56 protein-coding genes and 2 tRNA genes (1 of these 58 running past the window's edge) are annotated in these 57,671 nt (G+C 51.3%); 38 read left to right on the forward strand and 20 right to left on the reverse strand.

The genetic code is table 11. The features are described from left to right. The 3 genes from VGS11_03230 to rpiA form a co-directional block, all read left to right on the forward strand. Window positions 1–301: zinc ribbon domain-containing protein (locus VGS11_03230; GenBank protein HEV2119110.1), on the forward strand; the 301-nt coding region annotated here is incomplete at its 5' end. Between the two features lie 75 nt (window positions 302–376). Next, entirely contained in the window at window positions 377–1,057 is a 681-nt protein-coding gene (locus VGS11_03235; GenBank protein ID HEV2119111.1) for a hypothetical protein, read from the forward strand. 11 nt (window positions 1,058–1,068) lie between these two features. Further along, the gene (gene rpiA / locus VGS11_03240) at window positions 1,069–1,770 is read left to right on the forward strand and encodes a ribose 5-phosphate isomerase A (GenBank protein ID HEV2119112.1); all 702 of its coding nucleotides are present in this window, start codon (window positions 1,069–1,071) and stop codon (window positions 1,768–1,770) included. A gap of 6 nt (window positions 1,771–1,776) precedes the next feature. Here the strand turns inward: rpiA and VGS11_03245 are convergent, their stop codons facing one another. Next, window positions 1,777–2,118 (reverse strand): hypothetical protein, encoded by a 342-nt coding sequence (locus tag VGS11_03245; GenBank protein ID HEV2119113.1) that lies wholly within the window; start codon window positions 2,116–2,118, stop codon window positions 1,777–1,779. Window positions 2,119–2,354: 236 nt separating this feature from the next. Here VGS11_03245 and VGS11_03250 point away from each other — a divergent pair, with 236 nt between their 5' ends. Beyond that, window positions 2,355–3,368 carry a transposase gene (locus VGS11_03250; protein HEV2119114.1) on the forward strand — a complete coding sequence of 338 codons (1,014 nt, stop codon included), beginning with the start codon at window positions 2,355–2,357 and terminating at the stop codon, window positions 3,366–3,368. 206 nt (window positions 3,369–3,574) lie between these two features. Here VGS11_03250 and VGS11_03255 read toward each other — a convergent pair. Continuing rightward, window positions 3,575–3,701: transfer RNA gene (locus VGS11_03255), tRNA-Met, on the reverse strand. 129 nt (window positions 3,702–3,830) lie between these two features. On the opposite strand from VGS11_03255, the gene VGS11_03260 reads away from it, so the two are divergent. From VGS11_03260 to VGS11_03280, 5 genes are all read left to right on the forward strand, one after another. Further along, window positions 3,831–5,036, forward strand: coding sequence for a phosphoglycerate kinase (locus VGS11_03260; protein ID HEV2119115.1), 1,206 nt, complete (start codon window positions 3,831–3,833; stop codon window positions 5,034–5,036). 57 nt (window positions 5,037–5,093) lie between these two features. Continuing rightward, window positions 5,094–5,182 (forward strand) — tRNA-Thr (locus VGS11_03265). A 120-nt stretch (window positions 5,183–5,302) separates the two neighbouring features. Continuing rightward, entirely contained in the window at window positions 5,303–5,722 is a 420-nt protein-coding gene (locus VGS11_03270) for a hypothetical protein (protein HEV2119116.1), read from the forward strand. 275 nt (window positions 5,723–5,997) lie between these two features. After that, window positions 5,998–6,549 (forward strand): LPXTG cell wall anchor domain-containing protein, encoded by a 552-nt coding sequence (locus VGS11_03275; GenBank protein ID HEV2119117.1) that lies wholly within the window; start codon window positions 5,998–6,000, stop codon window positions 6,547–6,549. A gap of 124 nt (window positions 6,550–6,673) precedes the next feature. Continuing rightward, window positions 6,674–7,402, forward strand: coding sequence for a hypothetical protein (locus tag VGS11_03280; protein ID HEV2119118.1), 729 nt, complete (start codon window positions 6,674–6,676; stop codon window positions 7,400–7,402). Window positions 7,403–7,456: 54 nt separating this feature from the next. Here VGS11_03280 and VGS11_03285 read toward each other — a convergent pair whose 3' ends face one another. Beyond that, window positions 7,457–8,896, reverse strand: a complete 1,440-nt coding sequence (locus VGS11_03285) for an MFS transporter (GenBank protein ID HEV2119119.1) — start codon at window positions 8,894–8,896, stop codon at window positions 7,457–7,459. Between the two features lie 229 nt (window positions 8,897–9,125). On the opposite strand from VGS11_03285, the gene VGS11_03290 reads away from it, so the two are divergent. From VGS11_03290 to VGS11_03305, 4 genes are all read left to right on the forward strand, one after another. Further along, window positions 9,126–9,494 carry a hypothetical protein gene (locus tag VGS11_03290; protein ID HEV2119120.1) on the forward strand — a complete coding sequence of 123 codons (369 nt, stop codon included), beginning with the start codon at window positions 9,126–9,128 and terminating at the stop codon, window positions 9,492–9,494. A 49-nt stretch (window positions 9,495–9,543) separates the two neighbouring features. Then, the gene (locus VGS11_03295; protein HEV2119121.1) at window positions 9,544–10,023 is read left to right on the forward strand and encodes an iron dependent repressor, metal binding and dimerization domain protein; all 480 of its coding nucleotides are present in this window, start codon (window positions 9,544–9,546) and stop codon (window positions 10,021–10,023) included. A 139-nt stretch (window positions 10,024–10,162) separates the two neighbouring features. Further along, window positions 10,163–11,482 (forward strand): serine hydroxymethyltransferase, encoded by a 1,320-nt coding sequence (locus tag VGS11_03300; protein ID HEV2119122.1) that lies wholly within the window; start codon window positions 10,163–10,165, stop codon window positions 11,480–11,482. 58 nt (window positions 11,483–11,540) lie between these two features. Beyond that, a complete protein-coding gene (locus tag VGS11_03305) occupies window positions 11,541–11,723 on the forward strand; it encodes a preprotein translocase subunit Sec61beta (GenBank protein ID HEV2119123.1) in 183 nt (60 codons plus the stop codon). Between the two features lie 26 nt (window positions 11,724–11,749). On the opposite strand, the gene VGS11_03310 is transcribed toward VGS11_03305, so the two are convergent. Next, window positions 11,750–12,808: an MBL fold metallo-hydrolase gene (locus VGS11_03310; GenBank protein HEV2119124.1), complete on the reverse strand. Its 1,059-nt coding sequence runs from the start codon at window positions 12,806–12,808 to the stop codon at window positions 11,750–11,752. Continuing rightward, window positions 12,750–13,076 (reverse strand): hypothetical protein, encoded by a 327-nt coding sequence (locus VGS11_03315; protein ID HEV2119125.1) that lies wholly within the window; start codon window positions 13,074–13,076, stop codon window positions 12,750–12,752. Before VGS11_03315 ends, VGS11_03310 begins: the two co-directional genes overlap by 59 nt. Before the next feature lie 148 nt (window positions 13,077–13,224). Between VGS11_03315 and albA the strand changes: the two genes are divergently transcribed. The 3 genes from albA (at window position 13,225) to VGS11_03330 (ending at window position 16,231) form a co-directional block, all read left to right on the forward strand. After that, a complete protein-coding gene (gene albA, locus VGS11_03320) occupies window positions 13,225–13,551 on the forward strand; it encodes a DNA-binding protein Alba (protein ID HEV2119126.1) in 327 nt (108 codons plus the stop codon). A gap of 62 nt (window positions 13,552–13,613) precedes the next feature. Continuing rightward, window positions 13,614–14,960 carry an acetyl ornithine aminotransferase family protein gene (locus tag VGS11_03325; protein HEV2119127.1) on the forward strand — a complete coding sequence of 449 codons (1,347 nt, stop codon included), beginning with the start codon at window positions 13,614–13,616 and terminating at the stop codon, window positions 14,958–14,960. Window positions 14,961–15,544: 584 nt separating this feature from the next. Beyond that, window positions 15,545–16,231 carry a hypothetical protein gene (locus tag VGS11_03330; protein ID HEV2119128.1) on the forward strand — a complete coding sequence of 229 codons (687 nt, stop codon included), beginning with the start codon at window positions 15,545–15,547 and terminating at the stop codon, window positions 16,229–16,231. On the opposite strand, the gene VGS11_03335 is transcribed toward VGS11_03330, so the two are convergent. The 6 genes from VGS11_03335 to VGS11_03360 form a co-directional block, all read right to left on the reverse strand. After that, window positions 16,217–16,708: a hypothetical protein gene (locus VGS11_03335; GenBank protein ID HEV2119129.1), complete on the reverse strand. Its 492-nt coding sequence runs from the start codon at window positions 16,706–16,708 to the stop codon at window positions 16,217–16,219. The genes VGS11_03330 and VGS11_03335 overlap by 15 nt on opposite strands. Before the next feature lie 74 nt (window positions 16,709–16,782). Continuing rightward, window positions 16,783–17,223, reverse strand: coding sequence for a thioredoxin family protein (locus VGS11_03340; GenBank protein ID HEV2119130.1), 441 nt, complete (start codon window positions 17,221–17,223; stop codon window positions 16,783–16,785). An 18-nt stretch (window positions 17,224–17,241) separates the two neighbouring features. Continuing rightward, on the reverse strand, window positions 17,242–18,378 hold the full coding sequence (locus VGS11_03345; GenBank protein ID HEV2119131.1) for a hypothetical protein: 1,137 nt from the start codon (window positions 18,376–18,378) through the stop codon (window positions 17,242–17,244). A gap of 6 nt (window positions 18,379–18,384) precedes the next feature. Then, window positions 18,385–21,207 carry a DEAD/DEAH box helicase gene (locus VGS11_03350; GenBank protein HEV2119132.1) on the reverse strand — a complete coding sequence of 941 codons (2,823 nt, stop codon included), beginning with the start codon at window positions 21,205–21,207 and terminating at the stop codon, window positions 18,385–18,387. A 29-nt stretch (window positions 21,208–21,236) separates the two neighbouring features. Beyond that, entirely contained in the window at window positions 21,237–21,389 is a 153-nt protein-coding gene (locus tag VGS11_03355; GenBank protein ID HEV2119133.1) for a hypothetical protein, read from the reverse strand. A gap of 59 nt (window positions 21,390–21,448) precedes the next feature. After that, window positions 21,449–21,856: a hypothetical protein gene (locus VGS11_03360; GenBank protein ID HEV2119134.1), complete on the reverse strand. Its 408-nt coding sequence runs from the start codon at window positions 21,854–21,856 to the stop codon at window positions 21,449–21,451. 98 nt (window positions 21,857–21,954) lie between these two features. Here VGS11_03360 and VGS11_03365 point away from each other — a divergent pair, with 98 nt between their 5' ends. Next, window positions 21,955–22,824: a metallophosphoesterase gene (locus VGS11_03365; GenBank protein HEV2119135.1), complete on the forward strand. Its 870-nt coding sequence runs from the start codon at window positions 21,955–21,957 to the stop codon at window positions 22,822–22,824. Between the two features lie 12 nt (window positions 22,825–22,836). Here VGS11_03365 and VGS11_03370 read toward each other — a convergent pair whose 3' ends face one another. Next, window positions 22,837–23,403: a hypothetical protein gene (locus VGS11_03370; protein ID HEV2119136.1), complete on the reverse strand. Its 567-nt coding sequence runs from the start codon at window positions 23,401–23,403 to the stop codon at window positions 22,837–22,839. A gap of 160 nt (window positions 23,404–23,563) precedes the next feature. On the opposite strand from VGS11_03370, the gene VGS11_03375 reads away from it, so the two are divergent. From VGS11_03375 to VGS11_03445, 15 genes are all read left to right on the forward strand, one after another. Continuing rightward, a complete protein-coding gene (locus VGS11_03375; protein HEV2119137.1) occupies window positions 23,564–24,712 on the forward strand; it encodes a transposase in 1,149 nt (382 codons plus the stop codon). A 240-nt stretch (window positions 24,713–24,952) separates the two neighbouring features. Further along, a complete protein-coding gene (locus VGS11_03380; protein HEV2119138.1) occupies window positions 24,953–25,189 on the forward strand; it encodes a hypothetical protein in 237 nt (78 codons plus the stop codon). A 512-nt stretch (window positions 25,190–25,701) separates the two neighbouring features. Further along, entirely contained in the window at window positions 25,702–27,165 is a 1,464-nt protein-coding gene (locus VGS11_03385) for a hypothetical protein (GenBank protein ID HEV2119139.1), read from the forward strand. 108 nt (window positions 27,166–27,273) lie between these two features. Beyond that, window positions 27,274–27,477: a hypothetical protein gene (locus VGS11_03390; GenBank protein HEV2119140.1), complete on the forward strand. Its 204-nt coding sequence runs from the start codon at window positions 27,274–27,276 to the stop codon at window positions 27,475–27,477. A 22-nt stretch (window positions 27,478–27,499) separates the two neighbouring features. Continuing rightward, window positions 27,500–28,252 (forward strand): glycosyltransferase, encoded by a 753-nt coding sequence (locus VGS11_03395; protein ID HEV2119141.1) that lies wholly within the window; start codon window positions 27,500–27,502, stop codon window positions 28,250–28,252. Beyond that, window positions 28,246–29,277 carry a glycosyltransferase family 2 protein gene (locus VGS11_03400; GenBank protein ID HEV2119142.1) on the forward strand — a complete coding sequence of 344 codons (1,032 nt, stop codon included), beginning with the start codon at window positions 28,246–28,248 and terminating at the stop codon, window positions 29,275–29,277. The genes VGS11_03395 and VGS11_03400 overlap by 7 nt, the downstream gene beginning before the upstream one ends. A gap of 41 nt (window positions 29,278–29,318) precedes the next feature. Then, the gene (locus tag VGS11_03405) at window positions 29,319–30,785 is read left to right on the forward strand and encodes a radical SAM protein (GenBank protein HEV2119143.1); all 1,467 of its coding nucleotides are present in this window, start codon (window positions 29,319–29,321) and stop codon (window positions 30,783–30,785) included. Between the two features lie 62 nt (window positions 30,786–30,847). Continuing rightward, window positions 30,848–32,035, forward strand: coding sequence for a glycosyltransferase family 4 protein (locus VGS11_03410; protein ID HEV2119144.1), 1,188 nt, complete (start codon window positions 30,848–30,850; stop codon window positions 32,033–32,035). Then, the gene (locus tag VGS11_03415; protein ID HEV2119145.1) at window positions 31,959–32,723 is read left to right on the forward strand and encodes a class I SAM-dependent methyltransferase; all 765 of its coding nucleotides are present in this window, start codon (window positions 31,959–31,961) and stop codon (window positions 32,721–32,723) included. The genes VGS11_03410 and VGS11_03415 overlap by 77 nt, the downstream gene beginning before the upstream one ends. A 27-nt stretch (window positions 32,724–32,750) precedes the next feature. After that, window positions 32,751–33,779 (forward strand): NAD-dependent epimerase/dehydratase family protein, encoded by a 1,029-nt coding sequence (locus tag VGS11_03420; GenBank protein ID HEV2119146.1) that lies wholly within the window; start codon window positions 32,751–32,753, stop codon window positions 33,777–33,779. A 91-nt stretch (window positions 33,780–33,870) separates the two neighbouring features. After that, entirely contained in the window at window positions 33,871–34,695 is an 825-nt protein-coding gene (locus VGS11_03425; protein HEV2119147.1) for a glycosyltransferase, read from the forward strand. Between the two features lie 20 nt (window positions 34,696–34,715). Then, window positions 34,716–35,993, forward strand: coding sequence for a glycosyltransferase (locus VGS11_03430; GenBank protein HEV2119148.1), 1,278 nt, complete (start codon window positions 34,716–34,718; stop codon window positions 35,991–35,993). A gap of 21 nt (window positions 35,994–36,014) precedes the next feature. Next, the gene (locus VGS11_03435) at window positions 36,015–36,902 is read left to right on the forward strand and encodes a class I SAM-dependent methyltransferase (protein HEV2119149.1); all 888 of its coding nucleotides are present in this window, start codon (window positions 36,015–36,017) and stop codon (window positions 36,900–36,902) included. 7 nt (window positions 36,903–36,909) lie between these two features. Further along, window positions 36,910–40,632, forward strand: coding sequence for a hypothetical protein (locus VGS11_03440; protein HEV2119150.1), 3,723 nt, complete (start codon window positions 36,910–36,912; stop codon window positions 40,630–40,632). 49 nt (window positions 40,633–40,681) lie between these two features. Beyond that, complete coding sequence (locus VGS11_03445) at window positions 40,682–41,419, forward strand: sugar phosphate nucleotidyltransferase (GenBank protein ID HEV2119151.1); 738 nt, start codon at window positions 40,682–40,684, stop codon at window positions 41,417–41,419. A gap of 436 nt (window positions 41,420–41,855) precedes the next feature. Here VGS11_03445 and VGS11_03450 read toward each other — a convergent pair whose 3' ends face one another. After that, complete coding sequence (locus VGS11_03450; GenBank protein ID HEV2119152.1) at window positions 41,856–42,335, reverse strand: hypothetical protein; 480 nt, start codon at window positions 42,333–42,335, stop codon at window positions 41,856–41,858. Window positions 42,336–42,690: 355 nt separating this feature from the next. Here VGS11_03450 and VGS11_03455 point away from each other — a divergent pair, with 355 nt between their 5' ends. After that, window positions 42,691–43,773 (forward strand): ABC transporter permease, encoded by a 1,083-nt coding sequence (locus VGS11_03455; protein ID HEV2119153.1) that lies wholly within the window; start codon window positions 42,691–42,693, stop codon window positions 43,771–43,773. After that, a complete protein-coding gene (locus VGS11_03460; GenBank protein ID HEV2119154.1) occupies window positions 43,770–44,747 on the forward strand; it encodes an ABC transporter ATP-binding protein in 978 nt (325 codons plus the stop codon). The genes VGS11_03455 and VGS11_03460 overlap by 4 nt, the downstream gene beginning before the upstream one ends. Before the next feature lie 207 nt (window positions 44,748–44,954). Here the strand turns inward: VGS11_03460 and VGS11_03465 are convergent, their stop codons facing one another. Continuing rightward, complete coding sequence (locus VGS11_03465) at window positions 44,955–45,608, reverse strand: hypothetical protein (protein ID HEV2119155.1); 654 nt, start codon at window positions 45,606–45,608, stop codon at window positions 44,955–44,957. A gap of 362 nt (window positions 45,609–45,970) precedes the next feature. On the opposite strand from VGS11_03465, the gene VGS11_03470 reads away from it, so the two are divergent. Continuing rightward, window positions 45,971–47,056, forward strand: a complete 1,086-nt coding sequence (locus tag VGS11_03470; protein ID HEV2119156.1) for a hypothetical protein — start codon at window positions 45,971–45,973, stop codon at window positions 47,054–47,056. A gap of 286 nt (window positions 47,057–47,342) precedes the next feature. Then, window positions 47,343–47,906, forward strand: a complete 564-nt coding sequence (locus VGS11_03475) for a hypothetical protein (GenBank protein ID HEV2119157.1) — start codon at window positions 47,343–47,345, stop codon at window positions 47,904–47,906. A 94-nt stretch (window positions 47,907–48,000) separates the two neighbouring features. Here the strand turns inward: VGS11_03475 and VGS11_03480 are convergent, their stop codons facing one another. The 5 genes from VGS11_03480 to VGS11_03500 form a co-directional block, all read right to left on the reverse strand. Next, window positions 48,001–48,393 (reverse strand): type II toxin-antitoxin system VapC family toxin, encoded by a 393-nt coding sequence (locus tag VGS11_03480; protein HEV2119158.1) that lies wholly within the window; start codon window positions 48,391–48,393, stop codon window positions 48,001–48,003. Window positions 48,394–48,406: 13 nt separating this feature from the next. Next, window positions 48,407–48,616, reverse strand: a complete 210-nt coding sequence (locus tag VGS11_03485) for a hypothetical protein (protein HEV2119159.1) — start codon at window positions 48,614–48,616, stop codon at window positions 48,407–48,409. Between the two features lie 129 nt (window positions 48,617–48,745). Beyond that, window positions 48,746–49,594, reverse strand: coding sequence for a class I SAM-dependent methyltransferase (locus VGS11_03490; protein HEV2119160.1), 849 nt, complete (start codon window positions 49,592–49,594; stop codon window positions 48,746–48,748). Window positions 49,595–49,920: 326 nt separating this feature from the next. Further along, window positions 49,921–51,567, reverse strand: coding sequence for a sialidase family protein (locus VGS11_03495; protein HEV2119161.1), 1,647 nt, complete (start codon window positions 51,565–51,567; stop codon window positions 49,921–49,923). A gap of 129 nt (window positions 51,568–51,696) precedes the next feature. Continuing rightward, window positions 51,697–52,143, reverse strand: a complete 447-nt coding sequence (locus tag VGS11_03500) for a hypothetical protein (GenBank protein ID HEV2119162.1) — start codon at window positions 52,141–52,143, stop codon at window positions 51,697–51,699. 448 nt (window positions 52,144–52,591) lie between these two features. Here VGS11_03500 and VGS11_03505 point away from each other — a divergent pair, with 448 nt between their 5' ends. Both VGS11_03505 and VGS11_03510 read left to right on the forward strand, forming a co-directional pair. Continuing rightward, the gene (locus tag VGS11_03505) at window positions 52,592–54,754 is read left to right on the forward strand and encodes an NAD-dependent epimerase/dehydratase family protein (protein ID HEV2119163.1); all 2,163 of its coding nucleotides are present in this window, start codon (window positions 52,592–52,594) and stop codon (window positions 54,752–54,754) included. Between the two features lie 429 nt (window positions 54,755–55,183). Next, a complete protein-coding gene (locus tag VGS11_03510) occupies window positions 55,184–57,064 on the forward strand; it encodes an exo-alpha-sialidase (protein HEV2119164.1) in 1,881 nt (626 codons plus the stop codon). Window positions 57,065–57,456: 392 nt separating this feature from the next. Here VGS11_03510 and VGS11_03515 read toward each other — a convergent pair whose 3' ends face one another. Continuing rightward, window positions 57,457–57,671, reverse strand: the 3' portion of a protein-coding gene (locus VGS11_03515) for a hypothetical protein (GenBank protein HEV2119165.1). 907 nt of this gene lie beyond the right edge of the window; the window shows 215 of its 1,122 coding nt (coding positions 908–1,122); its start codon lies off the right edge, out of view; it ends in the stop codon at window positions 57,457–57,459.

Raw genomic sequence — 57,671 nt, forward strand, 5'->3', positions numbered from 1 at the left:
AGGAGTGAAGGTAATCTACGTTCCTGCTAGAGACACGTCAAAACGGTGCTCAATATGCGGGTACAAGACCCTAGAGAACACCAGACGAAGACTATGGTGTCCACACTGTGGAGCCACGCTAGACAGGGACGAGAACGCGGCTAGAAACATAGCCGCGGGAGGGCTGAGGTTCAGCCCCAACGGGCCTCCAGGTGAAGCAATGGTAGAGGAACAGGAACCGGAGAACACGACCCTAATCCTCAAAGTCGATGGAGGCAAGTTAAGTCCAACGACCAACGAAGGCAACAATCAATCCTGCTAGGATTTAACGGAACCCTAAACCTATAATAATCCGCCGCCCGCCCTAGCCCACAATATCGCTACGGGAATGATTCTATTGCGGGGAAAGGGCTCCAAGGCCCCGTTCCAACTTCTCACAACACTAATCCTATTCGGAAAAAAGAAACCCATTGAGGAACCCGCCCTGCAAACGACGCCTCTCTCCTCGAAGATAGAACCGTTCCCAATACCCGACACAATCCGCAAAACCGTAACCGAAGCCGACATTGCAAAAGCACGCAACCGGCTCCGAGTAGCCAACCTAGAACGAGACATCATAGGAGACGCACTCACAAAGATCTACGAAGCAGAATCAAAGGGCACAATCAACGAGACAGAAAAAACCCAGATGATACAACCCTACAAGAACGACCTCAAACGCGTAGACGCCGAGATCGACACCTACAAGAAAACAGTAGACCTCTACGAGTTAGAAACGGCCAAGGAAGATCTCTTCAAGAGATTCCAAGAAACTTTCCTCGACATACAAGCCCGAATAGAAAAGATCCGCCCATCACTCAACCTACCGAACACACCAGATACCAAGCCGGTAGAGCCGAAATCCACACCCGCAAAGATTGAGCAGACAGAGACAACAACAACAACCGAAAACCCACCACCAAAAGAAAAACCCCCGAGAGAAAAGGCCAGAAACAAGGCCGAAGAGAAGATAGAAACCATCAGGGAAGAAGTCCTTAAGGCCATGGAGCGACTCGAACAGATCGAAACGGAAGGCTAGACCACCGAGAGATGAGCTGGACAGAAAAAGCACGGCTCAGCGCAGCCGCACAGGCCGTTCGGGAACTCAGAAACGGGATGACCGTCGGCCTCGGAAGCGGCACCACAGTCCTCAAAGCACTCGACCTCGCAGCAGAAAGAATCAAGAAAGAACACCTCAACATCAGCTGGGTCCCAACAAGCTACCAGATGGAAATGGCCGCCCGTAGACTCGGCCTCAAAACAACCACGCTACCCGAGGACATAGAAATCGATCTGGCACTAGATGGCGCCGACCAGGTACAGTGGAGATCACTAGATCTAGTCAAAGGCGGCGGCGCAGCCCTCCTCAGAGAAAAAATAGTCGACGCGACAACCAAGAAACTCGTCATTATCATTGACGAGAAAAAACTCGCGAAGACGCTAGGCGGAGAACAACCCATCCCCGTTGAGATCACACCCTTCGCCTATCACTCCACACTAGGCAAGATCCGGAAAATATCCGAAAAAGCAGTACTACGAGAAGCACCGGGCGGCAAAGTCGGACCAGTAATAACCGACAACGGCAACCTGATCATCGACGCCTACTACCGCAACCTCCGAAGACCAGACATCATCAACGAAAAACTCAAACAGATCCCAGGAGTAATAGAGACAGGACTCTTCTTGGAGATGTGCGACACGGCTTATGTGGGTCGAAAGGATGGAAAAGTCGACATCCTACGTCGAAGCTAGAAGAAGTTATTCCTGCCTGGCGTACTCTTCCTCTCTAGCTTCCTCCGCCTCGCTATCAGCGTCGTAATCGCTCTTCTCCTCCTCATCCTCGACAAATTCCCTGGGAAGCCCAACCTCTTCAAGACGTAACTTTGTCCATTCCTTTCCGCAATCCCTACATTTGTAAGCAAATTTGTAGGTAACAAACGCCTCCGGATGGTCAGCCACCCTCTCTCCAGTCTCGATTGGCAATCCCATCTTGAAGAAAACGTCCTTCTCCTTGAGCGCCTCAGCCGTGTCTATCACAGTCTTAGACAGCAGCTCAGCGGCAAGGAACTTGTGACAGAAGGGGCATTCTTCCAATACCAAGGAGGAGTCATGAGGGATTCCAATGATGAGACAGATTAGCCTTACTAGCAAAGGTTCTGTTAACTTATCGTCGGATGCCTCTCTGACCTATCTTTAGGATTTGGCGCTCGTTGTTTGTCGTGTTGGGTGTTAAGTCGGTCTGGCAGCATTGTGCCCCATCGCGAGAGGTTGTTGTACTACTGGAGGTGTTCAGACGGATGGTCAACGAGTCTCTACGGGTTGGTCTAGCTAACGACGTGTCTTCGCTGAGAAGGCTTTCACTCCTCTCCTATAGCCAGTTGGCCCAGTACGATTCCCCTAGCTACTACAAGCTCTGCGCGATATCACGCGCCGCAGGAATACTGGCCGCTAGAAAGAAGTCTGTCAGGAGAGGTCTCACCACTAGGACCCCGTACGCCTTCAGACAACAGCTCGTCTCCTGCTACGGGTTCAAGATAGAGAACGGATACTTGCGCATTCCTGTATCAAGAGGGAAACGCGCCAGCATAATCTTGACCAAGCATACGCTAGAGGTCATATCACAACCGGGAGTCATAGTCCGCTCTTTCACCCTCACCGGGAACAGGTTGAGCCTCTGCATCGCCCGCGACACTCCCAGGATAGAATGCGCCTCCACGGTAGGTGTGGATCGCAATCTTCGTAATCTCACGGTTGGAAACGACCAGGAGACGACTCACTATGATCTCTCAGAGACGGCGCGTATAGCCAGTACCACGGTGCGCATAGTATCCTCTTTCAGACGAAACGATCATAGAGTAAGAACGGCGATAGCGTCCAAGTATGGACGGCGAAGAACCGCTAGAACCGGTCACCTACTCCACAACGCCACAAAGACGATCGTCACCTTAGCACATCAACAGAAGACAGCGATAGTTCTCGAGAACATCGAGGGCATCCGATCCCTCTATCGAAAGGGTAACGGTCAGGGCAGAAAGTATCGGTGTAAAATGAACGGCTGGAGCTTCCGTGAAGCTCAACGACAGATAGAGTACAAGGCGCGATGGATGGGCCTCCCAGTAATCCGTTTGTCTAGGCGTGAGACCAGAGGTTCGAGTGTGACTTGTCCGAGATGCGGGGAGAGACTCCAATCAGACAAGCGACTAGAACGCAAGCTCTGGTGCAGCAATTGTCGAACAGTAATGGACCGGGACATGGTCGCGGCCGTTAACTTGTCTCGGCGGGGACGGGTGAGGTTCGCACGTTCCCTGCCTCACATTAGTGAGGCGCAAGGCGGGCAGTTGAAGCAGTGAAGGGGAACCCGACGCCTACGGTAATCCCCGGAGTCGATGTCCCGAAGCTAACTCATCATAAGAAGAGTTAACAGAACCCTAGCAAAGCACCATGAGGAGGTGCCCAGTCGCGCTCTCGTCAGCAGTTCTCAAGAAATAGTGAGAAGCTGAGAACGGTGACGGGTTACGGAAACCGCCACATTCGTGCTCTCAAGAACGACCGAGAATGCCGGGGGCGGGAGTCTCGGACAGAGGTGTTTTCGAACCCGCGACTTCCGGATCTCCCACACTGAAGATATGAGTCCGGCGCTGTGGTTCCCCTTTCGGGGTCTGACCAGGCTGAGCCACCCCGGCAGAACAGCCGCCGAACGACTGCGGCTAAAAGCATTCCTGACAAATCATTAAACAACACCTCAGCCCCGGCCTTCGAGCTCGGGAGAAGACGCTCATCTGAAAAAATACGACTTTCAGACCCTCGATGACGTGGAAACAAAAGACAAGAGAGTCTTTCTCAGAGTTGACATCAACGTCCCTCTAGATCCCTCGACACACCAGATACTTGATGATACGCGGATCAGAGCCACCTCCAAGACCCTTACCGAGCTGGATGAGGCGCGCGTTACCCTCGGTTCCCATCAGAGCCGACCTGGAAAGGACGACTTCACTTCTCTTGAGCCTCATGCAAACATTCTGGCGCAGTACTGTTCGCAACGGGTCAGTTTCGTTGACGACGTAATCGGTCCTCACGCCATCCAGAAGATCAACAAGGTCCAGCCCGGGGAGATACTGGTTCTCGACAACCTGAGATTTTGCGCGGAGGAAAACATCGACGACAAAGCGGAAAAACTCGTCAAGACACACTTCGTCCGACGCCTCGCACCACTATTCGACTTGTACGTGGACGATGCTTTCGCGACGGCCCACAGGTCCCAGCCATCCATCGCAGGTCTACCAGAATTGTTGCCGAGCGCAGCCGGGCGCTTGATGGAAAGAGAGCTGAATGCGGTCTCAACTCTCCTCGAGGAACCCAAGAGACCATGCGTCTATGCTCTCGGCGGATCAAAAGTTGAGGACAAGATTCCTGTCATTGAAAATATACTCTCGCGGGGAAAAGCAGACAAGATCCTTCTTGGAGGGGTACCTGCGAAACTTTTCCTACGAGCACGAGATGTAAGGACAAAGATCAATGACGAACAAATACGGGACATTAAACAGTTCATGGACCGAGCACAGAACTTGACGCAAAAATACGCGGATCATATAGAAGCCCCGCTGGACCTAGCGTACGAAGACAAGCAGGGTAAGAGAGTCGACCGCCCAGTCAACTCACCGCACACGAACGAGGAAGCTCTTGACATCGGCTCTAAGACGCTTGAGAAATATTCAAAGATCGTAAGAGGAGCAGCGACCGCGGTCGCCAATGGCCCGTTAGGCGTGTTTGAGAGAAACGGGTTCGACAGAGGAACGAAAGAACTGTTGGAGTCAATGGCCGAGAGTAACGGCTACACGGTTATCGGAGGCGGACACCTTGTCGGCCTAGCATCAATTCATGGGATAGAAGAAAAATTCAGCCACGTCAGCACCGCTGGCGGTGCAATGCTCTCTCTCTTATCCGGCCAAAGCCTACCGGGTGTAGATGCGCTTGTGCGAGCGACCGCAAGAACGCGGAATCCAAACCCGCCAGCCTAGAATACGATCATGCCGAGAGATTTTATCTTAGACGGGTCCCGAGACAGTTCGATGATCGCCCCGGTAGCTCAGTGGTAGAGCGACGGCTTTGTAACCTCGAAAAAAAAAGCCGTAGGTCATGGGTTCAACCCCCATCCGGGGCTCCAATGAGGCCTCCCGGGACATTCACAGGCGTAAAAACTCCAGGAATCCGGTCGATGCCAACCAACAAAATGGATCTGACTTAATGAGCAAGACCAAGGTACCCGTACAACAGGCGAATCGCCTTGAAGAAGTGTCCTGGATGCGGATCGCTGGAGGCGGACGAGGACATAACCTGTGGGGTATGCGGCTACTATCTTCGCGATATCTCGCCAATGCAGGAATCAATTGACCAGAGTATCGAGGAGGATGCGGCGAAGGAGACACTAGGAGAGATCCGATTTGAGAAGCACGATGTCAACGTGGCACGAAAGGAGTGGATTGTTGGATTTGTCGTCGGCTTAAGCGCATTGATTCTTGGTTTTTGGCTACTCTTTTCAGGTCTATCGAACTATGCTGGCTTTTCGAAGCTGTCTGACTTTGGAGTCTTGATAGGGATCTATCTCATTGGCTTCGGGATGGTAACCTTGGAGACAATCTTCGACTTGTTCGAAGGAGCCCCATACCACGGGTGGGGCTGGTTTGGCTGGATCGGAAGGCGTTGATGAGGACTCCTACAATCGTCTGGAGCGAGGGGCGGACACGCGTCGTAACCGACCTCCACACGGGTGTCGCTCAGGAGAACTTTCGACATTCCTAGGTCACTCTGGTCCACCGCAGTTATCTTTGTACAGCCAGCCATTCCAAACTCGGATAAATCTAAATACGCGTAAATGGACTCCACGATTCCGGTCTGAAATTGAAACCAATCGAGACTCGTTCAACAAACGAAACAACAAGTCCCAGCAAATCTCGAATCAACCGATCTTCAACCCCGCTTTTGACCCTAATTACGGTCCTGGCCGTCCTGGCCACTATTCCTGCCTTGCCCTACGCCGCGCACGGCATACAATCTCCCAGCCAGTCCACGTTCGACTTCAAAATGTCAAACTCAAACAACATCGCCGTTGTCCAAGGTGGCGAGGGATCAAACACCATAACCGTCACACTTGAGAGAGGTACAGCCGGGTTTGTTCTCCTGTCCTGCGGACCTCTCCCGACAGGCGCAACCTGCTCGTTCAACCCCCAGACGCAAGTCCCGACCTTCACAAGCACTCTAACAATCGCCACCTCATTCTCCACTCCCGTTGGTGCGGTAACTGTTACAGCCTTTGGTTCGGGCGGAGGACTAACAAACTCGACCCAGTTCACGTTGAATGTGAAGCCTGCTGGAAGCGTAGGCGGCACTAGCCTCCCCACGACAGGAGGCAACCAGCTAATACCCTTCGCCGGGATTGGACTGGCCGCGCTGGCCCTCATCGGAGCAGCAGTCTACGGCATACGAAACCGATCGAGAACTGGCGGATCCGCGACAAGTCTGAAAAAACTGTAAACCCCCGCCAACAAGATCATCAACAAAGGCCGCGCACAGCCTGTCCCAACCTAACACCGGCAGCACCAACCCCATATCGCACAACCACAAGAGACTCAAGATTCTCGCACTGGCAATCGTCGCCTTGATGACTTTCTCGTATGTCAGTGGCCTCACAGGGCTTCTCGGAAACAACCAATCCACGACGAATGACTGTGTCGGCAATCCTCAACGACCAGCAAGCCAGTCTTCAGTGAAAAGGGTTGCACTAGTAGACGGGCTTAGTTCTTTGTATCCACATCCCCAATTCGTTAGTGGAATCAGAAGAATCATGAACGAGACTGGATACAGTTTCGACTATTTTTCCGAGGGAGCTGCAACTCTTGACTTCTTCTTCAACCTGCCAAGCCAAGGTTATTCGATAATCATCCTTCGAGTGGAGGGAGTAAACATTCGCGTGGGAGATGCTTCACCAGTGGCTTTCGCGACCTCTGACCAGTATGGGTCTCAAAGAGTTAGCGATCAGGTGAGAAATGATCTTGGCGTTATCGAGGCCAATGGGCGCACGTATTTTGCGATGACACCGAAAGCCATTTCGCAGCTTATGTGTGGCCGTTTCTCAGGAACCACCGTTCTCGTGATGGCATGCAACAGTCTGAGCGACTCTTCTCTCGCTCAAGCATTCATTGAGAAAGGTGCCAAGTCTTTCATCGGGTGGAACGGCAGCATAACCATCGTTCATGATGATCGAGTCTTTACCGCTGTTGCCGGTCTGTTGACACTGGGCGTCCAAGCTAGCTCAGCAGTTCGGTATGCGAGCAACTTGTTCGGGCCAGATCCTATCTGGGGCGGAACCCTGTCTAGTTACGACTGAACGATTCTCTGGCGATGTGCTAAGACCTCAGCATGTGATGAACCTAACGGATTCTCAACGAGGTCCCCTTAGGAACGAGAATATTGCTGATCCCAAAATCAATAATGCCAGGACGATGAGGGAGTGCTGGAGTCCAGCCAGGAAGATTCCTACGTCGCCGCCAGCCAGCTGAGTAATCCCTCCCACACTCACTCTTCCCAGGTTCACAAGCTTGGAGTACGGAACATCTGCAGTCATTAATGCCAAGACAAGCGGAATGCTGGCGACGATGCTCGTGTTGATAATGGTGGCTCTTACACCCGACGATATTCCGCGTTTGGAGCTTGGAACAGAGCCCATTACAGAGCTTGCGTTCGGGCTGCGAAACAGTCCAATACCGAACCCGACAACGGCCAGCCAAAGCGCTATCTGAGAATAAGGTGTCTCCAGATTGAACCCGGAAAGAACGAAGAAACCGATAGAGGCGATGAGCAAGCCCAAAGTGCTCAGCCCTCTGGCACCCCATTTGTCAGAGAGCCATCCGCTTATTGGCCCGACAAGAATCAGAGTTACATCCAGAGGGATGAGGAAGATTCCTGCGTGAAGGGGGTCGTACCCTCTCACGAGTTGAAAGTAAAGTGTCATTACGAACGCTAAAGCTGCGAAGGCCAGTCCGCTCAGGAGGTTGGCTATGTTGCCCGCAGTGAACAGACGGATCTTGAACAGGGACATGTCGAGAGCTGGGTACTTGGCCTTTCGCTCTATCATTACGAAGAATACCAGGCAAAGGATGCTTGTACCAACCACGGCTTGGTTTACAAAATTCGTTAGGCTGCCGAGAGTGAGGCCCAAGAGTAGTAGTGTTATTGCGATGGAGAATGTGATCGCTCCGGGGGCATCGAATTTTTCCCCTACTGCCGGGCGGGAAATCTCCATCAACCGTTTCCGCGACCAATAGGTCCCAAAGATTCCCACTGGAACATTCACGAGAAATATGGAACGCCAAGTGAAGAGCTGGATGAGCACGCCGCTCAGAGTGTATCCTGTTATTGTGCCAGCGTTGATCGCAACCTGGTTTATTCCGATTCCTTTCCCGAGATCCCTGCCGGAAAAAGCGTCAGTAACAATCGCAACACTGTTGACGAACAACAGAGCAGCTCCAATGCCCTGGACCAACCTGAAGGCAAGAAGCGCTTCAGCGGTGGGGGAAAGACCGGAGAGGAGAGAGCCGAACGTGAAAATGGCGAAACCCATGTTGTAAAGCCGGACTCGCCCATGAATGTCCGCCCAGCGCCCGATGCCGACGAGGAGAACTGTGATCATGAGGCGATATATTGTAATGATCCAGACGCCAACGACAAGGTTTGTTTTTAGATCCGAGACGACCTGCGGAAGCCCAACCACCACGATGCTGGAGTCAAGGGTCGCCATGAAAATTCCGACGGTGGTGACCGTCAGAACAACCCACTTGTACTCCAAGAGAACCCCAGACGTGCAACAGAAGTATTTTTCCAAGAGAACCTAAAACCAGTAATATAAAGTCCGACCAAAATCTCCGAAACCATGACGGTTTCTCCGCCGCCAGTCCTAGGATTCAACATCTCGAAGGCTAGGCGCCATGAAACACCTATCAGCGCTAACTGCCCGTCCTCTGAATCAGCTCTCATGACAGACATTCTGCTTATTCTTTTCTGAGGCGAAAGCATTTCTTTAACATGCAAACGCACGAGCGAATGACTCCAGCTTGAGTAGGCCCCAAACTAGACTCGTCGACGAACTGTTCGCGCTCGACTCCCGAATACGCTATGTCGCCCTATTAGACCGCAACAGCAAACTCCTAGAGTCCCGAATGCGGTCAAATGTAATGAGTCTAACCCCTGAGACGTACGACCGGAAATTCATGAGCAGCGTTCCACCTATGATCCTGGACACGCTCTCCCAGCTGGAAAACCAGTGCGGACCCCTCGCACATATTTCCATACAATATCAGAAAGTCGACCTCGTCATCTTTCCTCACAACAACCAGATTGTCGCCATCAGCCTTGAACCCGGCCCCCTTGAGCCGATACTACGCAAACTCAGGGACAGTCTCAACCTTCACATTCACCTCTGAAAGAGAATCCTTCGGAAGCCAAATGTCCAAATCGCAACGTGTGGGAAGAATGGCTCGAACTAGACCGGAAAAGGGTCAACTCGCGAAACTAGCCCGTGCCCACAGACCTAGCGCCAAAGGACAGACACCTCGAAAAGAAGACTATGTGGAGATCATCTACGAACTAATCCGTGAGAAAGGATACGCGAAACCTGTCGACATAGCCAAACACCTGCACGTTCGGCCGCCAACAGTCACCGGAATGCTCGACAGGCTACATTCGGAACAGCTCATACTCCACGAAAAATACGGTGGCATCACTCTTACCGAGGAAGGGGAAAACATGGCCCGAGCTCTGGGACAGCGCCACGCCCTTCTTGTCGCGTTTCTCAAACTATTCGGCGTGGAGGAGACATCGGCCCAGAAAGACACAGAAGGCTTGGAACACTACATTGACTCACGCACTCTGGATCTTCTGGCAAAATTCGTCAAATATGTGGATCTAAACCCTCAATGGTGGAGCCTGTTTAGGAAGCAGGCAAAGGTCTGAATCAGCAGCTTCCCTCTTTACAAGCCGAACAAGACGACTTTTGAGGATTGTCTAGCAATTTGGGCAGCTCCCGAGGAACGGAACCAGAACTGATTGAGCTTGTGAAACGTTAAACAAGGAACGAAATCATTTCTCCAATATGGTCGTTCAGCCGAGGGAAAAGTACCAGCAGGTCTTCCAGCTGCTACAAGCCCATCACGAATGGTTCGCAGGAGCCCTGCCGCTAATCGCAAGCGAAAATATTCCTAGCCCCGCAGTCAAAGAAGCCATCCTCTCCGACTTTGGTAATCGCTACGCAGAAGGCTGGACTGGCGAAAGAGTCTACGCGGGTTGCCGATACATTGATCAAGTTGAACAGATCTGCATCGACCTCGCTAAGGACCTATTCCAAGTGGACTTCGCTGACGTTCGGCCTATATCTGGAGTGTGCGCGAATCTAGTTGCTTACACAACTTTCACGAGCCCTGGTGATACTATCATGGCGTTAGCGATTCCAGCCGGAGGCCACATCAGCATGGGCAAGAAAGAATTTGGTGGAACTGCTGGCTCGGTGAGAGGACTCGGCGTCGAGTATTTCCCATTCGATACAGAAGAAATGAACATTGACGTTGATGCGACCGAGAAGAAGATCAAAAAACTAGCCGCGGAAGGGAAGAGACCCACGTTAGCCATGTTCGGCGGCTCGGTCCTTCCGTTTCCACATCCCCTCAAGGAACTTGTGCCGATTTTTCAAGAACACGGCACCAAGAGTTGTTTCGACGCCGCACACGTCGCAGGCCTTGTCGCAGGTCACCAATTCCAAGACCCGATGCATGAAGGCGTAGACGCTATGACGTGCAGCACCCACAAGACTTTGCCTGGACCACAGGGTGGAATGATACTTTCCCATCCGGAAAACGCGGACACGATCAAGAAGGCAACTTTTCCAGGCAATGTAAGCAACCACCACCTTCACCATCTGGCTGGAAAAGCGATAATGTTTGCTGAGATGCTCGCGTATGGTAGGGAGTATGCTGCCCAGATTGTGAAGAACAGCAAAGCTCTAGCTCAAGCCCTCCACGAGTTCGGATTCAAAGTTCTCGGCGAGAAGAAGGGCTTCACTAAATCTCATCTGCTGGTGGCGGACATTACGAAGTACGGCGATGGAAAGACAATCGAGAAGAAACTGGAGGATGCGAACATTATTCTCAACCGAAACCTTCTCCCCTATGATATCAAGGAAGGAAGACACTTCGAAGCTCCGGGAGGAATACGAGCCGGGGTCTCAGAAGTTACCAGGCTCGGGATGAAAGAATCAGAAATGAAAGAGATAGCGCATATGATGCACCGGATCGTCGTCAAGAACGAAGACCCGAAAAAGGTCGGCAAGGACGTTAACGAATTCCGGAAGGAATTCACAAGAGTACATTACGCGTTCGAGTCGACAAGAGACGCGTATGAATACATCCAACTACGTTAGCCACGCCAGCCTTATTACAGGCCAGCCAACTCGAGCACACAAAGAAGGATAGAGACTTGTGACCAAGCGCGAGAAGAGACGCCGAGACGAGGCACCGATGCCAGCAGCAAGCGCTGGACTATTGCGATTTTTCGAAGAAGACACACCAGGCATCAAGCTAAGTCCCCAACTCGTTGTCATCTCTGGGGTGGGTCTAGTCGCTCTCGCGCTCATCGCCTACTTCCTGCTGCCCGTCAGTTGAGCAATTCGGTTATCGTTACTAGAGAGCTAGTAATCTTCGAACAATGTTCTCTGGTTAATCGCTGGCAGGCCACTTGCCTCAAGTCCAAGCTCCGACTTGATCGACCTACCAAGCTCCTCGGCAAAACCGGTGAAAATGTAGACTTTCTCAGGTTCGCAGGCTTTGACAAACGACATTAGCTGCTCGAAGTCGGCGTGACTGCTCAAGGGAAATGCTGCGGTGCGCCCTCCGAGGGAGAGAGCCCATCCCGTCGCATATGCGCGCCCAGTTTTCCTGCCGATGCTCCTCCTATCGTTTGGGGTGGTAACGTAGACACATGGATTCTTCTCAAGAATTTCGCTTCCGTCGGTGGAGGTTGAGGTCATCCACTCCAAGGCGTGACCGCCTTTTCGGTAAGCGGTGTTGACTCCGTCTAGAACGGGATTAACGATCACAGGCAGGTGCGTGTAGAGATTGAATAGACGGACGATTTCTTGGGCCTTACCTGCCGCGTAGACGTGTAGGCACGGGATGCACCCCTGCTTTATCATCTCGACTGCCCATTCTACAACGCCGGCGTAGATGGTCTCCCTAGAAGGAAAATGGTAGAATGGCGAGCCGTAGGTTGCTTCGATGACTAGTACATCGCATTTGTGGGGCTGTGCTGCTTTTGTTGTGAGTGTGTCAACGCAGTTAATGTCTCCAGTGTAAAGTATCGACGTTGAGGGTGTGTGTAGTAGATACTGGGCTGATCCGAGCATGTGCCCAGCGTTCAGGGCTTTTACTTCTATGTCGTCTATGGTGACCTTGTGGTTGAGATCAATCGGTTTGAAATTCGAGACCTTGTGAGAGTTTAGAGCGCTGTGGATTTCTCTTGTCTCGATGGTGGATTGTTTTGTTCCCTTATGTCCGAATCCGCGGGTGTGGTCGCTGTGCGCATGGGAGACCAGGACTCTCGACTTGGGGGAGAGCTTGCGGAGCTTGATAGGGTCTAGGACGATTGTGACGTTGGATGTGGCGACGACTAGGCCGTCGAGCCAGGCGAACTTATCGCCGCGCGTTGGCCTTCCCTTCTGAAATCGTCTCAAGCCTCTGGATCGCGTCAAGATGCAGGAAAATCTCGCCCTTCGGCTCCCTGTTTACAATCTGGGGGATCGGGCTGACGACTGTCGAACGTAGAATCACCGCGTCAGACTCAGACAGCCAGATTCCGGGCGGCTGATGCGAGACAACCGCGACCTTTCCCTCATAGCCAAAGTCGCGATTGATGACAGCCAACACTTTCTTGCCTACCAGCCTTTCCAGCATGTGGAATACTGTAGGGCTGGCAGAGTCCAAGGATCGCGAGATCACGTCCGAAGGGAGAGGACTCACTCGGCCGGTCCTTTAAAAGCAGGACTCAGGAAAAACAGAACGAAAATAGCGATTCTATCACGAGTCAGTCCTCGCATCAAACAGTCCCGGTTTGGCAAGGTTAATCTGCGGGGAACAGGTAACCAACCACAATCGCACAGGCGACACCATGTCAAACACTTTGCCCGAGACGGACATCGAGGATGGATTCGAAGAAGTAGAAGAAGTAGCGCCAAACATTGTCAGGATTGGTAAGAAGCCTACGATGAACTATGTGGTTGCTTGCGTAACACTTTTCAACACTGGCGTTCCAGAAGTCATGGTCCGGGCTCGCGGCCAATCCATCAACAAAGCTGTCGAGACGGTTGAGATGCTGAGAAGAGCCTTCTTCAAGAATGTCCAAATTCATTCTGTGGACATAGGGACCGAAGAGGTTCAACGGGAAGATGGATCGATGGCGAGTCTCTCAACGATAGAGATTACTCTAGGCAATTAGGCTAGAACAGATAATCTGCGCCAATCTTATTAGCCGCTCTCATGGCAGGGCGCGCGATAGCGATGCCGGCCGCGAAATATCCAAAGATTGTTGTTACTCCTCCAGGACCGAAAGCCAGAGCGTTGCTCAAAGAGGACGAAGCTCTGATCTCGCCGTCCCTTGTCAGATTCTACCCTCTCGCAGCTGAATCAGGCCAAGGGTGCATCGTAAAGGATGTTGATGGAAACGAGTTCATCGACTTCAACTCAGGTCTTGTTTGTCTAGCTGTGGGTCATTCTCACCCGAAAGTCGTGAGTGCAATAAAGGCCCAGGCCGAGAAACTGATTCATTATTCGTGGACGGACTTTTACTACGAAAAAGTCGTCCAACTATCAAAAGAGCTAGTGAAGATAACTCCGGGAAACTTCCAGAAGAAAGTCTTCCTAAGCAATAGCGGCACAGAGGCCATTGAAGCTGCGATGAAGTTGGCCAAATGGCATTCTCGTAAGCACAGCTTTCTCAGCTTCATCGGCGCTTTCCATGGGAGAACTCTGGGAGCGTTGAGCCTTACCGCCAGCAAGCCGGTTCAACGTCGTCACTTCTTTCCGATGGTTCCTGGTGACACGCATGTTCCGTTTGCCTATTGCTATAGATGTCCCTTCAAGATGACCTATCCTGAGTGCGACATGTACTGTGTCGATTTTATCCAGGAACAAGTTCTCGACAAGTATCTCCCGCCGGAAGATGTTGCCGCGTTCTTCATCGAACCAGTTCAGGGAGAGGGCGGATACGTAGTTCCTCCAGCTGACTACTTCCAGCGGCTGAGAAAATTGCTGGACAAGAATGGGATCCTGATGGTTGACGACGAGGTTCAGTCTGGGATGGGAAGGACTGGACGCTGGTTCGGGATCGAGCACTGGGGTGTAGAACCGGATATTATCACTACGTCAAAGGCGCTCGCGTCTGGGATGCCAATTGGTGCGACGGTTGCGAACACTGAGTTGATGGACTGGGAGGGAGGGTCTCATGCTAACACGTTCGGTGGGAATCCGGTGTCGTGTGCCGCGGCCCTCGAAGTCATCAATGCGATCAGAGATGAGCACTTGATGGAGAACGCGACCAAACAAGGCGACTACATGATCAAACGCTTGAAGGAGATGCAGGAGAAATACGATATTATCGGCGATGTTAGAGGGAAGGGGCTGATGATCGGCGCGGAGATTGTGAAGGATCCGAAGACCAAAGAGTCAGGTGATAACGAGGCGCACGAGATCATGATGAAATCGTTCCGACGAGGACTAGCAATGATCACTGCAGGACACTCGACGCTCCGCATCGCACCTCCGCTAATCATAACTCGGGACCTTGTGGATTCTGGACTAGAGATTCTGGAAGGCGCGGTAAAGGAAGTAGCCAAATCCACCAAGTAGAGGCACTTCCTTCGATCATAGACGGTCTCCTCCAGGAGTCCACGAAGGAAGAGCGGCCCGTAAGGTTGTGCTGAACGTGGAATTCTCCGTGTTTCACGAAGGGCGGGGCGCGGGAAAATCAGGCACACGGGGGGTCATATAGGAGCTAGCGAAAAAGAAATGTTTACAGAAAGAAATGGTTAGAAGAAGAGAAATTAGGTTTCAAACAAGATTGTCGAGCAAGGAGGAGTACTTTTTTGAAATCTTCAGGGGTTTGCTAACTTCACACGGGACCGCCGAAAGCACTCTTGCGTCGCCAGGTCTGCTCGCTAGTACCCCCCTTTTGCAGTGAAAGATTTCCTGCCTGGCACCGATTCCAGGCGAATCTCCCGATTCCGGGCACGATTCAGGCTTAGATGAGAAGACGTTTGCGGGAGTTATCATTGCCATTCCCGAACGATTCCAGAGCGAAATCTAGGGGTAGTCCTAGAATCGTGATCAGGGCTGATAATAGGCGAATTTGGGATCAGAACCGAGAAGTCTCGCAGGGCCGGCGCCAGCAAGGACAGTTATTTTGCTAAATATGTGGACTAGAAGCTCAGAATATGGGCGAACCGGTCCTACCCAAGGTTGAACCTGACCTTGTCGGAATCTGGAAGAAGAATGTCTGGTGGTTCGGTCTCCGCTGGCCATTCAGCACCGTCCTCTTCTCCTGGGTCACAGTCGCCGCGACGCTCGCTCCCGAGTTCCACATTTACCGTTACCTATTGACAATGCTAGCGGGATTCTTCGGCCTAGTCATCGGAGCACACTATATCGACATAACAGCGAGCAAGGACAAGTATCTCCCCTACTTCCCAAAAATGAACCGAGGAGCTATCAGAGCAGCTGGCGTTCTTGCGGTGCTAGCAGGCATGGCCGTGGGAGTCTACATGTCATTCCTCTACTCCCTATGGTTCCTCGTGTTCGTAATCCTCGGAGGATTCTTCGCCCTCTTCTATCCCATAGAGAAACCCAAGTGGCTCCACACCTATCCCGGCTTTGGCTTAGCCTGGGGTTTCATGCCCGTCCTAGCTAGCTACTACATTCAAGCAACACGAATAGATCTCTTAGGCCTTGGCTTGGCGGTCTTCCTCGGAATAACGGTAGTCGAGATGCACCACATGGCCGTGCTAACAAACGAGAAAGAATACAGCGGCGACATGACGAAAAATGCCAGGCTATTGTTGAAGATTCATAGGGCAGCGGCCTACACTATCGGACTAATCTTACTATTATCACGACTCATCTAGTCCGGCTTGAATCGACCAAACCGGGTAGATAGCATTCCAAGAATTCACAGAATCATAGACCAGCGGTCCTACGAAAGTGATCTGCCTGCCAACGAGAGGTACCGCGATCGCGGCTTGACCTCGGGGGATCAGCTCCAACACTAGCCAGCCATTCTGGTTGTTGAGATTTCCAACATCGAGCAGTTTCTCATATTGTGAACTAACACTAACATCGATTCGCGAATCACTGTCATTCCGAAGAGTGACAGACTTCACCACTCCGCTTGCCACCTCGCAGTTTGAGATGACCCGTAGGCGGAGAGGATTGGACACTCCTGCCAAAGGATCACCTTTCCGACATTGAGGCGACGGAGGCGCCGCCACTCGTTGTGGAGCGGACTGGTTCGTTGCATTAAACCGGACCATGAGGAATGCGGACAAGACCATCAAGAATATTGGGACCGCGAGATAGCGCCGTCGAAACTTCACGCTAACCAAGTCAAGATTTCTTGAACGTCCACATTTAACTCTGCAACATGAACTGCTTCCCTCGTTGATCAGTCCCGGATTTGCTAGATCTTGGCTGGGCTCTTTGAACCTAGAATTGCACAGAGCTCCTCTTCGACGGTGCCGAATTTTTTCGGGGTCTCAACGAATCTTCCCATTTCCTTCCAGTTCTTGTCGTAAACAATAATGGTAGGGATTGCCCGGATGTTGAATTCCTCTGCCATGTCCCGGTAAGCGTCATAGTCCACAACGCGAGCTTGCAGCATATTGTTCTTCGCCATTATCAATGACTTCGCCAGACCTGGGATGTAGGCGACGCAGTCGGAGCACCAGTCTGCCGAGAACACAATCAAGTGATGTTTCTCGTCAACCCTTTCAAGCGTGTCTATCGAGTTAGCTTTGGGACGGTACTCCTGTAGTCGACGCTTCATAGACTGACGCGACTTCTCGACTTTGACCTCGTTGATGTAGTCGAAAGGGTCCTTTCCTACTCTTAGCGCCATCATGGGCTTTCAGCAGAATCTCTATGATTTCTCGATCTGGGTTAGAAACACGGTCGACGCTTCCAGTTCTCCGTTCGATGATTCTCGGGCCTTGATGCCTGTCAATCTTATCGCGTCTCCCATTCTTAGGCTTTCCACAATTTGGGCATGATTATCCCACAGGGCGATCCTGATCTTACCTGTACCATCTTCCACCCTAATATTTGAGACCCTTGTTCTCCGACCTTCCCTCGTCTCGATCTCCCGAGACTCAGATCGCTCAACGACCACTCCACGTGTAGTGTAGAGCTTGGGACCCGGTTTGATCGATGCGATTGTGACAGGAGGAGGAGACTCGATATCGACGAGTGTCTCTTTTGTAATAGAGGATCTTGCTCCAGCGTTCAAGTAAACCATTCCATTCCGCTCTGTGATCCATGGATTCTTGATTGTGATTACGCTTCCTTCTCCCATCGAAAGAACCGTTTCCATGTTAGAATCCCAGAACTTCGCCATCGTGAGACCTTCCTCGTTCTCGCACAATGCCCAGGCTGGACCGTTCTCTCCTCGGCTTTTCTGCAACTTTCTAATACGGACCCGCACTGATTCGGGAGAGACGCTGGCTGACGGGCTCTCCTGCGCTCCGAGGGAACTGAGTGCGAGACCTGCCATCGGGGTTTTGCTCAGGATTTCGATACTGCTACGAGATCCAAGGTGAAACTCGACCTCGCCCGCAAGTCCCAGCCTGGTGTAGCCGTGCGAAAAGCGGAGCTTGGACCCGTTTCCGAGCTGTTCTTTCTCGACGATTTCCGCTGTAGCGTCCCACAGAACACAGGTGATCTGGCCAGAGCTGTCCTTCAGTTTGACCCTGACAAGTTTGCCGACAGACCCGTCGGACCGCTGAAATTCACGCAACTGACTTATCGAGAGAATTTCTCCCGAGATTGTTGCGTCCGAGAGCCCCGCCTGGACGCTTGAAATCCGTTGATCTGAGATGTTAATCGATTCACCCGATAAACCCGCAAGCTGCTGTGCTAGAAGTCGAACAGCTCCTTCGTCGGACAGCAGGCCATGCGATTCTAGCTTCTTCCGTTCTATCATCGAGAGGAGTTCCTCTCTTGGGAGATCCGGGTTCTTTGCAAGGATTTGATTGAGAAGATTCTCGGAAGAGTCTATCATGAGGTTCTAGTCCCAGAACATTCGGGTACGCTCGAAGTCTCGCTCGGCCCTTAGAACGCTCAGGTATAAGTCATCTTCTCTCCCCAAACGGTTTCTGAGAATTCGAGTCGCGGTAGTTGGTCCAACACCTCTAGCTGCCAAAACTATGCCCGCTCTCTTTCCGTAATTCTGAATCAGTCCAGCGGACCGCCATGCCGTCATCCATTCCTTCTCCTCCTCGGGAGTCAACTTAGTTCCTCTCTTTTTCTTGTTGATGATCGGGCCGAGCGCATCGTTGCTTCGGTATGTTGCAGCGACCAAGGATGATCGGCATTTCGGACATCGTACTACGTCCCGTAGAGTGTCAACTCCTCGGATGCTGTCCCATTCGCCGCAGTTCATGCAGAGAAGTCGTAGATTGGTTGACAGTAGTCTGCTCTTCACGACCTCGATGATGGAAGCTTCTTCGACTGCCGGTCTGAGTAGACCGTGTGGAACGATCCTGTCTAGAATTGGAAGAGCAAACGGGGTACATTGACCAACGTCCCGGATAGTTTCGATCGCAATCTCCCCTAGTCCAACTCTTTCGAGAACTCTTCTGGCGCCTTTGACGTCGAGTTTCTCTGTGAAGAGTTCTCTTCGAGCCTCATCATTCGCAATGGATGTCTTGAAGATGTCAACCAAGAGACGTGCCTGGCGAGCCTTGTACTCTGCTTCTCGACCAACTGCGCCAAGTCTCCGCAGGACGTGCCAGTGCCTCCAAGCGAACAAGTCGGAAGCATCGATGGTATCTCGAACGATCTTCTCCATATCGTCAGCGGAAAGTTTTCTGAATTCTTCTGCCACTAACAGCGCGCTGACGGGACGTGGAAAGATGAGGGCGAATCGATACTGGTCGACCTGTGTGCCGATGTTGGAGCCCAACCGGGACCCGAACAAGGCAGCCATCGCTGTTGCGAGAGTCTCGTTGACGAGGTTTCCGAAGCAAGAGTGGACCACCACGCTGTTCTCAAAACTCTCAACAAGGACGAGCTGATCGGAAGGAATCGGAGCCTGACGCTTCTGAGCAGAAAGTGTGGACTCCACCCGCTCAATCTCGCTCTTCTCAAGAAAGCCTTCAGGTAGAATTCCATCCGATAGGACTCTTCGCGCGCGCCCAACTTCTTCGGCGACGTCAATCTGGACAGGGATCATGTCTCCCTCCCAGCCGGGAATTGCGGTTAGGCTTGGAGGGGCCGCCTCCACCTCAACATGATACTGCTCCTCGTCTACGGATAGAACCTTCCAAGTCTGACCGTGCAGAATGAACTCTGTCCCGCTGGCGCATCTTCGCGCGACAAAGTCTTGATCAAGACTTCCGATACGCCTCTTTCGAAAGAAGTCGAACACTGTGTACTTCTGAACGTCGGGTATGACCGAGAGGTTGGTGAAATAATACTGAATTGCCTTAGGATTGCGAGCCGTGAGAAACTGGTCGAACTTTCTCAACAATCTCAACTCATCGAGCTGGGCGATAACGCGGCCGAGTTCTACTGGATCTATTTCGCGAAACGGGTAGGAGCGATGGACGACTTCGCCGATTTCCTCAATTGTCATTCGACCTTTCTGAAGCAGTAGGCCGATTATCTGGTGGGCGAGAACATCGTAGGCGTTCTCATGAATGATCGGCCGCTCTAGCCTTCCCTCTCTGGCTCGCTGAATCAGAACCGCGGATTCTAGTATGTCGTCCGTGTTGATGGTTAGAATGACTCCGCGAGAAGTTCCGCCTAGAGTGTGTCCGCTGCGACCGACGCGCTGAACTAGCCTCGTCGTTTCTCGTGGGGACGTGTATTGGATGATGAAGTCGACGGTGCCGATGTCGATCCCTAGCTCCAGAGAGCTTGTGCAGATGAGGGCTTTGAGTTTGCCTTCTTGGAATTCCTTCTCGGCTTCTTCCCGCAACTCTCTCGACAGAGACCCGTGGTGCACTCGGACAGGAATCCCGGCTCCGATTGCCTGAATCTGGGCGGCTAACGCCTCGGCATGTTCGCGCGTGTTGGTGAACACCAGGGTGGATTTGTGGGATTGGATGATATTGAGTATCATTCGAGCTCGAGAAACGGTAGAGGCCGGTAGACCCAGGTTGACTGATTCCTTCTGATCTCCGGAGCTGGGATGAACGGAACGGACGCTGATCTGAAGTTCCCTAGTCTCATCAGAACGGAGTACTGCAACTCTTCGTCCCGTCCCGACGAGAAATTGTCCGATGCGCTCAGGCTCTCCGATGGTGGCGGACAGTCCGATTCTCTGGAACTCAACGCCTGTGAGCTCTCTGAGTCGTTCTAGTGCGAATGATAGTTGGACACCTCTCTCGTCAGTCGCTAGCTCATGGACTTCGTCAACTACGACCCACCTAACCGAACGGAGATGTTCTTTCATTCTCTTCCCGATCAGGATAGCTTGGAGGGTCTCGGGAGTCGTGATCATGACATCGGGCGGGCTCTTTGCCTGTCGAGACCTCGCGCTGATCGGAGTGTCTCCATGACGGACCTGGATCTTGATGTCCAGATCCTTTCCCATCTCCTCGAGTCGGCGCAGAAGGTCTCTGTTGAGAGCACGTAGCGGGGTTACGTAGAGCACGGATATCCCTCGAGATCTTGCTTCAGCTCTCGCTTCGATGAGCTTGTCTAGTACGGGGAGCATAGCGGCGAGGGTCTTGCCGGTGCCTGTTGGAGCGATGAGTAGGACGTTTTCGCCGCTTAGAATTGCGGGTATGGCGAGCTCTTGGATTGGGCTGGCCTCTAGGAAGCCTTCTTTCTCAAGCCTCTGTAGGACTGGGGGTTTGAGGGTTGAGAATGCCGAGCTCCGCATCTACTCTACTAATCGTCCGCTAGGACGATTTATTCTTCTTCCTCTGCGGCCTTCTTCTTTCCTTCCCCTGGTCGCTCAGCTGCGATGTAGAGGAAGATCAGGATGAGACAGACGAAACTGAAGATGTAGAGCAGGAGTTGGAGTAGGGCGAACTCCTGGTTAGGGTCAAGATTGTAGGACACTTCGGCTCACACGGGTTCGTTCTCGACAACCCTCGGAAACGGCTACTAAAACCTTGAGATTACTCTCGTGGTGCAATCGTGGTAAATTTCGAGGTAATCTCCGGGTAGCGCGCGTCAGTTACCTCCGTCACATCTTGCTTGCTCACAGCCTCGGAGAGCTGTTGAGCGATGATATGATAGCATAATTGTTTCTTGTGCTCCATTACACGGAAATAGTAATCGTCGCATGTGCAGAACATGCTGTCCGGGAGAACTTGATAGTCCCGGCCCCGACCAGTGACCACCCAGACGGTCCGTCGGCTCGGCGTGAACTGGTACTTCCGAACTTTCCCCGCTTCGACCAGGTCTAGGGCTTGTTGGAACCTCTTCTGGAAAACATTCGTTAGCATCTGCTTTTGCTCCTCAGAGAGGATCTTTGTCCGAACTATCTCCTGACACGCAGCCTTGAGTATCCTGTTTTCGTTCACGGTCGGTGGCGAACTAGATCCCTACTTGGATAGTTGTCACGCGCTAAGAATACCTTTTCATTGAAGAGAGACGAATTTGAGCGGGGCAGGCATACTTAGTGGCCGCGGATGTTACTGTCAAATCAGTGGCGGACCGACCAGCTCTTCTCATAGAGCGCAAGGGAGAACGGGTCCTGGTCATCGCTGACCTCCATCTCGGATGGGAGGTGACCCTAGCACACCAGGGAATACATGTGCCCTCTCAGGTGCCTCGACTGCTCGAAAAGCTGCGAAAAATTCTTGCAGAAACGAATCCGAAACGGTTGGTTTTACTCGGGGATGTGAAGCATGCTGTCTCGAAGGTTGAACTGGAGGAGTGGAAGTACGTCCCGGAATTCTTCGATAGCCTCGTCGAGATCATACCCGATGTAGAAGTGGTTCCTGGAAATCATGATGGTAACCTTGAGCCTTTGACTCCCTCGTCGGTTAAGATCAACAAATCTAATGGAATGGTTCTCTGGGATACTGTTGGATTATTCCATGGCCATGCTTGGCCGGCGCCGCCCCTACTCGGTTGCAAGTTCCTAGTGATGGGTCACTTGCATCCAGTGGTTGTTTTCAAAGACCCGCTGGGATTCAGGATTACACGGCAGGCATGGGTGAGGGCGAAGAGCGATGGGAAGAAGTTGGCGGAGGGAGTGTTGAGACGCGAAGATGCGAAGTTCAATGGGGACGCGGCTGATGAAGTGAAGAAAAAATTCGGGGTCACTATTGCCGATGCTGACTGTATCATTATGCCGTCATTCAACGATTATCTGGGAGGACAACCGATCAACAAGAACTACCAGGAAGGATGGACGGAACTCTACAAGGAGTACATGGGACCCGTCCTGCGTTCAGGGGCGGTGGATTTTGAAAATGGCGAGGCGTACTTGTTCGATGGAACATTTCTAGGCAAGGTAGAGGATTTACGACGTCTCGCGCAGTAAAGATCTTATCTGCTAGTTTTGTTCGCGAGGCGCGAGCCTAGCGAGTATCTTACTAGTGTCTCCACCGTTCAGTTTGGCGATCTCGCGTAGAAGGTCATAGTAGGATCTGACGTGTCGCTTTCCATCGCGGCCATGGTAGAGGCTTACGTTGGCATACATTGTTGTTACCAGTTCGTGGTTGTACATTGGATATTGTGTGTCGCTGAGTCCTAGTTCGCCTAGTTGTTGGCTGATGGCTCCCTCGCGGAGGTCGAGAACTTTCCTGCCCTTTCGCTGGCGGTTTCTATTCTTTAATCGCGTTCCTTCGATTCGACAGTCGTCGCTGCAGTATTTCTCGGAGAACCAGCCTAGAAATTTGCGTTTACAGACGACGCATGTCTTGAGGACTTTCTTGTCGACAGCCATGTTCTTGTAACCGTGTGTCTTTGGTCCCGTATCCCTTCGCTTGTTGGATATATGGTAGAGAGGTACCGGTATAAAACTGGCATGCCTCCGACGGACCTTAACCGGCATGGATGATCGGTTGACCCTGCCATGTACTACGCAAAAGGCATAGTTCCGCGAAACTCTTTGGGTCATTTTTTTGTTAGAAAAGACACTGCAAACTCTTCGTTGGATTGAAGGATTGTTAACTCTTTCTGGATGACGATTCGCTCTCGTGCGGCCGGGTTCGTCATCCTCTCTGGCTATTTAGCACGAAAAGCAATTCCCTTGTTTGGGTCGCGGCCGAGTGCTGGCGGTGAAGACGATCAGACAGAAAAACCATGCCTCAGCCGAACTTTTACGGCTCCTAGACGAGTTCAGACATATGGTGAACGTCTGCATCGCTATCGGAACAAAAGAGAACGTTTCCAGTCTCAAGACTCTATCGTCGAAGTCCTATCATCATCTCAGTCGTGACATCCTTGGCTACTACAGGCTGTGTGCCGTCAGTACGGCTACCGGGATTCTTCACAACCATCGAAAGGCCAACAAGAAGATGAACCCCCGGGCAACCGTTCCGTATGCTAGGAGGTTGATGTTGACCACGTGCTACGGGTTCAAAATCCAGAATGGTCTTCTCAGAGTCCCGGTTAAACCTCGAGAGTACGTGTATGTCAAGCTAAACAGTCATACGCTCCAGGTCCTCTCAGGGCTCAATGTCCACTCGGTTACCTTTACACCCGACGCGCTCAGTATCAGCTACTCGAAAGAGACAGTTGAGATCGAGCCCGAAGGATACATTGGGGTAGATCGTAACCTGGACAACGTGACAACTGCATCAGCGAATGGAATGGTCAAGACATTCGACTTGTCAAAGGCGACCGGGATCAAGTCTACATACCGGTTTGTCAAGAGTCGATTCAAGAGAAACGACTCCCGAACAAGAGCGCAGATCTTTTCCAAGTATGGAGAGAAGCAGCGGAACCGTGTACTACCAATACTCCACAACGTGTCCAAGAGAATTGTCGAGAATGCGAAGACTCGACGGTATGGCATAATAATGGAGAGACTGACCGGGATGAGAAGACTCTTTCAGAAAGATAATGGGCAGAGCAGAAACTATCGGGCGAGGATGAACAGTTGGAGTTATGGAGAGCTGCAGCGACAGGTAGAGTATAAGGCGCGATGGGAAGGAGTGAAGGTAATCTACGTTCCTGCTAGGAACACGTCCAAACGGTGCTCAATATGCGGGTACAAGACCCTAGAGAGCACCAGACGAAGACTATGGTGTCCACACTGTGGAGCCACGCTAGACAGGGATGAGAACGCGGCTAGGAACATAGCTGCGAGAGGGCTGAGGTTCAGCCCCAACGGGCCTCCAGATGAAGCAGTGAAGGGGAACCCGACGACGACGGTAATCCTCAGAGTCGATGGAGGCAAGCTAGGTCGTTTCGCGCAGATCTAGCAGAACCCGCAAATGAATTATATATGAACAGAATTGACCGCACGCTCTAAGGCGCCTTAGTGAGTTATGCGGATAGTAGGTTCTACAACTGGAGAGAGGAGTGCAGGTCGGGTCTTTCTTTCTGAAGGAATTCTGAATGAACCGATTACTCGCGAGGTCTTGATCGGGATGAAGGCTCGGGGTTTGAGGAGGCGTCTTTGGTTTAGCTCTCTTTCTCGTATGGAGAGGGGTTTGGTGGACTTGACGATACGGTGGGTGGACAAGGTGCGCAGCGGACTGATGGCGGAGACGTTGATGCGGATACTGGCGAAGCTGGCGATGGCATTGGAGACAGGTATCGGAAGAGTCCTAGCTAAGGGAAGAATACTCGCTACCAGGGCGAGTGAGCTGGCTGTAGAATGGGGTAACGGTTCCGCCTTCGTATGGCGGTTTGAAACGGCCTTCGCTAACGCGATGGGCCTCGGGATTCTCGGATAAACCACTCTTGCGTCACGGGATGCACTCGCTAGTCCCCCCCTTTTGATCGAAAGATTTCCTGTCTGGCACAGACTCCGGCGAGACAGCTGATTCGGGGCGCGATACAGGCTTTGACGGAAACGCGTTTGCTGGTGCTAACCCGGTTTTCACGAACGATTTACGATCGAAATCTAGGCATGGTTCAGAATCGAGATCAGGGCTGATAATGGGCGATTTCCAAGAATGGTTCGGGCCATGAAGGAAGAAGGGCCACGCGAGAGCAGCTGAACGTGCGATTCTCAGCGTTTCATGAAGGGCGGGGCGCGCGAAAAACAAACCCCCCGGGGGGTCATGATTTAGTTAACAGAAAAAAAGATGCGCGAGGCCTCCGAATCCACCGACAGGCTACGAGAATCTTCCAAGACAACCAGCTGGATCGAAGCGCGAGAGATCAGAAAAATGGCTAGATTCCGAACGGAAACAGTGATGGGCTTGGCCTCCAACTGAAGAAGATCAGAGAGATCCCCACAGCGTTGGGGAGAGCAGTAAGATCCAAGAGATTTGCCCTTGCAGCGTTTCTAGTACCAGTCTTCATACGATCAATACCAGAGATCCTCGTCGGACCCTACCCTGTAGGATGGGACACCATCGCATTCTACGTCCCCAACACCCTAGACTGGGCAGCAGGAAAAGCAGGGTTCCTAGAAATTCTAGGGACTGCCCCGCTGATGTACATGATCTCGGTGCCCGTGCATATTCTGACAAGAGTGAATCCTGTCTGGATCTTCAAGGTCATGGGACCCATCCTGTACGGAACCATGATCTGGGCACTGTTTAGGTTCCTACGAATCGGACTAAAGTGGCCAGACAAACAAGCAATCGGAGGCGCGCTACTAACATCACTGTATTTTGTGACATTGAGAATCAGCTGGGACCTCTACAGAAACATGCTCGGACTAACATTCATCCTCGTGAGCCTCCCTTTGATCGAGGACATGGAGGGTCCCAGAAAACAAGCCCTGCTATCTGCGTTGATAATATTGGCCGTCGCCGCAGACCAGCTTACCGGAGTAATCGCATTGGTCTTGGTAGGGGCTAGAGCCCTCAAAGCGCTAGCTAGAAAGCAACAGGACGAATTCGCAGGAATGGTGAAGTTAGCCTTGCCGGGAGTCGTTCTGTTTCTCGCAACGGCATACGCGGGATTGATCGTCCCCGGAATCGGACTCGTCAGCCAACAAGCCCCAGTGCCAACTCTCACTAGTGCGAGTTTGAGCCTTGGATTCCTGGGATACGCGTATCTAGCCCTAGTCCCGCTGATACTCATCGGATTTCGAAAGGTTCCGAACATTGAGCTTCGAACCTGGTCCGTCTTCTGTATCGCAACCGTTGCTACGGCCATGCTGCCCTTCTTCGGCCCGATCGTCCAGAGTTATCGATGGTCACTTCTCTTGGATATACCAATCTGCATTTTCGCTACAGCAGGGTTCTACAAGATATTAGAATCTGTTCCCCCGAGAATTGGTTGGGGCCGAAATTTCCATAAACTAATTTTGCCAACATTCTCCACTGTTCTAATGGTCTCAGCAATGCTCTACATTGCGCTCCCTGCCCAGCAGGCGATGGTGTACTACACTGTGTACTCGGAATTGTTACCAACTTCCATGGTCCAAGACACAATCCCACTGTCTGACCTAGGAAATTTGAGATCGCTACTGGACTCTGCAGCTGCGAGAATCAATCCAGAAACAGTCCTGATAACCCACCAAGCGATCTACGGTTGGGCTAGAGCCTACCTCCCTTCACTGAATAGTCAATTGATCAACTATCAGTACAACGCTCCCCTACGAGGTGTTGAGATCGCGAGATCAGAGGGATACTTCTCGATTCTGATGATATGGTGGATAGATGGGTCGGGCTGGCACAACCAACCAACCGTCCCGGCCGGCTTCAGCGTTCTCCTCCAGAACGGGGATCTAGCCCTCTACACGTATAACTAGAGGATTCAAAGCGAAATTTGTTCGATGGTTACATTACCACCGGGAACAAGGGACTGAATAGAAACGAAAGTCAATCAGCTGAAGAACTACTTCAGGTCGAACCCAGGGATGCCGTTCGTACTCGCGTTCATGACTCTTCTAATCTCGGCTGCCACTCTACTAGCAACCGGCAGACCGAAGGAGGCCGATAACATTGCAAACTACGCTTTCTACTCCCTCGTTCTTGGCATCGCGATCCAAGTAATAGTCACGATACGGGAGAGCCGAAAACATTCTCACCCCAGCAACAGTAGACCGCCTGACTCGGCCTGAGTCAGAACTTGTCGAAGGTTTTGTGAAGAATAGGATTTCCATCGTCATGCCTGCGTACAACGAAGGGGACTGCATCGGAAGAAGCATCGCAGACGTGAACAAGCAGTTTGCAGCCATGTCCGAAGACTACGAGATAATCGTCGTTGATGATGGGAGCGATGATGATACCCGAAAAATCGTCGAAGAACTCACAAACAAGAAGTTCAAGATCGTAGGGTATGACATGAATCAGGGCAAGGGGCACGCAATCAAAGTGGGCCTCTACCACGCCACGGGACAGTTTGCCTTCCTCATCGACAGCGACTCTGAAATTCACGCCAAAGAACTGATGAATTATGTCAACGCACTAGAATCGGCAGATTTCGCGATCGGGTCTAAGCGACACCCCCTCTCAACAGTTCGAACCCCCACGATGCGTCGATTTCTCAGCCTCGGATTCAACATCCTCGAACGTCTCCTTACGGGAGTAAACGCAACAGACACGCAAGCTGGGCTAAAAGCCGCAAGGAGCTCAGCCCTATACCAAGTTCTGCCTCTCCTTTCTGTAAAGAGATACGCCTTCGACGCCGAGCTGTTGGCGGTAGCCTCACTCTTCAATTTCACGATAAAGGAACTACCCGTTAACATTGACCTAAAGGCTACGTTCAGCGCCCGACAAGTTTTCCGAATGCTCGTCGACCTTCTTGGAATCGCGTACCGATTACGGATAAAGCGGTGGTATCAGGCAAACAAAGCTTCAATGTCGGACACATATGATCCAATAATTCAGTGGTAGAAACGGCTCAAGGAATCCTTCCACATCATGACCCTCCATTAGTATCGATCATAGTGGCCTGCATGGCAATTGATTCTTACACAACTGAGTGCATCCAGGGGTGCCTGCAACTTGACTATCCACGATTCGAGCTCCTAGTGTTACCCGACTTCGATGGAACCCTACACGAAGACCGGATTCGGGTCCTACCAACAGGACCTGTGAAACCTTCTGAAAAGAGGAACATGGGCGTGGACGCTGCAAAGGGTGAAGTCATCGCCTTTATTGATGGAGATGCCTATCCCGACAAAGACTGGCTGAGGAATTGCATCAAGTATTTTGATGATCCTAAGGTCTCCGCTGTTGGAGGACCGGGTCTCACTCCTCAGTCCGATAGCGCAATGCAGAAGGCGAGTGGCGAAATATTATCATCATTTCTTGGATCTGGACCATTGAGCTTCAGACATTCGGCTAAGCTTCCTCGAAGATGTGATGATCTACCTACGGTCAATCTGATTGTTCGCCGATCCGCATTCCAAGATGTGGGGGGATTCGACTCCACATATTGGCCTGGAGAAGATACGAAGTTTTGTCGAGATTTGGTCTACAGAATGGGTGGGGACGCTCTATATGCACCTGATGTGATGGTCTATCATCACCGCAGATTGCTGTTTCGTCCTCACCTGAAACAGATCGCTGGGTACGGGCTTCACCGAGGGTATTTTTCGAAGAAATTTCCCGAGAACAGTAGGCGACTTCTATACTTCATTCCTTCGCTCTTCCTACTGGGCATTCCCGCGATCTTGCTCTTGGGTTATCTTGACGAAGGTTTTAGGTATCTGTCTCTCCTTGCTCTGCTCGCCTATTTTCTCCTGATTGGGATTGGAGCTGTGATGATCGGCTTCAGACGGCGGAGTCCCAACCTTGTGGGTCCAATCTTCCTTGGAGCGTTTGCAACTCACCTTTGGTATGGCGCATATTTCATCAAAGGTCTTCTTTCTAGAAAAATTGACACGCACGCGGCCAGTTACAAATCTAATATATGACGCACGTCAACGGCGCCGTTTGAAATAAGGCCTGTCGCTACTTGAAAGTCTCTGTTTCTTACCCACCTATTCCTACCGACAAAGGAACTCCACTTCTTTCTCAGAATAGGCAGTTCCAGTATTTCAACGAGCCCACTTACATTTACCCCATGGTTCCAGCGTCCGCCGCTACTATGCTCAAAGCTGCAGGCTATGAGACCAAATGGGACGATGCCATTTCGGAGCAGAAATCCTATGACCAGTGGTTGCACGAGATAGCCAAGGAAACCCCTGACCTAGTCGCGATCGAAGCTAAGGCCCCTGTGATAAAGCGCTACTGGAAGAGTATTTCCGATATCAAACGGGTCAGTCCAGGCACGAAGACTGTTCTGTGTGGCGACCACGTGACTGCCTACCCTGAAGAAACGCTCCGAAATAGTGAGGTAGATTACGTAATTACCGGTGGAGACTTCGACTTCTCCATCAAGAGTCTCGCCGACTACCTCGATGGAAGAGGTAAGATGGAACCGGGAGTTTGGTACAGAGTCAATGGATCGTTCGAGTCAACTGGGAAGTTTTCGCAACGACACAACTTGAGCGAGGCTCCGCTCATCGACCGAGACCTCACCAAGTGGAGGCTCTACAGCGTCCACAATGGCAACTACAAGTACACTCCAGGGACATACACGATGGTAGGAAGAGACTGCTGGTATAGGGCGGGAGGCGGATGCACGTTCTGTTCTTGGACAATCCACTATCCCTCCTTCAATGTCAGGAGACCAGAATCCTACCTGCAAGAAGTCGGAATTCTAAGCGAGAAGTATGGCGTCAAGGAGGTATTCGACGACACAGGTACTTTCCCTGTCGGAGAATGGCTCCAGAAATTCTGCAACGGCATGATCCAAACTGGACTCAACAAGAAGATCCTCATCGGTTGCAACATGCGATTCGGAGCTCTTTCGGCTGAAGATTACAGACTGATGAAGAAGGCAGGGTTTAGGTTCATTCTCTACGGGTTGGAATCTGCCAACCAGAAAACACTAGACATGCTGAACAAAGGAGTCACTGAGAAGGAGCAGATAGACACCTGTAAGATGGCGAGCGAAGCTGGACTTGATCCCCATCTCACCATAATGTTCGGGTACCCATGGGAGACCAGGGACGAAGCAATGAAGACAGTCAATACTGCAAAATATTTGTTAAAGAAAGGATATGCGAAAACTTGGCAAGTAACCATTGTCATCCCATACCCTGGAACCATGCTTTTCGAGCAGGCAAAAGCAAACGGTTGGTTGAAGACCGAAGACTGGGATAGATATGACATGAGGGAACCGATATTGAAAACTCCGATGAGGGATGAAGAAGTGATGGAAATAGTACAAGGACTCTACAAGGTAGCCTTTGACCCGGAATTCATTATTCGGAAGGTGGTTTCTATTCGAAGTCTTCGTGATGTGAAATTCATGGTTCGGGGAGCCAAGAATATTTTTGGTCACGTAAAGGATTTTTCCCCGAACCAGCTCTCGTGAGTCTAGCCTCAACAAGAGCCCGCAGAGGCATTCCGCTAAGGTTACTCTAGACGAGGAATCTTATGTTCCGGATACAAGTCTTAGCAAACCACTTCCTGTCCCCCGATATCCTCGGAGGCGGAGACAGGGTTTTCATTGAACTTTGTCGCAACTGGCAACGGAAAGGGGTAGAGGTAAGCGTAGCGTGCCCGAAGAACGGCAAGACTCTGTGCGAAAGTTGCGGGCTTGATGCGGACTACGAAATTATCCCCGGCTCGTTCCTCGAGAGGGCACCATCTCTGTTGGCTATCCCACTGCTCTTCATAGCTAGGGCTCTAAACACCTGCGTCATGAGGCTACCCTACGGGAAGCAAATCATGTTGTACACTCCAGGGGATTTCATCTGTAATGTCATCCCAGCCGCCTTCTTAAGGCGCGTCTGCGGGGATCGTGCTACGTGGGCGGCCCACGTGTTCTTTGTGATACCTCCTCCTTTTTCAAGACAACTCTCCTTCGTCAGGGATGTGATTTCGTTCTTCTTGCAAAGATTGAGCTTTTCCTTGATGAGGCGATACGCCGACCTTGTGATAGTACTGAATTCAACGACTAGGGGCCAACTGATCCGATGTGGCATACCTGAAGAAAAAATCTTCATCTCGAGCGGAGGAGTTGACCTAGCCCAAATTGAAGCCGCGGAAAGTGGAATTGACTCCCCCTACGACGCGTGCTTTGTTGGAAGAATTCATCCTGGGAAAGGTGTGCTCGACCTAGCCGAAATTTGGGAAAAGGTAGTCGCCATCAAAAGCGATGCGAGACTCGCGATCGTCGGTAGCGGCTCGCCGTACTATGTTGACATGTTGGTTGAATCACTTCGTGCTAAAAACATAGCTCGCAACGTGGACATGCTAGGGTTCAGAGCTTCCCCCTTCGGACTGATGAAGTCCAGCAAGATTCTCCTTTATCCAGACCATGAAGCCGGGTACGGTTGGGGATTAGCTGTGTGCGAAGCTCTCGCCTGTGGAATCCCTGTAGTCGCTTACGATCTCCCCGTGTACAGAGAGTTCTTTCAAGAGGGAATGTCTCTGGTCAGATTCAGAAACACTGCCGAATTTGCCAAAGCTACACTTGACGTATTGGACAACGATAGCAAACGAAAAGACCTGGGGCGGAGAGGCAAGGATTTTGTCCGGAAGTATGACTGGAAAGGTGTTTCGGATACCCTCTTATCGGCACTCGAGGAAATTCCCAGGGGAGAGCCAATCGTATCCTAGAAAACATCCTTATTTGGTATGGTACCATTTCGAAAGCGTCTCTGACATAGAGTCGCAGTCTCCTCCCCGAGCTGTCGTCGTCGATCTCGGATGCGGAGAAGGACTCCTGTTAAACATGATGAAGCGCGGGCGCACCCTTATCGGCGTTGATGTTTCAAAAAACTGTCTTCGACAGATCATTGAGAATAGTTCTGCTCAATTCTGCATTATGTCTATGGCAGAAAACGTGCCTTTGCAAGACAATGTCGCGGATGTTGTGGTATCTCACCAAGCGATAGAGCATGTGGCTGACCAACGCAGGGCCATCGCAGAGGCCTCGCGCATCTTAAGGCCTGATGGATTACTGATTGCCTCGACCCCTGTCAAGGGACTTCTTGGTCGTCTCTTTGCAAGATCCCGAAATGCAAGGGGCGAAAGAGTACTTTCACCCGACCATGTGAGCGAATACAAGTCGGAAGCTGAAATCGTCGATTCTTTCGTAAGACAAAGCGGCGGGGCTCTCACGCCTGTGAAGGTCCGGCGGAAAAGTGTGAAAGTGCCGGCCAGTCGAATGATTCCCTGGCTCTATGACAAGGGCTATGTTGGACCAATGCTCCCAGCCTTTCTATACTACTCCGACGTGTATGTCGTCTTTCGAAAGAATGGCTTCGCTAAAACGATAGAAAATGCCCTCAACTCGCAGGAATGAATCCTCGCCGCAAGAGAGTCGTCTAATATGAGGGTTCTTGTTACTGGTGGCTGTGGCCTTCTAGGCTCACATACGTGCGAGTATTTTGCAAACAAGGGCGATGAAGTTGTCGCCTTCGACAATCTTACTGAATACGAGCTTCTGAGGACAGGTTATGATCGAAACTCGGCCCGAAGACACATTGTGGATCTCCTCAATAAGGTCGGTGCAACAATCATCAGGGGCGACATAAGAAACTACGAGGAACTTTCCGCCGCCGCAAAAGGGTCCGATTATGTGGTTCACACTGCTGCGCAACCTGCCATGACCATCAGCATCGAGAATCCTGATCTCGATTTTTCAACCAACGTAGTTGGCACGCTCAACGTTCTGAAAGTCGCCAAGTCGCTTAGCATTCCAGTCGTTTCTTGTTCAAGCATTCACGTGTATGGAAACAAAATCAACAACACACTAAAGGAAACCGAGAAACGATACGTGTCAGACCCCCCTGAGATAGATGAACAGCGTCCTGTTATGCAAGGGACAGTTACGCCGCTGCATGCTTCGAAGAGATCCGGCGAACTGTATTGCCAAGCATTCATAGACAGTTATGGATTACGTGCGGCTGTATTTCGTCTCACAGGAATGTATGGACCCCGCCAATTTGGCGGCGAAGACCACGGCTGGGTTGCGAACTTTACCATCAGAACGATATTGAACAAACCGATAACGGTTTTCGGAACCGGAAAGCAGGTCAGGGACATTGTGTATGTTTCAGACGTCGCAGAAGCGTTCTACGCCTTCTACAAGAGGGGAAAACCTGGGATCTACAACATTGGGGGAGGAAAAAAGTTCAGCGTTTCCCTGCTGGAGTGCCTCGATCTGATCCAGAAGACAACGAAACGAAAGCCTAAGGTCACATTCGGGCCGGAGAGATTGGGCGACCTTCGATACTTTGCCTGCGATATCTCGAAGGCGACAGAACTCCTCGGATGGACGCCAAGGATTTCCCCGGTAGAGGGCATTGAGAAACTTGCTGCTTGGGTCGAGACAAACAAGACCTTATTTGCGAACTGAGCGAAGAATAGCTCTCAAGAACGTGGGCTTGGGCGAGCATCTCCTCTCAGAAAGGTGTCGAGCAACGGCTACTAATCATGCAGCAACATCCTTGGTATCGATAATTATCCCGACGCAAAATTCCTCTCCGACCCTTGGCATCTGTCTTAGGTCAATTCAATCCCAAACCTATCCCCACACAAACATAGTCATCGTCGACGGCAATAGCACCGACACCACAGAAAACATCGCCAAGAGATATGGCGCTCAAGTTATTCGGACCCATCGCTCTCGGTCAGCCGCTCGGAACATTGGCGCATTCGCTGCGCTGGGAGAATACCTCCTATTTCTTGACTCCGATATGGAACTGACTTCCGATGTCATTTCCAACTGTGTAGAGACCACACGCAAACATTGCCTTGATGGAGTCATGATTCCTGAAGTCAGAGTAGGCAAGGGTTTCTGGGCTAAGTGTCGCGCACTAGAACGAGCGACCTATGTCGGCGATCCGCTCATAGAATCCGCGAGATTTTTCCAGAAGAAAGCGATTCTTTCATTGGGAGCATTCGATGAAGATCTCGAAGCCGGCGAGGATTGGGATCTTCAGAGAAGACTGGAAGAATCCCATTGCAAAATAGGAACTATTAGCAATTGCATAAGGCATCATGAAGGCAATCTCACACTAGGCCATCTGGTCTCGAAGCGATACTATTACGGAAAGACCATAATGAAGTATGTCAAGAAGAATTCTTCGCGAGCACGAAGTCAGTTCGTCCCTATCCGGCTTAACTATATCAGAAACTGGAGAATGCTTATCTCAAATCCTCAGTACGCTCTGGGAATGATTCTCATGAGAATGGTTGAAAACATCGCTGTCATGACGGCAATTCTCGCCTCGTCTACATGGGATAAGAGAACATCCCCACCATCGGGTTAGTCTCGAAAGTACGCGTGCGAATGCTGACAAAAGTGAAAGACTACGCGACAGAGCATCACGAACTCGATACACACGACGATCGAATCGTAGAACCTTCGAGAAATTCAACTCGCATGACCATTCGGACCGTTCGTCTCCTTCCGAAGAGGGTTCTCATCATTGGTCATAGGTCCGAGATTTACGGTCCCGTACAGGCTCTAGTAAATTTCTCAGAGAAAAACTTCAGCGAAGTCTCCGTCATACTACACCCACTACCACAATCCAGAATTGACAGCACTACATATAGAACATTCAACGAAGGAAAAGCGACGTACTCCTCAAGCAAGCGAATCTTTGGCCGATCTGAAATGCTATGCTTCATTCAACACGTTTTCTGGGCATTCTTCCTTGTCATCACAAAGACCAACGGTAGGTTCGACTTGTGCGTCGGAATAGACAATTTGAACGCCTTCTGCGCAATCATGCTCCGCAAGTTAGGTCTTGTCAGCGATGTAGTGTTCTATGTAATCGATTATACTCCAAGAAGATTTCGAAACCCAGTGAAAAACGTGTCATATCACTGGCTCGATCAGTTATGCGTGAAGCATGCCGGCCGGGTTTGGAATTTGTCAGACAGAATGGCAGAGGTCAGAATGAGGCAAGGAGTCGATAATGAAAGAAACCTGGTGGTGCCCGTGGGCGTTGAGCTGGAAAAGGTAAAATTCGCACCTGCAAGTGATATCGACCGAAACCGTCTCGTATTTGTAAGCCATCTGACTCGGTCGAAAGGTGGGGAACTTCTAATTTCTGCAATGAAAGATCTTCAAGATAGGGGTATCTACGCCAAATTGGACATAATCGGAACCGGACCTTTTGAACAACATCTGCGAGAGTTGGTTGCAAAAGCGAATCTAGGTGAGAGAATAGAATTTCTGGGTCTGGTTCGCCATGATGAACTCCTACGTTACCTATCGATGTACGGGATCGCTGTCGCTCCATACATGGAGGACCCCGACAGCATCACTTACCTCGCGGACCCAACGAAACCGAAGGAGTATCTAGCCTGCGGTTTGCCGGTAATAATCACTAGGGTCCCATGGATCGCAAAAGAAATTGAGAGAAGAGAGATGGGAATCGCAATCAAATACGATAAACAGGAGTTAGTGGATGCAATCATCCGGCTCTTGCAAGATGAAGAATTCTATCAGAGGTGTCGCACAAATGCTGAGGCATTTTCAGCGAGACTTGGTTGGGATAGCGTTTTCGAATCAGCATTTCACAAGAGCATCTCGAGGATGTTCGCCACAGAACCGAGATAGTACCATTTCTCCAAAAGAACGGTGAGCATTTCGGAGCACGAAAGAGGACAGCAACGGTATTTTGACGCCGAATTCGAGGGCTACTCCAGATATCAACTGGAAAACTGGAGAAGAAGTTTCCTCAATAGAATTTTCACTGCGTTAGGAATAGGAAGCACGCGGAACGAATCATACCTTGACATTGGAGTTGGAGGGTCCGGTTACACAGTTATCGAAGCCACGCGAAAAGGATGTGTGTCGGTCGGCGTAGATATCTCATCAGAAGGAGTTAGAAAGGCTAAGACCTTTGCAAACTCAGAACTCGGGCGAAATGCGAACTTTGATTTCGTGGTTGGTTCGATCGACAATTTACCATTCAAGGACGAAACGTTCGCTAAGATAAGCACCATCGCGGTTCTGGAACATGTACCTGATGACAAAAGAGCAATTTTGGAAATGTCTAGGGTGAGCAAACCCGACGGGGAGGTCTTTATCACCGTTCCGAATGCATACTCAAGAATCTTTCCAATCTTCTGGCTACCTTACTTTTTTTGGGACAAGAGGGTGGGTCATCTTCGACACTACAAAGCGGAGGACTTGATACGGCAGTTTTCGAACTGCCGATTCACTCCTAAAGATATGCGATATTCAGGCCACGCTTACAAGCTAATTCAAATCTTGCTATCGTTTGTTCGCCCCAACATGACCCGCGGAAACTCCAAACTCTGGTGGAAGATGGAAGAGTTGGACCTAAGGAACTCATCGAGGGCGGGAGGACTTCAGCTCAACATAGTCCTGAAGAAAGGGAAAGTCCTGAAATTCCCCCTCGAGATGAATCTTGATCCGGGACCAAGAACTGACCTGAAGAAAACGCACGCAGGATTAATACAGTCAACCAGCTTTGCTCGGCACCCACCGGACAGATGGTGAAAAGATATTGAGGACACAAGTAAGATTCGCGAGAGAGGCTCTGGCTGTTTCATCTTACGTATTGGTTTCTCTTCTCAGCTTGATTCGCATTCTTGTGTCCCCCGGAGTAATCTCCTACTTGTTCGATTGGGATGTCCCACCGTTTACTCAACAGTTCGTGACCGCTCTGAACACTAGAACATACTCATGGAATCCCTACGTAGTCATGGGAACGCCCTATACAGTTGGCAATGACACATTCTACTATTTCTTCCTAAGAGCTCTCGCGCCATTAGGAGGAGCGGACGTCAGTAAGCTTCTGCTCGTGTTTGTGTTCGCACTTTCGGGCTATGGGATGTTTTCCTTGTGCAGACAATTGAAAGTCAGTCCGCTAACTTCATGGGGAAGCGGGCTCCTTTACATGCTGTCTCCGTTCGTCTACCTGGAACTACTTGCTGGACACATTCCCTCTGTGTTCAGCTATGCAATCGCGCCGGTCTACTTGTGCTCTCTGATCAGCGCTCTAAAGGCTCCTCAACTCAAGAGGATACTCCTGAGCGGATTGATCCTAGCGATCGGTTGGACCTACATAGACTTCGTAATTATCTTACCCCTAGTTTCCCTTGCGCTTATCTTGGCCTGGAAAGGCCCTCTGAGAGTCAAATCGAGAGTATTCTTCGGTTCCGGTCTTGAAGCCGTTGGGCTTCATTCTTTCTGGATCTTACCGCTCGTTAACGACCTTTTTTCTGGCAACATAGTTCTAAGAACGCCCGGTGAGGCTTCCCGACTGTTCATCAGGCTCTCTGTTGTCTACGGCAGCAGTTCTCCTTTGATAGACACTTTCCGATTGAAAACCTTCTTTCTATCTGACGACCCCTCATCTTGGCCGGCACTCTGGACAGGCCAAATCGCATGGCTGGCACTCAGCTTTTTGATTCCTCTCCTCGCATTCGCGGCTGTCACGCTTCGTAGAGACAGAATAACGCTTAGCCTATCCATCCTGGCACTAGGTGGCGTAATTCTTTCCTCAGGAGTGACAGTTCTTGGATCTTCCTACGCATGGTTGATTCTGAACGTGCCTTACTTCGACATATTCACAGCTGTCCACCGGTGGTTACCGCTAGCCATTATTCCGTACTCAATTCTTGTGGGTATAACGTTTGATAGAATTGGAGCTCTTGCAGACCCCATATTCAAGTACGTTCCCTCCCGAGCTAGTGCCTCGATTGCAAAGGCAGAACATGGCATTTCGATTTTGTTCAGAGTACGCGGAAGCAGGAGAAAGGGTCTCGGTGTGCTTCTATCTGCAATGATCCTAGTATCAATGGTGGTGGGTTTTGCTGGAAGCTTCTTCATGTTTCCACCAAGGCTTCTCGAGGGCCGTTTGCATACTTACACATTTAACCAAGGTGAGCCTCAGGTCTATCAATTCCTTGCCGGGACCCAAGGAGATTTCAGAATTGCAAATTTTCCTCTGCTTGGGGATCTCGGGCTTTCTGGACAATCCTCTGCTGGCGCGGATCCACTAGGAGTATATCCACCGAAATCCGCGATCGAATTTGGGCAGGGATTTAGCTCGATTAGCGACCCTGCCGCTTACACCCGATTCCTGAGCCTAACATCATACTTGGGCAAGACGAATGACATCGACAAACTCCTCGGCCTTGCGAACGTGAGATACATCGTTTATTATCACAACCGAACTGATGAAATCCAGCGAGCTTTGTATGCTCCGTGGTATCCTGGGCAACAAGATGTCTTGCTGCACAACTTCTTCGCAGCTCAGTCCGGCCTTAAAGTAATCACAGACAATGGAAACATAACCGTTTACGAGAATCAAGCCTACACTCCCCACATTTACGGAGTCAATAACATGGACATTATCACCGGGGATAGATCTGCACTTTTGGCACTTGCCAAGCTCGAGAACTATTCTATTAGTAACAATGCTTTGGTTTTCTCTGGCCAAATTCCATACAGCGATGCGAGAAATACGTTCAATCTTGCTCGAGGAATTGTCGTCGTTGATGGCGATATTATGGATCTGGTGTTGCCATTTCTGCCCAGCGAATACACGATTAATCCCGGGTTTTATTCAACTCAATCAAGTTGGTTGTCGATTGACAACGAATGGTGGGGAAAGTGGAGATTCTCTTCTGCGGAAAACTTCGGGGATGGATTGTTCACTCGGAATCCTAACGATGCAGTCACCATCTCATTTGACGCAAAACAAGACTCGTTGTATGACATCTGGGCGAAGCTCTACTATGATTCATCTTCGTTTTCCACTAGATTCGATATCGACGGCAAAACCCTCTCGCAAGTCGACACGTATCTTCCTTCTGATATGGGATTCCAGTGGATGCAAGTGGGTTCAATTGAACTCGGAAAAGGCAGTCATAACATACTTGTGACGAACGGCAATATCGGCACTACGTCTCTGTTACAGCTACTCGTAGTGCCTCACGATATTCTATCATCCGCTGAGGCGAAGGTGAATCTCTTGACGGAAAACAAAACGTTAACGTTTCTAACGAAACCACTTGCGACCACTGCAGAACTCTTTAATTCAACCCAGTTGTTGAGGAGTATCTACTTCATTCCCGGTGCAGATCGAACAAGCAAACTCTCCTACGACTACTCACTGCCGGACAACTCCTTCCAGCTGAGAGCAACTTTCAACCAAACTGGGTCTGTTAATGAGGCCGTGCTGGGACACATCGACATCGGAACTCCTTACACTTTGGCCGAGATGCAATCCTTGGAGTTGACCTTGCAACTATCAAATCCATCACTGCAGTTCTTCGAGATAAAGTTCAATCTTGACACTACAGGAGGTGGAGTCGCAGACACGGTAATACCTATCCTCCATTCTCCTTCTGACCTCTCCCCTAACCTCGATTCGAGGCTGAGCTTCAATCTAGCTTCTCTCGCGCAGACCTACAGTCTGAATGCAGACAAGACCAGGCTGGTAGGACTTCAAGTTGTGTTTCAAAAGACAGCCGGAAAGGACCTTTCGAGCAACCCTCGAACGGTTACCTTTGCAATAAAAAATCTCAACATCGTCAAGAACAAACAACAGTTTGACTTCAATGCTTCATACGGCAACGCGATAATAGGAAACGCGAGAGCGTCTGTATCAGTTTCCAACTCGGGAGTTTATCAGCTTATGGCAAGAATAAAGGCGAACAGCGACAGCAATGTGACGTTGAGCGAAGACGGAAACTCAATCGTTACCCTGTCAATGGCCCCCACCAAGGAGTACAAATGGGTGAACTTCGGACAATCATACATTTACAGCGGTAAACATGAAGTTGCAATTGACTCGATCGGCTCGACCACGATAGACCTGGTTATGATCGAAAGCTCACCTGCTAATGATGCGAATTTCGCTAACCCAACGCTGACATTCGACAGGATTGACCCGACAAAGTACGTAGTTACTACGAACCAAACAAAATCAATGTTCCTCATCTTCATGGAGAACTATGACCCCTCCTGGTCGATCTCAGTTGCTAACTCATTGCACCTACGCGCCTACGGGTTGTCAAACGTGTATTATGTTTCAAATCCCCCCGCCGAAATGTCCCTAACTTATTCAAGGCAATTCCTGTTTTCTATTGGGTCAACGATAACCGAAGCAATTTGGGGATTGCTTGCTATGGCGGTCATTGTGCCTACGAGGTTCTGGAACCGATTGACCAAGAAAGTCCCATTTCGAAAGAACTTGCGCGGCCGGTTTCCGAAATGATACGATGCATCGACAACTTGCCCCGCTCGACGAAGCTCTCGTGAATCGTATGAAAGCGCTGATTCTAGCTGCCGGGAGGGGGAAGCGACTTGGTAACGCCTATGACCAAAGCAAATGCATGCTAGAGATCGACTCGAAACCCCTGATTGAATACAGTCTCGACTCTGCCGTTGCTACAAGGGCGCAGGAACTAGTCATCGTAGTCGGTCACAGAGCAGATGAAATAATGAAAAGATACGGAAGGGAGTACAGAGGCAGACCTATACAATACGCTTTACAGGAGAATCAGAATGGGCTTGTCCATGCTATTGAATGCGCGGAGAAGCCCATTGCCGGAGAGGACTTTCTATTACTTCTCGGGGACGAAATAATGCTCAGACCCTGCCACGAAGCGATGATTCATCAATTCGTGGCTCAGAGGCCGTTTGCGATATGTGGCGTGCTTATCGAGAAGCGTAGACATCGAATAAGTAAAACCTACTCAATCATTCAAGATGAGTCTAGAAAAATCTGTAGGCTGATCGAAAAGCCGCGGAATCCCGCGAATGACTGGATGGGCACAGGCAGTTGCATATTTAGGAATGAAATCTACTCTTATGTCGAGCGTACCCCCTTGAATCAGAACAGAGGCGAAAGAGAACTCCCTGATTTGATCCAATGCGCGATTGACGACGGTGAAGAGATAAAGTCGTTCACGATATGTGAAAAATATTTCAACATCAACTCTCCAGAAGATCTGCGAGAGGCAACAGAGAATTCTCTACTGCTATCGCCTACAAGCTCTTAGTTCAGGGTTGTTACGAATTCTCGCGCCAACTGGAGGTTGGATCCCTCTCTTCGGCACGCCTTCCTCAACACCCACTCCCCTGAGAGCTCGCCCTTTCGAATTCGTAGTTCATAATTTCTGGCATCAATCCGGCTATGGTTAAACCGACAAGAAGCATCTCCGGATCTTCCTCCTAACGATCATCGACTACGCCGCCCTAGCAACAAACCTCCACCTGACCCCACTCTTCCGTCTCCCCACCCTCCTAGTCATCTTCGCATTCTCCTTCCTGATCGTCTGCCGACAGCTTTTCGTCTTCCGAGAGACTGACTTCGAACTCTTAGGGAATGCTCTTCCCGATGCGTTGAGGTCGGTTTTAGTAGTGGAGCGCCTCCTTGTTCGGGAGAGAGTGGATTCGGAAAAAATTGGGGATTAGTATTTGAGGGGCTTTCTGGTCTCAGTAGCTGATGGTTCCGGTGAAGGTGCCCGAGAAGGTTCCTCCTGTCATTGAGGTCTGAACGATAGTAACGTGAGCTGTCGTTGAGCCCGAGGCATCTGAAAATCGACCTGTACCTCCAGTGATAGTGCTAGATGCGGTAAGCTGGAAAACGTGTGGATTGGAAGTCGGACAGAAAACGTCATTCGCGGTTTCGAAAAGCTTGTCACCATTTGCTGCCGTAGTAGTGACCTGTTCTTTTGCGGTGAATCCTCCGCATTCTGACGGGCCACCCATGGTGCTTGTTGCCTCAAAGACTACCTTTCCGAGATGCGATTCATGCCCCTCACCCGATATGGACGCCGTGGTTTGGGATGTGAGGGTAAAGGTGCCTGAAACAGTTGCGCTGTAAGGTCTTGAATGTGTAGCGAATGCAGCTGGAAACGCACCGAGCACCATCAGAACGGCTAGGGTAATGGGAACCAGAATCATTCTTTTCATTCTTCTTCTATACACCTCCCTTTCCAGTCGGTTTGTCGGAGGACCCAGCGGCTTTCGAGTCTCGGAGAGTGAACCGTTTTACATCAACTTACGCTGAAGGGGCGAATTGTGTAGACCCATGGCGGCTGCGTCGAACGCAATGGGTCGTAGCCGGATGCAGAACCGCGCCTCTTTGATTATGAGTATTTCACAGTTGTGCTATCTGTGGAATGAAAAAGATGTAAGAAGCGTCCCATCGCAAGGATTCCATTGTCAAAGTGTTCTTGGATAACATTATATTGACAATAGGGACGACCAGTTCCTTAATGTTGATTGCGAATGGACATTATCGGGGCATGAGCGAGGATTCCACTGGTTGGCTTTCCTTTATGGCGAGTTAGGAGCTGGGCTAGCCACAGGCGCTCCTTCGCAACCAGCGGGAGCAACAGATGCCAACCGCGTAGGCGGTTCGCCTGCACAAACTCCACAACCGCGGTTTGAAAGACAGTCACAGGCGGCCGGAATAACCCGCGACTCCGACGCACTAAGGGCCCGCGGAAAACCGGCCGGCCTTGGGAGGCGACTGGCATCAATCATCCGGTATGAGTCTACCTGGGACCGGAGGAAATTCTGGCCCTACGGATCGACAGCTCTGATCCTGTTTTTCAGCCTGGCTATCATACTGATTCTCAGTCTAATCCCAGCGTCGATCTCCGGCGAGCTAAGGGCTTCAGGGTGGATGTACAGCATCGTCGTTCTCGTAGGTCTCCCAACAGGTTTCCTCGCCTTCCTTGTCGGAGAGGCCTCTACGTCAGGGACCATTGGTCATGAACGGGACAAAGGGACTCTGGCAAATCTTCTCGTCCAGCCCCTCCGCCGCTCCGAGGTCTTCCTTGGAAAATACCTCGCCAAGTTGATCTGGTTCCTAGTTCTCTCCACCGCTATCGTGGTCCTAATGCTCGTCTCATCGAGGATACTCTTGGGGCCCCAGATCCATATTCAATACGCACCCATCATTATCCTAGATCTGACCCTGACATTTCTCTTCTTCGCAGCTCTCGCTCAATTCCTAAGCTGTTTCTTCCGCCGATCAAGAACAGTCTTCTTCATCATAGTCCTAATGTGGCTTGTAGTGACCATAACCACAAGCACCTTGACCGGACTGACACTTCTATCATCCGTGTCTAGCGGAAAGACTCCCGCCCTCGTCGGGTGGCTCCTTACCTTTAACCCGCTGAGCTACTCCGACATGACTCTTGCAGGGACTGTGTTGTATCTGGCTCCGCTCAGCATTTTATCGTCCAGTACCATGTTCTCTGGGCCCGGGTACGTTCTGGGATCCATTGGCTTCGGGACGCTTGGCTTTGCCGAGAAAAGTACGATAGGCCTTCTCTTCGGCACACTGGGCTTCTTGGCACTAGGCTGGATTGCGTTCCGGCGAATCGAGATCACAGGATGAGTAAGACATTGACATCCTCCTCACCAGGTCCCGCGCTCACGGTTGAAGGCCTCACCAAACTCTACGGAGGATCTGGAAACGGTGTGAGGGACTTGAAGCTAAGCGTTCCCCGCGGCAGCCTTCACGGTTTTCTGGGCCGAAATGGTGCCGGAAAGACAACAACAATGAAGTGCATCATGGGACTCCTCCGCCGAGACAAAGGTCGATTTTCACTTTTCGGGGAACCCTACGATCCATTCCGCAGCTTCCAGCTTCGTCGGCGAATCGGGTACTCTCCCGAGCTCCCCACGTTTCCCGCCCATCTCAAAGGTCGCGAGGTACTTGAGCAGTATGGGCGGATGCGAGGACTCAGGAAGACTGAAGCTCGTTATGAAACATCTCTCCTCCTACGCCAGCTCGAGCTGACCGAGGCAGCCGACCAGAAGGCAATGACGTACAGTAAGGGTATGAAGGCGAAACTTGGAATCGCAATCGCGATGCTCGGCGACCCAGAGTTGCTAATCCTAGATGAGCCCACCTCTGGCCTCGACCCTGTCGCCATCTCGGATCTCCGAAAGCTGTTGCGCGGCCTCGTCTCTGGGGCAGAGGGAGGCCGGACCGTTCTATTGTCATCTCATCAGATGTACGAAGTCCAGCAGCTCTGTACAAGCGTCACAATCATCGACCAGGGCGTCACCAAGGCCGAGGGACACCTCATTCAATTAATGCAACAGGTGAAGAGAAGCTCCGCTTACCGTGCAGAGTTCGCCCGCTTGGATGAGCCGCTCGTAGCCGCGATACGGTCGCTCCCCGACGTGTCAACCGTTGAACCTGCTTCAGGAGTCTCAAAGACGCTACGGATACAGGCCAAGCCCAACGTCGATCTACGCGAGACCTTGGCACGGCTCGCCGTCAACCAGGGCACGCTTCTGCTATCCTGCGAACAGGAGACGCTTGCGGTCGAAGACGTGTTTCTCTCATTCGTACAGGCCTAGACCCCTGAAGATCGTAGAGGCCCAAGATGCCTCGACTCTACGAGTGAGCTGGCTCAGCGTGTCTTAGTATTGGCGAGGAATAAATAGGAAAGAAAAGGGGACTTGTAAGCCCGCAAATCGACCACCCTCAGTCGAAGGAGAGAGGTTGTTGATTGACCTATCCCGGTGGGCTATTGTCGATGATACGAGTGAAAGGGAATATTGACCCTAGTCAGAGTCGCCACAATTCGTCTGTTGCGAAGAATTCTGCCCGTCCGCGTTGCAATCATGAGTATCTAGGTTCCTAACAATTGGAAAACCGAAGCTAGATTCGCTGGTACCCCAGGAGGAAAGTGCTATACGTGCAGCCCCCAAGGCACCTATTCGGCTGTCGGTGATGTTCCAGTAGCCAACTCCGTCGATCGAGATCTTTAGGTTGTCCCCTCGGAAAACCATCTTGACGGTGTGCGGGTCGAAGGGGCTGAGACTTGTTTGGATCCCGTTATTTGTGTAAGTGGTCGAGGTGGAAATCACTAGGTTGATTATGCCGTTGGTCCAGATATCCATGAATACCTTGTTGGAAAAGTCAACATACTTTCCATTGGCGCGTGCAGTATAATAGGGACAGCAAGTCGAACCTGTGCCAATCGTATTGATCGTCTGCATCCTAAAGATCACAGTTCGATCCGAAGCGAACGTTTGACTTGAGACAACCTCCGCTGAGACGCCCTGCCCCGTCAAGCCGGTACTATTGATCGCCCAATAACCTTGCAGGACCGTCCAGCTGACGACCTCGTGGCGTTGTGATGAATCCGTGGCAGAAGAGGAGGGAGCTAGAACCGTCATGAGAACTAGAGCAATTACTAGGAGATAGATCTTCATCGATCGTCGGCATCCGCCGGCAGAGTATTAAATCCATCCCTGTCCAAGTGGCCAATGAAACACTATCGGCGTAGTTGCGCGGGTAGCTCGCAAAGAGCTGGTTGGTTTTCTTCAGCCCGTAGCTCATCTGCACTGACATAAGAATTTGGCCTCCTGTTCCAAGCGCACTAAAGCCAACTCTCGATTATGTTGAAAACCTTAGTTCGCGAAAAAGTTAGCCTAGACGAAACATGATCTAGGAGACCGTCCGGTCACTGAGTAACGCAATAGTATTTTCAATGTTCCAAGTGCCTCTTTCTATTTCAATCCTGAGATACCGGAGGTGTTAAATTGCGATGGAGAACGGAACTCAAAGCACAACTTTGTCGAAGATAAAGAGTAGGTTGCTCCTAATCGCGGTGCTCCTCTTGGGCGCTATTTGGATAATGCCGTTCCAGAATGTTCATGCTTCGCCTGTCGCGACGAGGCTTCCCGGTGTCAAAGTGGGCGACAACGCGACCTATGCCTATGCAAGCCTTGCCTTCCAAACTAGTAATGCGACAGCGTTTCAAAACCCCAACGGTTTCTTGAGCAGCGTCAGCCAAATAACAGCTCGAATTACAGGAGTGTCGGGAACGAACGTAACTTTTGCGGCTACTTACTATTTCCCGAACGGAACATCATTTCTCTTCGATTCGGTGAATACTGACGTGCAAACTCAGAGCTCTTGTATCACATTCTACCTCGTGACTGGTTCCTATTCCTTCTGTAGCCTCGAGAACATCCAGAACGGCGGCTCAGTGAGTCTTATCGCAGCTGGGTTACAAGCACCCGACGCTATCGGAGCAAATCCGTCTGTAATCCTGAACCAGACAGTGACCCGGACAATTCTTGGAGCTCAGAGAACACTAAACTTTCTGAATCTCACATCGGTCACACAGGGAGGATTCCTGTGTCCCTTCGGGACAATTATTCTTGCCTGCACGTCTACTTTGACCATGGGGGTAGCTTGGGACCAGGCATCTGGAATCCCGGTGCAAGAGATAATCTCTGTTTCTGCCACATCACCAGTGGGCACTGCAACCTGGCTCCAGGAGCCTGTACTCGTGGGTACGAACATTTGGACAGGATCAACCCCAGATTTCAGCATGACATCCGACCCGTCCGCAGTCACCCTCCAGAAAGGGGAGGAAGGGTCCTCAATTGTCACTCTGACAAGCTCGAACGGTTTCGCCGCGACGGTTAATCTGCAAGCTTCGACATCTTCCCCCAAGCTTTCATGCTCGCTCAGCGATACGAGCGTCACGCTCAACCCCTCTGGCACCTCATCTTCAACGATTTCCTGTCGTGGCTCAAAGGGCACCTACACTGTAACGGTAATGGCCACTGTAGCAGACCTGTCACATTCGACAACACTAACTTACATTGTCCTAAGTGGACAACACAGACATCATGACAACGACGACTGACAACAATGGCATTGTAACGGGACCCTTTTTTTTCCAAATCGTTCATCGTATCTTAGCTGCTGAGAGTAGGCTTGTTCCCACCTAGCACCTCTCTCGCGATTGCCCATCCTCGTAGTCGTGTTCATTCTCAGCTTCTCACAATATCCCGAGCCCTTTCGGTTTTCACTGAAGCCAACTTCAAACTCTTAGAGGATGCTGTTCCTAGCTTGCCGAGACCGTCTCTAGAAGTCATCGAATGCTTCTTAGTCTGTAGAAGCGGGGATCTAACCCGAGGGATTCTCAAGCATTGAGACTTGGCCGAGCGGTTCCTACTATTTTCATGCTGTCAATCCTGGCCGTATCAATCGGTCTCGCACTCCAACCAGCGGCTGCCACTGGGTCCGGTATCACAATAGACAATTTCCTTGTCCAGCCGATCACGGGCGTTTCTGGCGGTCAACGACTCATCAACGTCACTGTCGGGATCACCAACTCTGGGACGGTTGCTCAGAACTTTACCATCAAACTCGTTTGGGACGACACTACTGTCACGAGCCAGAAGGTCACAAACTTCGCGCCTGGAGCCAGACGGTTGTTCACATTGGCTCAATCGGTAGCCTTCGATCCGACGACCGGCCATTACGTCGGGGTGTCCGCGGGAGATGCCTGGGTGGCCATCCCGGTTTATCGGCCTCCAGGCTATGGGACTGGCTCTTCCAATCTTCCACGGTGGAATGACGAGGCCAGTCTCGCCGTTGGTTTGGCTGTGGCAATCAGCATCTCCATTACTCTGATTCTGTTGAAGATATCTCGGAGAGTCAAGGCGACTCCTTCGGTTACCCCTGCTCCTCCTCAATGTTGTCTACTTTAGCACAACCTAGAAGAACCACGCGCCAAGAAACACCTACATCCCAGTTGACAGAGACCGCGACCGTCTTCAATGTCCGGTGCGGGCTCGTTTCGGACTAGAGGAAGATGGTTTCTTCTGATAGGTCTTTGAAGTGGGGGTCTCCGGTAACTATTCTCGAGTTGGACCGTCTAGCTGTGGCTAGAATTATCGAGTCGGCCATTCCCCAGCCTTTCACCCGTTTCTTTCTTTCGAAGTTGAGCTCCCCCGCTGCACGCGCAAGCTCCTCTTCCAGAGGAACGATGCTGGTACGCGCTCTCACGAAGTCGTATTTGGATCCGAACTCACGGTCCAGTCTCCTATACTTCTCCGAAAGCTCGGCCACGACAATGGCAGGGGTGACCGCGAGCCCGTTGTGCAAGAAATCCTGAACCTTCACGCCGGCACTGGTTCCGTTGAAATATTCAATCCAGGCAAAAGAGTCCAAGACGACGGCCCGCTGGCGTGCCATTTGGCCTTACCGCTCAGTGGGCATCTTTCGTGATCCCTTCGTGTTCCCTTAAAGTCAACTGTACCTTTCGGTGTCTGTCCACTCCGAACATCGAGCTAGGAACCCGGAGATTCTGGTCCATCAGTTTCTTGATCAACTCGTCAAAGCTCTTAGCGTCCCCTGCCTCTAACAACTTCTTCATTCTCTCCCAGGTCTCTTCCCTAACCGCAACCGTCTTGGCCATAGTTTCACGTGATACATAATGCATAGTGCAAAATATATTGTTTCCGAGGCGCCTCCACCTAGGACCCCTCTAAAGCCGAGCTATAGGCTTCAATGAACAAGTTCTCCTTCTTTACCAAGCTAACGCGTTTCACCGTACGCCGGTCGCGAACACTACTGGTGCTGTGAAATTCACCTGGTGACCATCGTAGTATTTGCTCCATGCCCGGGAAATCTCCTGACCTGCGGTTTTTCTCTGTTCGGGGGTTAAGGTCTTGATCGTTTTGCGGAAGAATATCGCTCCGTCATGTACCATTTCCCATGCTTGTTCTGGAGAGCCTCGAAATGGGAACGAGATGTTCCTCGCCTCCTGGTGGACCTGTTTGAAGCCAGCTTGACTCAGTGCTCGAGACAGTTTTCCGGGTTCTGAGAAAGATGATGGGAGAGAGATCGCAGGATCTGGCGCTGATGATTTTGAATATTTCATCAGGACCTCGAGGACGATTGTCTTGCGAGGATCTCCTTCTGAGGGTCCCCACGCCACAAGTGCGACGCGACCGTTTGGCTTGAGCACTCTGCGCATCTCAGTCAGTGCCCGCTGAACATTTCGCGCGTACATTATGCCGAAACGGCAAGTAACAATGTCGAATGTCTCATCCGGAAGCTGTTGGTTTTCCATGTCCACCTCCTGGAAACTAATGTTTGAGAGTCCCTCATCGACCGCCTTCTCCTTCGCCACCGCCAATAGTTTAGAGGAGAGGTCGGTTGCGGTTACATGCCCAGTAGGTCCTACGACTCTTGCAATGTCTAGAGCAGGAGACCCACTTCCACTTGCAAGATCCAACACGTTCCCTCCAGGCCTAATCCGGGCAAGTCTGATCAGCGCCTCATTCGTGGCTCTACCCGAAATCTCGCCTTGCACTCTCCACTTGCGTGCTGCAGCGACACCATCATCCCATTCTAGAGGGGGCTCTACGTTCGACGAATCAGTACTAGACATTACTGGGCCCGGCCTTCATTCCGAACTAAAAGCTTGGGCCCCCCGTTGAGAGTCCATGAGCAAACACGAATCCCCCTCTTCTCCTTTCCAAAGAATGGCGGCTTTTCTCTTGGTGTCCTTTTTCGGTGCTGAGAGCAGGCTTGTTCCCAGCCCTGCGCAGGGAGAACCGCTTTCCTCAACACCATGGACTCCGATACCTTAGGGAAGCCAGAATGTTTGTAGCTTATGATTCCTAGCTCGGTTCATAGATGGGCCCTTAAACTAATACACTGGCGGGCGGTCGCTCACTCCTCGTCCCGACCTTGTGACTTGAACGCAGGTCCAGTCTAGCGAAGCGAGTCCCCAGGATAGACCGAACCGCTGGTCGAATCGTTCTCAGACCCGCTGTGGTCAGGTACCGAGACTATTCCCAGGAATTGTTGCTGATTATTCCCGGCATTCCTACCCTGATCATAGTTCGATGCAAACAGAACGTACGCCTTCCCCTCAGCCAAGGCCAATCCAAAATAGTCTCCAATGAAAGTCTCACTTCCCCTCGGTCCACCAGGACGGGGAAGCTGGCGAGTGGTCGATCCAGGATTCTGTGGATCCCAAGTTGCATGAGACACGCGAACGTTCGAGCCCAAAGACTCCAAACCCCGAGGACCGTCCTTGTAGAACTGGATCGAGGTGTTTATGCAGAAATTGGCTCTGCCAAAGTCAGCTGTCAAGATGTTCGGGTCCCCTGACGGGCATTGTAGTCTTCGATCGTAGAATGTCACCGCTACGATCCCATCAGGAGATGCGGCAATAGTAGGCTGGAACTGGTCAGTACCATCGTCTACGGTGGAAGCATCGTTGACAGAAACCGGACCAGACCAGGATCCGCCACCGTCACGGGACTCTGTAAGCTGAACGTCCAAACCCTTGCCGCCGTCAACCTCCATGGCAACGAACAGATGACCACTAGCCGGGTCAACCGCAAAGTTGTCAGGAAGACCATCACGGAAGGTAGTGTTTGGAAGGACGAACGTTGTCAAGGCCAGGAACGAGGCAGCGAGTCGGGGGGAGGTGAAGGTCACTCCCCCGTCCCGGGAACTCAGAACCCAGACATGAGTCAGTGAAGAGTTGGGATCAGGGAAACTGGAGTATGAAGAGTAAAGAGTTCCATCGGGTCCGGTTCCAAGAAACACAAACGTGTTGTTAGGCCCGTCAGGTGTGTCGCTGCTGATAATAATTGGAGTTGTGAAATGCTCTCCCTTGTCACTGGAGACGCTGAACCAGATCTCAGCATTCCCAAGGCTGTCGATTACTGTCCATCCAACATAGACACGGTCTCGGAACGGGCTGTGGGGATTGGAGTCTACCGCGATCCACTGCTTGTCCGGAGTCACATCGCTAGTGGGAAAGAATGCGAGAGGAAGTCCCTGGTTGGCTAGGTTCCAGTGGAATCCTCCATCGGTCGACCTTACAACGCTAACCTCGGCAGCCGGACAACAATTAGCCGCGTCCCCCGTGGAGTTGTACTTCAGGTTGAAGGCTAGAACCGCCGAGTACAACGCACCGTTCGAGTCAAACGCCACAACGGGATCAGTCGTGTCCGACCAGCCGTTTCGAGGAGCCGAACGACAGTCGAAACCTTGAATGATAGTGTTCTTCCATGACCTTCCTCCATCCCTAGAAACCATTGCGCCATTGTGGAAGAGGTAGTATTGTGGGTTAGAGAAGAACTTCGAAACTCCAACTAGGTGGTTGTGGTCTGTCGGATCGATGACTATCCATGACTCGCTGTGATGATTGTTGTAGGCGGCATTTCGGATGCACTCTTCGCTCGTATCAAATGCGCCTCCCCTGACAGGGAAAGTTGTCTGGATGTTCACAATCCCTGCGTTGGTTTTCTCGTATGTTGAGGCTCTAGCTGGGGGATAGGCAAGAAGTTGCATGGAGAATAGAGCGAGGATGATAAGGACCGTGGTTCTAGAAACAGCCTTCACGGCGAATCTTGCGAGGATTATTACTCGGTGCTTATTCTCTCTATCGGTTCAGGTCTCGGCATTTCAAATAAGATGAAGAAAAATTGACACAAGGCCCTGAAGGATGTTTCACCTAAGCTGGGATTCGGACTAGAGACGTTCCCTTCTAAGCGCGATGCAAAAGACGAGGCCGAGCAGGCCGAAAGCGATGGGGAATACCCAGCCATTGAAGAAGACGAGGCCAAGCAGAAAACCGAGCGTGCAGAGGAAGCCTCCGGAGAGTCCGACGATGCTTTTTGTCAGTGAAATATTTCTCTCTTCGAAATTCCCTGAAAGCCCGAACCTCCAGAGAAGAATCCCGATGGCCAAAAGGGACCCGCCGAAAGCTCCCCAGAAAGCTATACCCCCAAAAAGAATACCGATGAGCGGCAGGGTGAACGGGTAGGTCAGGATCAATCCCCATAAAACATACTTGCCAACAGCCCGCACCAGTTCGAAGACGCGGTCTCGACGTCCAAACCTGCCCGACGTAACGTAGGTGCTGGCGTCGACCTCCCAGAACCTTTTCTTCCTGTCGGGCTCTGACGAATCTGGCATGCGAGGATCCATACTTGCTGAAGCGTAACATTTCTGTCTATCGTAACGTCGATCCTCGGTTGTGAGAAATCGCATCGGCCAAAGGTTCCGAGCTCGGGGCAAGCGAACCCGAACTCCGGGTTCACCTCAACTAGCAATCTGAAGTGAAACCTGCCGGGCTCGTCACCGCCGTGTAGGTGTAGTCATTACAGTTCTAGTCTTGGAGAAGAGAAAGCGAAAACAACAATAGCCAAACCGCGGGTTACAAAGTGGTACTTGGCTCTCATGCTGGTGACGGTTTTTCTGCAGATTGCCTGGTTTTGATCCAGACGATCATTCTGTCAACCCGCTCCTCAAATCCTCCTTGAGGACTGACCAAATTCATGATCAGCTTCATTATCAGTTCATTTTTAATGTAGCCATAGTTCTGTCATGAGCTTGGACAGATAGCGCTGAGGAGTGAAGTCCCTTGGAAACTAAGAAGGTGCTAGTCACAGGCGGAGCCGGATTCATGGGCTCCTGGCTAGTCGACAGTCTCATCGACGCGGGACACGATGTTGTAAGCGCTGACAACCTCCTAGGCGGGAAAAAAGAGAACGTCAACCCTGACTGCAAGTTCGTCAAAGCCGACCTCGTCAAAAGACAGGAGGTAAAGCCTCTCGTCAAAGGCGTCGACATCATATTCCACCTCGCAGCATACGCCGCCGAGGGCCAATCGATTTTCTCCCCAATCTCGATAAACGAGATCAACCTAATCCCGATGAACAATCTCCTTGTCGAAGCCGTCAACAACAACATCGAACGCTTCATCTTCACCTCCTGTCACGACTGCAAGACAAGACTGGTCACGAAGAAAGGCATCAAGACACTTGACGAAATCGATCCCTCGGATACGATCTTCACGCTCAACCCAGGGACAGGATTCCTGGAAGAGGCAGAAATCAACAGAATCCTCTCCTACGATTACAAAGGGGAAATGGTGTCGATCCTGGGCCGAAGGGTGGACTCCCTTGTCACGCCAAATCATAGGGTCCTCTATGTTCAAAGCGCAACGCGAAATCCACGGTTGGGGTACGTCGAGGCAAGACAGGTCTTAGAGAGGCATACTCTGCGCCTGCCGCTGGCGAATGGATGGAATGGAACACCGATGCCAGACCACTATGAATTCCACAACCCATCGTTCCATTGGAATGCCGAGAATAGATCAACAAGGATAGCGACCGAGGATCTGTTCTACCTCATCGGGCTCTTCATAGCGGACGGTGTAGCTGACGAAATAGACAATCATGCACGAGTTACAGGGCTTTCCGCGAGGGAATACGTCGAGACCCCCCGTGACTCCCATGGGCGCTTTCAGGCCCTAGTCGCTGCCACAGAATCCGGCCAAGCGACGGTCACGTACGAGAGGCTGAGCCGGATTAGATTCTGCGTTCCGAAGGAAGACAAGGCACGAACTAGGCTAGAATCAACTCTCGGCCGAAACGGAATTCATTTCTCATCTTACGCGAATGGAAATGACAAGAACGGAATCATCCAGTTCCATCACCAACCGTTGTACGAACTCTTTAGGGAATGCGGTCACAACGCAAAAGAGAAGCGGATACCTGGTTGGATGCTTCAAGCTGAAGCCAAATGTCTAAGCGCACTCTTTGAGGGCGTAATGGACGGAGATGGTGACAAGACCCACAGATATCTGACTACAGTGTCCTCTCCTCTCGTAAGAGACTTTGCCGAACTTTCATTCAAACTCGGTCTTGCGGTACATGTTCAGGAAGACGAAGGCTCCGAGACGCGTTTGCGAGATGGGCGACACATACGCGGTGGAAGAACATTTCACATCTCTGTCTCCGAGACGAGACCCTTTCTGACCAGGGATAATTTTCACGAAACAGATTACGAGGGAAAAGTCTGGTGTCTTGAAACCGACAACGGAAACTTTCTAGTCGAGCGGAACGGAACCTTCTTCTTTTCAGGCAACTCGATGGCTGTTTACGGGGACCAGACTCCGCCATTCGACGAGAGCTTACCGAGGAGGCCTGAGGACCCTTACGGCGCCGCCAAGTCCTACTGTGAAAACGTGCTTGAGATATTCGCGCGCATACATGGGTTCGAGCACGTCATCATCCGTCCACACAATGTGTACGGCGCGCGACAGAATGTCGCTGACCCGTATCGTAACGTGTTGGGAATATGGATCAACAGAATCCTGCGACGAAAGCCCCCGATCATATATGGAGACGGGGAACAATCCAGAGCGTTCAGCTACATTGAAGATGTAACACCCGCGATCGCAAACGCCGGATTCACGCCCAAGGCAAAAGGCCAGATCATCAATGTTGGAAGCGACGAGGCCGTCAGTATCCGCAAGGCCTGCGGCTTGCTCTTGCAAGTAATGGGATCCGAGTTCAAGCCAACTTTCCAAGACGCGCGTCCTGGAGAAGTGAAACACGCATTCTGCACGATTCAGAAATCTATTGACCTTCTCGGATATGAGACCCAGCACAGTCTGAAAGACGGTCTCACAAAGATGGTTGCATGGGCGAGACATGTGGGACCCCAACAGCCAACCTACACCCTGCCGCTCGAGATTACAAGGGGAGCGCCTAAGGTGTGGGTTGAGAGATCTATGTGACTTGGCTCTTCACCTATCATGTCTCCGTCGTCGTTGAAAGAGACAACAGCGAAAACAGACATCGTTTCCTGCGGATGTTCTCTTGATTTGCTGAGAGTAGTCTTGTTCCCAGACCCACAGCAGGGACGACCACTTTCCTCAACAGTACAGAACCCCCTCCCCGAGAACCGGCGTAAGTGTTTTCACAGTTTATTATTACTAGCTCGATTCTGTTGTGCCCAAGTCCCACCCGAGAATCAGAACGATTACGCGCCCAATCGGAACTAGGGATCGCGAATTGGATCTGCTGGACAAGGTATGTAGCTCGATAGAGCAGGCATGACCTAGATTGACGAAGCCGCCCAGCGCTAGACCCGTCTATAGACCCAAGATGTTAAATCTGTATCGGACAAAAACCGGCCGTTTATGAAAATACAGTTTTCAATATTAATGACAACCATCTTCCTCATCGCAGTCATTGCTTTCCCAGTCCGAACGATAACTCCCTCAGCGAATACTCCTCACCAGTTAGCCCTGTCCCAGTTGACTGTCCAACAGCAGAGACTTTTGAGCGGCTTATCCCAAGCTTTGCTGAGCGACCACGGTGACAACGGAGACAACAGTGGTGGAGGGCAAGGAAACAATTACACTCCCACCAACCAGAACGGTTGCGGCTCTCCAAACTATGGGAACAATATCAAGGTAAACCAAGATTGTACTAGAATCAACGGCGGAAGCCCGCAGAACGAGCCCGGCATAGCTATTGACAAGTTCAATCCACAACACGTCGTAGCCTCTTACAACGACTATCGCCGTGGAGACGGCACCTGCGGAACCTCGTACAGCCTCGACGGTGGACAGACATGGAAGGACTCGACAGTCGCCAACAACAATGTTCCGGGCGCACCATACGGCGCGCCTCCTTTTGGCCGCGAATATTTCCAGGCGAGCGGAGACACCTCGGTAGCCTGGGACACCAGGGGCAATGCCTATGTGGCATGCCAGGAATTTGACCGGCCCTTTACCACCAACAGCAACGACACTAGCAGCGGAATATACGTCTACAGATCAACACAGAATAACGGGGGATCATGGAACTACCTTCCAAACTTCGTAGCCGCAAACCCCGATTTTGCAAACGAAGCAAGCCTCCTCGACAAGCCATACATGACAGTCGACAACAATGTTAACAGCCCGTTCCGAGACCGCGTCTACGTCAGCTGGACACTCTTCGCCGCAGACGGAACCGCAAAGATCTATGAGGCATACTCCGCTAGCTATGGACAGACATGGAGCAGCTCAGTCCTCGTAACAACAACCAGCTCCTACTGTCCGAATTCCGTCTCTACACCAGGTACCTGCGACGCTAACCAAGACTCGCAGCCATTTGTCGCCTCTGACGGAACCCTCTATATCGTCTTCAACAACTACAACAACGCGCTCAGCTCGGCAACCGACAATCGGAACCAGATATTGATAGCGAAATCCACCACCGGCGGCGCCAGCTTCAGCCCACTAGTCAAAGTCTCAGACTTTTTCGATCTGCCAGACTGCGCAACTTACCAGAACGGACAAGACTTCGGCCGAGCATGCATACCTGAAAAGGGCTCACAGCAAAACTCTGTCTTCCGAGCAGTAAACTACCCAAGCGGCTCCGCTAACCCGACAGACCCGAACGCGATCACGGTCACCTTCGGCTCCTACATCAACGTACACTCGAACGAGGCTAACGGATGCGTCCCGAACTCGTTCAGCTCCTCCACAGGCCAGAACCTCTTCACAGGAGTCAAAACACCCGGAGCATGCAACAACGACATTCTGATCAGCGTCTCAACCAACGCAGGAGCAAGCTTCACAGGCACAACAACCGACCCACGAGCACTCGCAACCGTAACCCAAACCACCGGACAGGCAACCACCGATCAGTGGTGGGAATGGGCCTCCTACAACAATAACGGCAGACTCTTCGTCTCCTACTATGACCGTCAATACGGCAATGACGAGTCTAACGGTCAAATGGACATTAGCGTCTCTGGCTCAATTGACCTTGTACACTTCAGTTCCGTGCGAGTATCCTCATCGTCAATGCCGTTATCAACCCAGTTCAGAAACGGACGAGGCAACAGTCTCTTCTTCGGCGACTACGCTGGGCTGTCCGCAGTCAATGCACCGATCCCCATCTGGGCCGACACACGGAACTTCCAACCGTTCCTCTGTCCAGGCACGGCAACACCCGGCAACCCACCGCAACTCTGCAGCGTCCAATTCAACACAACCGTAAGCAACGATCAAGACATCTACGTATCGGTCAACCTACAAAACATACAATAATTGAAAGGGGGTCCGAAAACTCTCCTTTCAACCCCTATTTTTCCTGAAATCCAAACACAGTCGATCATATCGAGGTCTTTTCTACAATGTCACAATATCGCACTCACACACTTTCACGCCTTCAGACCGTTCCCTTACTTGTTGTTGCAGGCGTTTGTTTCGAGCTGGACGATTCAGATCTGGAGAGCTAGGCTGGTGTGCGGGATGGGAAAACTTCGTCAAACTTGGGCAAGGGTCTTGATTGCGCCCGCCGCTTGCGTCTCCTGTCTATGAAGAGGGCTAATGCTATTGCGACTGGGATGATTACGACGATTGCGAATGAGTAGGGTGGGTTCAGCCAGAAGAGTATAAGAGTGCTGTCACGGCTATAGGCGGAAACCTGCGCATTCTGATTAGTTGAGCCGGACCCCCCGAGGAACACCCCCCCCCCCCGGTCCAACCGCGATTGTCTGCGCCATTGAAGCAAGCTGGTCAGGCAGTTCAAGTTTCCATGCCTGATTCAGGTTGGAATCATACTTCATCGTAAACGCTGCCTCGCTTGACTGTCCAAACAAGTAGACCCCTGATGCGTCCGAGGCGATGGAGGATCCGAAAACCTCCAGGCCGA

This window comes from Candidatus Bathyarchaeia archaeon (assembly GCA_035935655.1).
In the GTDB taxonomy this organism is placed as follows: Archaea; Thermoproteota; Bathyarchaeia; order 40CM-2-53-6; family 40CM-2-53-6; genus 40CM-2-53-6.

Excerpts from the sequence above, each read along its gene's own strand:
- VGS11_03410 (HEV2119144.1), top strand. The coding sequence starts at position 30,848 with ATGTTCCGGATACAAGTCTTAGCAAACCACTTCCTGTCCCCCGATATC.
- VGS11_03485 (HEV2119159.1), bottom strand. The coding sequence starts at position 48,616 with ATGGCCAAGACGGTTGCGGTTAGGGAAGAGACCTGGGAGAGAATGAAG.
- albA (HEV2119126.1), top strand. The coding sequence starts at position 13,225 with ATGTCAAACACTTTGCCCGAGACGGACATCGAGGATGGATTCGAAGAA.
- VGS11_03295 (HEV2119121.1), top strand. The coding sequence starts at position 9,544 with ATGGCTCGAACTAGACCGGAAAAGGGTCAACTCGCGAAACTAGCCCGT.
- VGS11_03445 (HEV2119151.1), top strand. The coding sequence starts at position 40,682 with ATGAAAGCGCTGATTCTAGCTGCCGGGAGGGGGAAGCGACTTGGTAAC.
- VGS11_03510 (HEV2119164.1), top strand. The coding sequence starts at position 55,184 with ATGACAACCATCTTCCTCATCGCAGTCATTGCTTTCCCAGTCCGAACG.
- VGS11_03390 (HEV2119140.1), top strand. The coding sequence starts at position 27,274 with ATGCCGTTCGTACTCGCGTTCATGACTCTTCTAATCTCGGCTGCCACT.
- VGS11_03370 (HEV2119136.1), bottom strand. The coding sequence starts at position 23,403 with ATGACCCAAAGAGTTTCGCGGAACTATGCCTTTTGCGTAGTACATGGC.
- VGS11_03420 (HEV2119146.1), top strand. The coding sequence starts at position 32,751 with ATGAGGGTTCTTGTTACTGGTGGCTGTGGCCTTCTAGGCTCACATACG.
- VGS11_03490 (HEV2119160.1), bottom strand. The coding sequence starts at position 49,594 with ATGTCTAGTACTGATTCGTCGAACGTAGAGCCCCCTCTAGAATGGGAT.
- VGS11_03330 (HEV2119128.1), top strand. The coding sequence starts at position 15,545 with ATGGGCGAACCGGTCCTACCCAAGGTTGAACCTGACCTTGTCGGAATC.
- VGS11_03450 (HEV2119152.1), bottom strand. The coding sequence starts at position 42,335 with ATGAAAAGAATGATTCTGGTTCCCATTACCCTAGCCGTTCTGATGGTG.
- VGS11_03430 (HEV2119148.1), top strand. The coding sequence starts at position 34,716 with ATGCTGACAAAAGTGAAAGACTACGCGACAGAGCATCACGAACTCGAT.
- VGS11_03465 (HEV2119155.1), bottom strand. The coding sequence starts at position 45,608 with ATGAAGATCTATCTCCTAGTAATTGCTCTAGTTCTCATGACGGTTCTA.
- VGS11_03300 (HEV2119122.1), top strand. The coding sequence starts at position 10,163 with ATGGTCGTTCAGCCGAGGGAAAAGTACCAGCAGGTCTTCCAGCTGCTA.
- VGS11_03460 (HEV2119154.1), top strand. The coding sequence starts at position 43,770 with ATGAGTAAGACATTGACATCCTCCTCACCAGGTCCCGCGCTCACGGTT.
- VGS11_03345 (HEV2119131.1), bottom strand. The coding sequence starts at position 18,378 with ATGATAGACTCTTCCGAGAATCTTCTCAATCAAATCCTTGCAAAGAAC.
- VGS11_03415 (HEV2119145.1), top strand. The coding sequence starts at position 31,959 with ATGACTGGAAAGGTGTTTCGGATACCCTCTTATCGGCACTCGAGGAAA.
- rpiA (HEV2119112.1), top strand. The coding sequence starts at position 1,069 with ATGAGCTGGACAGAAAAAGCACGGCTCAGCGCAGCCGCACAGGCCGTT.
- VGS11_03325 (HEV2119127.1), top strand. The coding sequence starts at position 13,614 with ATGCCGGCCGCGAAATATCCAAAGATTGTTGTTACTCCTCCAGGACCG.
- VGS11_03340 (HEV2119130.1), bottom strand. The coding sequence starts at position 17,223 with ATGATGGCGCTAAGAGTAGGAAAGGACCCTTTCGACTACATCAACGAG.
- VGS11_03350 (HEV2119132.1), bottom strand. The coding sequence starts at position 21,207 with ATGCGGAGCTCGGCATTCTCAACCCTCAAACCCCCAGTCCTACAGAGG.
- VGS11_03500 (HEV2119162.1), bottom strand. The coding sequence starts at position 52,143 with ATGCCAGATTCGTCAGAGCCCGACAGGAAGAAAAGGTTCTGGGAGGTC.
- VGS11_03480 (HEV2119158.1), bottom strand. The coding sequence starts at position 48,393 with ATGGCACGCCAGCGGGCCGTCGTCTTGGACTCTTTTGCCTGGATTGAA.